Raw genomic sequence first — 57025 nt, forward strand, 5'->3', positions numbered from 1 at the left:
ACCCCTGGGGTGGTGCGTCGGCTGCAGGCCGTCGGTGGCTGATCGCGCAGTTCCCCGCGCCCCTGACGGGGCGCGAAGATCCGCCGGAGACGCCCTAGATCACGGCGCCGGAGGCCCCCGCACCGTCCACCACAGGGCGGCCCACCGCCGCCCACGCCTGCATGCCGCCGTCCACATTCACCGCGTCGAAGCCCTGCTGCACCAGATAGTTGGTGACCTGCGCGGACCGCCCGCCCGACCGGCAGATGACGTGGATCCTGCCGCCCTCGGGCGCCTTCTCCGTCAGCTCGCCGAACCGCGCCACGAACTCGCTCATCGGCAGGTGCAGCGCGCCCTCGGCATGCCCCGCCTCCCACTCGTCGGCCTCGCGGACATCGAGCAGGAAGTCACCGGCGGACAGGGCGTCGACACCGACCGTGGGCACAGCAGAACCAAAAACCATGTCTCCGACGCTACCCGACCAGCGACGCCAGCCGGGCCTCCCGCTCGGCGATCTGCGCCACCAGGCCGTCGGCGATCTCCGTGAGCAGCCCGTCGGGGTCGTCCGGCGCCATCTTGATCATGGCGCCGATCGCGGAGGCCTCCAGCTCGGCGGCCACCGACGAGAGCATGTCCTTTCGCTGGGCCAGCCACTCCAGCCGGGCGTACAGCTCCTCGCTGCGGCTCGCCCGCCGCTGCCCCGGCACCGGGCCCGCCGCCCACTCCGCGGCCAGCGCGCTCAGCGACGCCTCGTCGCCCTGCGCGTACGCGGCGTTGACGCGGACGAGGAACTCCTCGCGCCGCTGCCGGTCCGCCTCGTCGGCCGCCAGGTCCGGGTGCGCCTTGCGGACCAGCTCGCGGTAGGCCCGGCGCACCTCGTCGCTGGCCCGCACCCGCTTCGGCGGCTGCACGGACTGTCCGGTGAGCATGGCCGTGGCCTCGGGGAAGAGGCCCTCGGAGTCCATCCAGCCGCCGAGCAGCTCCTCCACCCCGGGCAGCGGCTGCGCCAGGGCCCGCGCCTCCCGGGCCCGCCGGGCGTCCTCGGCGCTGCCGCTGCGCGCGGCCACGGCCTCCGCGATCAGTGCCTCCAGCTCGTCGAGACGCGCATACATCGGGCCGAGCCGCTGGTGGTGCAGCCGGGAGAAGTTCTCGACCTCCACACGGAAGGTCTCCACCGCTATCTCGAACTCGATCAGCGCCTGCTCGGCGGCCCGCACGGCCTGGGCCAGCCGCTCCGCCGCGGGGTCCTCGGAAATGTCCGCCTCCGGATTCATCACGCGCCCAGGGTACGAGCACCCCGCCGGGAGCGGGGAACGGTTCCGGCAGCGTAAGGGGCGCCCCGCCCTAAACCCCCGTCTCCGCCGCCATCCGGCCGCCCCGCACCGCGGCGAGCAGCTCCGCGTGGTCCGCCTCCGTGCGGTCCGCGTACCGCACGGCGAAGTCGGCCAGCGCGTCGTCCAGTTGCTCCCCCTTGCCGCAGTAGGCGCCTATGACGAGCGGATCCGCCGTGTGCGCATGGGCCCGCGCCAGCAGGGCGCCGGTCATCCGCCCGTAGTCGTCGAGCTCGCCGGGGGCCAGCGCCGCCGGGTCCACACTCCCCTTGCGGTTGCGGAACCGGCGCACCTGGTACTGCCGGTCCCCGACGGTCGTCCAGCCCAGCAGCACATCGCTGACCACCTGCATCCGCTTCTGCCCGAGCACCACGCGCCGCCCCTCGTGCCCGGTCTCCTCCTGCGGCTGGGCGAAGCCCGCGGCGGCCGCGTACGGCAGGAGGGCCGACGGCCGCGCCTCCTTCACCTGCAGCACCAGGGCCTCGCCACGGTGGTCGAGCAGGAGCACCACGTACGAGCGCAGGCCCACGCTCCCCGTCCCCACCACCCGGAACGCCACGTCCTGCACCGCGTACCGGGCGGGCAGCGGCAGGAGTTCCTCCGGCAGCGTCCGCAGATAGGGACCCAGCGCGCGGGCCACCGCCGCGGCCTCGCCGTCGGGGATCCTGCGCAGCACGGGCGGGGCGTCCACGAAGCGCCGGCCGCCCCTGCCGTCCGGCTCCGTCGACCCGGCCGCGAAGCGGGCGCTCGTGTTGCGCCGGGCCTTGGCCGCGACCTTCTCCAGCGTGCCCAGCAGCTGGTGCGCCTCCGCGTGCGAGACGAGCTCCTCGTCGGTGACGGCGTTCCACGCGTCGGTCACCGGCATCCGCGCCAGCAGCCGCATCGTGCGCCGGTAGGCGCCCACCGCGTCCCGCGCGGCGGCGCGGCAGACGTCCCCGGCCGCGCCCGCCTCCCGGCCGGCCAGCACGAGCGAGGCGGCGAGCCGCTTCACGTCCCACTCCCACGGGCCGTACAGGGTTTCGTCGAAGTCGTCGATATCGATGACCAGTTCACCGCGGGCATCGCCGTAGAGGCCGAAGTTGGCGGCGTGCGCATCGCCGCACAGCTGCACGCCGGTCCCGGTGACGGGCGTGCCCGCCAGGTCGTGCCCCATGAGCCCGGCCGAACCGCGCAGGAACGCGAAGGGGGAGGCCGCCATGCGGCCGACCCTGATCGGCGTCAGCTCCGGCAGCCGCCCGGCATTCGACGCCTCGACCGCCTCCACGGCCCCGGGCCGCCCGGGCGCAGGTCTCCAGTGGGCATGCGCCGAGCGCGGCACGCGCTCCCGCAGTGCCCTTCCCTCGGCCTTGCCGCCCACACCTTCGGCAGGCCTGGCGAACCCCGGTACGTACGGCAGTCGTGACATCGCAGCACTCCCCCGGCCGGAAGACGTCAACTGCCCCCGACCGTACCGCCGTCCACCGACAACACCCCCTGACCGGCGCGGACGTCCTCAGTGAAACTCAGCGAAACTGCTCGGGGCAGCCGCCGCCGCCCTCGAGGTGCTGCTCGGCCCACCGGCCCAGCTCCTTGAGCGCGGGCTCCAGCGCCTTGCCCGCCTCGGTCAGCCGGTAGGCGACCCGCAGCGGGGGGCCGGCGTCCACCTCGCGCAGCAGCAGGCCCGCGGCGGCCAGCTCGGTGAGCCGGTCCGAGAGCATGCGCTCGCTGATGCCCGGAATGGCGCGCCGCAGGTCGGCGAAGTATGCGGGCCCCGCCAGCAGCGTGGCCACGACCAGACCCGTCCAGCGCTTGCCGAAGAGCCCGAAGACACGCGTCATGCCCTCGCCGACGCTCTTGCACGCCTGCTCACCGTGATCCGCCATGTTCCCAGGGTACCCCCCTGCCGTAGGTAGCTGCAGAAAAGTAAGCTCCTGTGCTATCAATAGTTCCGTACGGAACTTCACCTCATCATTCCGGAGCTTCCCATGGCCACCCTGCTGATCCTCGACTCCTCCGCCCTCCCCCAGGGCTCCGCCTCGCGCGATGTCACGGCCACCTTCCGCAAGGCCTGGGAGGAGCAGCACCCCGAGGGCACGGTCGTCCACCGCGACCTCGCCGCGAACCCGCTGCCGCACATCACCGCGGCCGGCATCACCGCCCAGTACACCGGCCCCGCCGAGCGCACCGAGGAGCAGCGGGCCGCCTTCGCCCTGCGCGAGGAGCTGGCCGCAGAGCTGGAGGCCGCGGACGCAGTGCTCATCGGCGCCCCGATGTACAACTTCACGATTCCCTCCAGCCTCAAGGCCTGGGTGGACCAGGTGCTCATCATGGGCCGCACGGCCGGCGAGAACTCCTCGGTCGCCGGCAAGCCGGCCATCGTCGTCGCCAGCCGCGGCGGCTCCTACGCGCCGGGCACCCCGCGCGACGGCTTCGATTTCGCGGCCACGTACATGGAGAAGGTGCTCAACGGCGCGTTCGGCCTGGAGGTCGACGTCATCACCCCCGAGCTCACCCTGGCCCGCTCCGTCCCCGCGATGGCCGACCTGGTCGGCAAGTCGGACGCCTCCCGCACCGAGGCCCACGAGCAGGCCGCCGCCAAGGCCAAGGCCCTGGCCGCCCGCCTCGCCGCCTGACCGGCACTCTCACCTGCGCCAGGGGGCGCCCGGGAATTCCGGGCGCCCCCTGCTGCTGCGCGGATACCCTCGTCGGCAATCCGTACAAAGCTCTCAGCCCACGCAGGAGTTCCCCATGCCCGAGGTCCAGCGCATGTCCCGAATGATGATCAAGACACTGCGCGACGACCCGGCGGACGCCGAGACGCTCAGCCACCGGCTGCTCGTCCGCGCCGGCTACGTCCGCCGCACCTCCGCGGGCGTCTGGTCCTGGCTGCCGCTCGGCAAGCGGGTGCTGGACAACGTCGCACGCGTGGTGCGCGAGGAGATGGACGCCATCGGCGCCCAGGAGGTCCTCCTCCCGGCCCTCCTGCCCAAGGAGCCCTACGAGATCACCGGGCGCTGGGAGGAGTACGGCGACGAGCTCTTCCGCCTCAAGGACCGCAAGGGCGCCGACCACCTCCTCGGCCCGACCCACGAGGAGATCTTCACCCTGCTGGTGAAGGACCAGTGCACGTCCTACAAGGACCTGCCGGTGATGCTCTACCAGATCCAGACCAAGTACCGGGACGAGGCGCGGCCCCGCGCCGGCGTGCTGCGCGGCCGCGAGTTCCAGATGAAGGACTCGTACTCCTTCGACATCTCGGACGAGGGCCTGGCGGAGTCCTACCGGCTGCACCGCGCGGCGTACCGGCGCATCTTCGAGCGCCTCGGCCTGGAGCACCGCATCGTCTCCGCCGTCTCCGGCGCCATGGGCGGCTCGGCCTCCGAGGAGTTCCTCGCCCCGGCCGCCGCCGGCGAGGACACCTTCGTCCACTGCCCGCAGTGCGACTACGCCGCCAACACCGAGGCCGTGACCCACCCCTTGCGGCCCGCCGACGGCAGCGGACACCCCGCGCCCGAGGAGCTGGACACCCCGGACACCCCCACCATCGAGACCCTGGCCGCCCACCTCGGCGTCCCGGCCTCCGCGACGCTGAAGAACCTCCTGGTGAAGGTGGACGGCGAGATCACGGCCGTCGGCGTCCCCGGCGACCGCGAGGTCGACCTGGGCAAGCTGGCCGACCACCTCGCCCCGGCCGCCGTCGAACTCGTCACCGCCGACGACTTCACCGGCCGCCCCGACCTCGTCCGCGGCTATGTGGGACCGCAGGGCCTGCAGGGCGTCCGCTACCTCGCCGACCCCCGTATCGCCCCCGGCACCTCCTGGATCACCGGTGCCAACAAGCCCGGCACACACGCCCGGAACGTCGTCTGCGGCCGGGACTTCGAGGTCGACGAGTACCTCGACGTGGTCGTCGTCGAGGCCGGCGACCCGTGCCCGTCCTGCGGCACGGGCCTGGAGCTCGGCCGGGCCATCGAGATCGGCCACATCTTCCAGCTCGGCCGCAAGTACGCCGACGCCTTCCAGCTCGACGTCCTGGGCCCGCAGGGCAAGCCGGTGCGGGTGACCATGGGCTCGTACGGCATCGGCGTCTCGCGCGCGGTGGCCGCCCTGGCCGAGCAGACCGCGGACGAACGGGGCCTGTGCTGGCCCGCCGAGGTCGCCCCGGCGGACGTGCACGTCGTCGCCGCGGGCAAGGCCCTGCAGACCGAACTGGCCCTGGAGGTCGCCGCCAAGCTGGCCGCCGTCGGCGTCCGCGTCATCGTCGACGACCGGGCCGGGGTCTCGCCGGGCGTGAAGTTCACCGACGCCGAACTCATCGGCGTCCCCCGGATCCTGGTCGCCGGCCGCCGCTCCGCCGAGGGCGTCCTCGAGTTGAAGGACCGCCGCACCGGCGACCGCGAGGAGCTCACCGCCGACGAGGCGATCGCCCGCCTCACGGCCTGACGGCAACGCACCGCAGCAGGACGGTTCCGCACCGTCCTGCTGCGGGGGACCCGCCCCTGAGACGCTCCTCACACCTGCGGCACGGGAGAAGGGCAGGAGAAGGGCATACGAAAACGGGCCGCATCTTGACGATGCGGCCCGTTCTCACTGTGCGCGAGGGGGGAGTTGAACCCCCACGCCCTTTCGGGCACTGGAACCTGAATCCAGCGCGTCTGCCTATTCCGCCACCCGCGCATGGGTGCGTCTTCCTGCTTCCCGCTCCGTTCCCGAACCTTTCGGCTCGTTTCCGTCGCGCTCGCCTTCCGACATCGAGAACATTAGCACGTCGTTCGGGGTCCCTTCACACGCCTGGCCTCCGCCCCCGGGCCCCGGGCCGGGGCCCGGGGGCGGAGCGGGGACCGCTCCGGTTGCGGGACACTGGCTCGTAGGCGCCTCTACGATCCGTGTGAGGACGAGCGGAAGGACGGAGCCGCCGCAGGAAGGCGACACTCGTCACTCCTGGCGCCGAAGGGGAACCGGCCGTTTCCCCGACGCGTGGATACGATCAGTAAGCAGTATCAGGAACGACACTGAGCCGACGACGGGCATCACAGACGTCACTGAGGGAAGGAGGTGCCCCGTGGGAGTACTGAAGCGCTTCGAGCAGCGACTCGAGGGTCTCGTGAACGGCACCTTCGCCAAGGTGTTCAAGTCCGAGGTCCAGCCGGTCGAGATCGCGGGCGCACTCCAGCGGGAGTGCGACAACAACGCCACCATCTGGAACCGCGACCGCACGGTCGTGCCCAACGACTTCATCGTCGAGCTGAGCGCCCCGGACTTCGAGCGCCTCAGCCCGTACTCCGGCCAGCTCGGCGACGAACTGGCAGGCATGGTCCGCGACTATGCCAAGCAGCAGCGGTACACCTTCATGGGGACCATCAAGGTCCACCTGGAGAAGGCCGACGACCTCGACACCGGTCTGTACCGGGTGCGCAGCCGCACGCTCGCGTCCAGCGAGTCCCAGGACCCGCACGGCGCACAGCAGCGCGCTGCCGCCCCGTACGCATCCGGTGGCGCGGTCACCCACGGCGGCGGCGGATACCCGGCGGCGCGTCCGCCGGCCGGTGCGCCGCCCATGCCCGCGTCCCCGCCCCCCGGCGGCCGGCCCCTGCCCCGCGCGGGCGCAGCGGTCCCCGGCCCGGCGCAGGGCACGCAGACGCGGCGCTGGATCGAGATCAACGGCACCCGCCACCAGATCTCGCGGTCCACCCTCGTGCTGGGCCGCAGTACCGAGGCGGACGTACGCATCGACGACCCCGGCGTCTCCCGCCGGCACTGCGAAATCCGGGTCGGCACCCCCGCCACCATCGAGGACCTGGGGTCGACCAACGGGATCGTGGTGGACGGGCAGCACACCACGCGCGCTACGCTCCGCGACGGCTCGCGCATCGTCGTGGGCAGCACCACCATCGTTTATCGGCAAGCCGAAGGGTGAAGCGGGGGCAATGTCAGAGCTGACCCTCACGGTCATGCGGTTGGGTTTCCTCGCCGTACTGTGGCTGTTCGTCATCGTGGCCGTACAGGTCATCCGCAGCGATCTCTTCGGCACCCGCGTGACCCAGCGCGGCTCGCGCCGCGGCGACACCGGCCGGCAGCAGCGCGCCGCGCAGCAGGCCGCGCCGCCGCAGCAGCCCCGGCAGCAGTCCGGCGGCCGGCGTGCCGAGCGCGGCCGCCGCGGTGCCCCCACCAAGCTGGTCGTCTCCGAGGGGTCGCTCACCGGCACCACGGTGGCCCTCCAGGGCCAGACGATCTCCCTCGGCCGCGCCCACGACTCCACGATCGTGCTGGACGACGACTACGCGTCCAGCCGGCATGCCAGGATCTACCCCGACCGCGACGGCCAGTGGATCGTCGAGGACCTGGGATCGACCAACGGCACCTATCTCGACCGGACCAGGCTGACCACCCCGACCCCGATCCCGCTCGGTGCGCCGATCCGTATCGGCAAGACCGTCATCGAGCTGCGGAAGTAGTTAGGACCATGACGACCGGAGGGTGGGCAGCGTGGCTGGAAAGGGGCTGTACCCGGAGCCGACGGGCGAGGTGCGCATGAGTCTGTCACTGCGTTTCGCCGCCGGATCGCACAAGGGCATGATCCGCGAGGGCAACGAGGACTCCGGTTACGCCGGCCCCCGGCTGCTCGCCATCGCCGACGGCATGGGCGGCCAGGCCGCCGGTGAGGTCGCCTCCTCCGAGGTGATCTCCACGCTCGTCACGCTCGACGACGACATCCCCGGCTCCGACATCCTCACCTCCCTGGGCAGCGCCGTGCAGCGCGCCAACGACCAGCTGCGCCTCATGGTCGAGGAGGACCCCCAGCTGGAGGGCATGGGCACCACGCTCACCGCCCTGCTGTGGACGGGCCAGCGCCTCGGCCTGGTGCACGTCGGCGACTCGCGCGCGTACCTGCTGCGCGACGGCGTGCTCACGCAGATCACCCAGGACCACACCTGGGTGCAGCGCCTGGTCGACGAGGGCCGGATCACCGAGGAGGAGGCCACCACGCACCCGCAGCGCTCGCTGCTGATGCGTGCGCTCGGCAGCGGCGAGCACGTGGAGCCCGACCTCTCGATCCGCGAGGTGCGCGCCGGCGACCGCTACCTGATCTGTTCCGACGGCCTCTCCGGGGTCGTCAGCCACCAGACGATGGAAGAGACCCTGGCCAGCTACCAGGGTCCGCACGAGACCGTCGAGGAGCTGATCCGCCTCGCCCTGCGCGGCGGCGGCCCGGACAACATCACCGTCATCATCGCCGACGTCCTCGACATGGACGGCGGGGACACCCTGGCGCAGCAGATCAGCGACACCCCGGTGATCGTCGGTGCGGTCGCCGAGAACCAGCTGCACTTCAACGACGCCGGTGCCATGCAGACCCCGGCCGGCCGCGCCTCCGAGCTCGGCCGCTCGGGCCGGCCCGTCCCCCCGCAGGAGGGCGGCTTCGGCCCGCCCGGCAGCGGCGACCCGGCTCTCGGGGCCGCTCCGGAAGGGGAGTTCGGCGCCTTCCTCGACGAGGACGAGGAGTACGTCAAGCCCGTCCGCCGCGGCAAGTGGCTCAAGCGGTCGCTGATCCTGACGGTCTGTCTCGGCGTCGTCGCCGGCGGCCTCTACGCCGGCTGGCAGTGGACGCAGTCGCAGTACTACGTGGGTGCCAAGGACAACGACCACGTCGCCGTCTACCAGGGCATCAACCAGGACCTGGCCTGGGTCAGCCTCAGCAAGCTGTACCAGGACCACCCGGAGATCGAACTCAAGTACCTCCCGGTCGACCAGCGCAGCCGCGTCGTGGACACCATCACGGTCGGCAGCCGCAGCCAGGCCGAGGCGAAGGCCAAGGAGCTCGGCACGCTCGCCGGCGCCTGCAAGAAGGAGGACGAGCGCCGCAAGGCGGAGGCCCAGCGCCGGGAGAACGAGAAGCAGAACCCGAACCAGGCCGACAAGCCCGGAGAGCCGAAGCCGAACGCCACGCCGTCCTCTCCGGCCGCCGACCCGGCCCCCACCCTCACCGAGGACGAGCAGAAGTTGGTCCCGCAGTGCAGCAACACCCAGTAGTGAAGCGGTAAGGGGCCAACCAGTCATGTCAGCCACGTCACCGCTGCCGAACGCCACGGTCACGACGACGATCAGCACCGTGGGGCTGCCCAGCAGGCGCAACACCGAACTCGCCCTGCTGGTCTTCGCCGTGCTCATCCCGTGCTTCGCCTACGCCAACGTGGGCCTGGCCATGGACGGCGAGATGCCCTCCGGGATGCTCGGCTACAGCCTCGGCCTCGGTCTGATGGCGGGCGTCGCGCACCTGGCGGTGCGCAAGTTCGCCCGCTACGCGGACCCGCTGCTGCTGCCGCTGGCCACGCTCCTCAACGGGCTGGGCCTGGTGCTGATCTGGCGGCTCGACCAGTCGCCGCGGCTCATCCAGCGCGCCAAGAGCGCCTTCGGCTCCTTCCAGCCGGACGCCCCGAAGCAGCTGCTGTACACCGCGCTGGGCATCGCGCTCTTCATCGGCGTCCTGATGCTGCTCAAGGACCACCGGATCCTGCAGCGCTACACCTACATCTCCATGGCGGTGGCGCTGTTCCTGCTGGTCCTCCCGATGTTCTTCCCGGCGGTGAACGGCGCCAAGATCTGGATCTCCATCCCGGGCCTGGGCACCATCCAGCCCGGCGAGTTCGCCAAGCTCGTCATCGCGGTGTTCTTCTCCGGCTTCCTGATGGTCAAGCGCGACGCCCTGGCCCTGGCCAGCCGCCGCTTCATGGGCATGTACCTGCCGCGCGGCCGTGACCTCGGCCCGATCCTCGCGGTCTGGGCGGTGTCCATCCTGATCCTGGTCTTCGAGACGGACCTGGGCACCTCGCTGCTGTTCTTCGGCCTGTTCGTCGTCATGCTCTACGTGGCGACCGAGCGCACCAGCTGGATCGTCTTCGGTCTGCTGATGTCCGCGGTCGGTGCGGTCGGCGTGGCCACCTTCGAGTCCCACGTCCAGAAGCGCGTCAACGCCTGGCTCGACCCGTTCGCCTGCTACAAGACGGACCCGAGCGGCGCCTGCCAGCAGATCGGCGACGCCGTCATGTCGTTCGGCTCCGGCGGCACCCTGGGCTCCGGCCTCGGGCAGGGCAACTCCGACCTCATCGGGTTCGCCGCCAACGCCGACTTCATCCTCTCCACCGTCGGCGAGGAGCTCGGCCTGGCCGGGATGATGGCCCTGCTGCTGCTCTACGGCCTGATCGTGGAGCGCGGCGTGCGCACCGCGCTCGCCGCCCGCGACCCCTTCGGCAAGCTCCTCGCGGTCGGCCTGTCCGGTGCCTTCGCACTGCAGGTGTTCGTCGTCGCCGGCGGTGTGATGGGCCTCATCCCGCTGACCGGCATGACCATGCCGTTCCTGGCGGCCGGCGGTTCGTCGATCATCGCCAACTGGGCCCTGATCGGCATCCTGATCCGGATCAGCGACACCGCGCGCCGCCCCGCCCCTTCCCCCGCCTCGTCCCCCGACGCCGAGATGACCCAGGTGGTCCGCCCGTGAACAAGCCCGTGCGCCGGATCGCAATCTTCTGCGGTCTCCTCGTCCTCGCACTGATGATCCGCGACAACTGGATCCAGTTCGTCCAGGCCGACGAGCTCAAGACCAACAAACACAACCACCGTGTCGACATCGCCCGTTACAGCCAGCCGCGCGGCAACATCATCGTCGACGGCGATGCCGTGACCGGCTCCACGGAGACCGGCGGCATCGACTACAAGTACAAGCGCACCTACAAGAACGGCGAGATGTGGGCCCCGGTCACGGGCTACTCCTCGCAGGTCTTCGACTCCAACCAGCTGGAGAAGCTCGAGGACAAGGTGCTCACCGGCGACGACGACCGGCTGTTCTTCAACCGCACGGTCGACATGATCACCGGCAAGGGCAAGAAGGGCGGCGACGTGATCACCACGCTCAACGCCCAGGCGCAGGAGGCCGCGTTCAAGGGCCTCGGCGACAAGAAGGGCGCCGTCGCCGCCCTCGACCCGCGCACCGGCAAGATCCTGGCGCTGGCCTCCACCCCGTCGTACGACCCCTCGACGATCGCCGGGGCCAACGACTCCAAGGCGTGGACGTCGCTGCAGAACGACAAGAACCAGCCCATGCTCAACCGGGCGCTCAAGCAGACCTACCCGCCGGGCTCCACGTTCAAGGTCGTCACCGCCGCCGCCGCGCTGCAGAACGGCCTCTACACCGACCCGGACGCCAAGACCGACTCGCCGCTGCCGTGGGTCCTGCCGGACACCGCGGGCGTCCAGCTGAGCAACGAGGGCAACATCCCCTGCCAGAACGCCTCGCTGCGGGACGCCCTCAAGTACTCCTGCAACACGGTCTTCGGCAAGATAAGCGCGGACCTGGGCAACCAGAAGATGATGGACGAGGCCCAGAAGTTCGGCTTCAACAACACCATCGACACGCCCGTGCGCGCCGTGAAGAGCGTCTACCCCAAGGACAACCGTCCGCAGAACGCCATGGCGGGCATCGGCCAGGCCTCCAACCGCGCCACCCCGCTGCAGATGGCCATGGTCGCCTCCGCGGTCGCCAACAACGGCAAGCTCATGGAGCCGTACATGGTCGACAAGCTGCGCGCGCCCAACCTCAACGTCATCGAGCAGCACAAGCCCAAGGAGATGAGCCAGCCGCTCTCCGCCGCCAACGCCCAGAAGCTGCAGAGCATGATGGAGACGGTGGTCCAGAACGGCACCGGAACCGCGGCCCAGATCGACGGCGTCAAGGTCGGTGGCAAGACCGGTACGGCTCAGCACGGCGTCGACAACAGCGGCAACCCCTACGCGTGGTTCATCTCCTACGCGAAGACCGACAACGGTTCGCCGGTCGCCGTCGCCGTGGTGATCGAGGGCTCGGACACCACGCGTGACGACATCGCCGGCGGCAAGCTCGCCGCACCCATCGCCAAGAGCGTCATGGAGGCGGTGCTCAAGACGGAGAAGTGAGCCCGCACGCCTGGACGGCGCCCGGGCCGCAGGTCGGTACCGGTCGTGTATCGGGTGACGGTGGCGGCCGGAAGGGGCTCGGTGCGCCGGGTACGGTATGCCCGGACAGCACACCGCCGGACCCACACCGGTGCGGTCAGGAAAACGGAAGGGCTGGAGCTATGGAAGAGCCGCGTCGCCTCGGCGGCCGGTACGAGCTGGGCTCGGTGCTCGGCCGTGGTGGCATGGCCGAGGTGTACCTCGCCCACGACACCCGGCTCGGCCGCACCGTCGCCGTGAAGACGCTGCGCGCCGACCTGGCCCGCGATCCGTCCTTCCAGGCCCGGTTCCGCCGTGAGGCGCAGTCGGCCGCCTCGCTCAACCACCCGTCGATCGTCGCCGTCTACGACACCGGCGAGGACTACGTGGACGGGGTCTCGATCCCGTACATCGTCATGGAGTACGTGGACGGGTCCACGCTCCGCGAGCTGCTGCACTCCGGGCGCAAACTGCTGCCCGAGCGCTCGATGGAGATGACCATCGGCGTGCTGCAGGCGCTGGAGTACTCGCACCGCGCCGGCATCGTCCACCGGGACATCAAGCCCGCCAACGTCATGCTGACCCGCAACGGCCAGGTCAAGGTCATGGACTTCGGCATCGCCCGCGCGATGGGCGACGCCGGCATGACCATGACGCAGACCGCGGCCGTCATCGGCACCGCCCAGTACCTCTCGCCCGAGCAGGCCAAGGGCGAGCAGGTCGACGCGCGGTCCGACCTCTACTCGACGGGCTGCCTGCTCTACGAACTGCTCACGGTCCGGCCGCCGTTCGTCGGCGACTCCCCCGTGGCCGTCGCCTACCAGCACGTGCGGGAGGAGCCGAACCCGCCGAGCACCTACGACCCCGAGATCGCACCCGAGGTCGACGCCATCGTCCTCAAGGCGCTGACCAAGGACCCGGACTACCGCTACCAGTCCGCCGACGAGATGCGGGCCGACATCGAGGCGTGCCTGGAGGGCCAGCCCGTGGCGGCCACCGCCTCCCTCGGCGCGCTGGGCGTCGGCGCGGGCGGCTACGGCGACGAGCAGCCGACCACCATGCTGCGCCCGCAGGACCACGGCGCCGGCCAGACGTCCATGCTGCCGCCCGTGAGCGACCACGGCGGGGGCTACGGCGGCTACGACGACGGCTCCGGCCGCGGCGGGCGCCGGGGCGGCGGCAAGAAGAGCAACCTGTCGACGATCCTGCTGGTCGCCGCGGGCATCCTGGTGCTCGTCGGCGCCATCTTCATCGGCAAGTCGCTCTTCAGCGGCAGCGCGAACAACGGCCAGGTCACGGTGCCCACCCTGGTCGGCCAGACGCTGGCGGACGCCCAGAAGATGGGCGACAACGGGGACTTCAAGGTCGTCCAGGGCGAGGCGAAGTTCTGCGACCAGCCCAAGGACAAGATCTGCGAGCAGAACCCGCAGGCCGGCGCCAAGGTGGACAAGGGCAGCGAGGTCAAGGTCGTGGTGTCCAAGGGCGCGGAGAAGATCTCCGTCCCGGACGTGCTGGGCGCGAGCTTCGACGAGGCCAAGTCCACGCTCGAGGACAAGGGCTTCACGGTCAAGCAGAAGCAGCAGGAGTCCGACCGGACGCCGAACACCGTCCTCGCCCAGGACCCGAAGGCCGGCACCAAGGCGGACAAGGGCGCGGAGATCACGCTGACGGTCGCCTCGCAGGCGACGTCCAAGACCGTGCCGTCCGTGGTGGGCTCGCAGTTCGACGCGGCCAAGAAGCAGCTCACCGACCTCGGTTTCACGGTGACCCGCGAGGACGAGGACTCGACCCAGCCCGCCGGCACGGTCGACCGCCAGAGCCCCGAGGGCAACACCTCGGCGAAGCCGGGCTCCACGGTGACGCTCTTCGTCTCGAAGGGTGCGGCGCAGAAGACCGCGGTGCCCAACGTCGTCGGCCAGAAGCTCAAGGACGCCAAGAAGCAGCTGACGGACGCGGGCCTCGCGGTCGGCAGCATCTCCGGCCCGCAGGACGACAACGCCATCGTCGTCCTCGCCCAGCCCGGCGTCGGCACCCAGGCCGACAAGAACACGCCCGTCAACCTGACCACGGCGGGCACCGGCCAGCCCGGCGGCGACAACTCCACGGGCCAGCCCGGGAACCAGAACGGCGGCCAGGACGGCGGCTTCTTCGGCGGCCTGATCGGCGGCCGGAAGCACTGACGCAACACCAGAGCCCCGGCGCCCTCTCCTGAAGGAGGGCACCGGGGCTCTGTGCTGCCCGCTGCGGCTAGCGCAGCTCCCCGGGCAGGGTGCGCTTGGCGTCGACCTTCTCCGTGCGCTCCAGCTGCGCCCAGACGACGTAGCGGTAGTCCGAGGTGTAGACGGGCGTGCAGGTCGTCAGCGTGATGTAGCGGCCCGGCTTCGTCCTCCCGGACTGCTTGGGGACGAAGTCCAGCACGCCGGTGTTGAACCGGGAGGTCTGCGTCAGCTCCGCGAAGACCTTGTAGACGTACCAGGTGTCGCGCGTCTCGAAGACGACTGCGTCACCATTCTTGATCTTGTCGATGTTGTGGAACTTCGCCCCGTGCCCGTCCCGGTGCGCGGCGAGGGCGAAGTTGCCCTCCTTGTCCCACGGCATCCCGGACTTCACCGGGTCCTCGTAGTAGCCGGCGACGCCCTCGTTGAGGACGTCGGTGCCGGTGCCCTGCTTGACCAGCACCTCGCCGTTGCGCATGGCCGGGACGTGCAGGAAGCCGATGCCGTCCTTGGTGTCGAGCGCACCCGGTCCGGCGGGCTGGCGGGCCCAGTGGTCGCGCACCTGGCTGCCCTGGCGCTTGGACTCGCGGTCGGCGAGCACGTTCGTCCACCAGAGGGAGTAGACGACGAAGAGCGCCATGATCACTCCCGCGGTGATCAGCAGCTCCCCCACGACGCTGACGGCGGCGGCGATGCGCCCTCGTATCCGGGTCCCTGCCACCGCGTTCGTACCCCGCTTCGCTGATCCTGCGTGTCTCACTCGACGAGCGCGTCCGGCTTGCCCTTGCTCCGGGGCCGCTCGTCGACCATCTTGCCCCACACGATCAGCCGGTACGTACTGGTGAACTCGGGGGTGCAGGTGGTCAGTGTGATGTAGCGGCCGGGCCGGGTGAAGCCGGATCCGGCCGGAACGGGGTCGATGACCCGCACGTTCGCCGGGGACGTCTGGTCCAGGCGGCTCGTCATCTCATACGTGTAGAACGTGCTCCGGGTCTCCACAACGATCTTGTCGCCGGGCTTCAGCCGGTTGACGTAACGGAACGGCTCGCCATGGGTGTTGCGGTGACCTGCCAGTGCGAAGTTGCCCTGCCGGTCCCACGGCATGGCGGTCTTCAGCGAGCCCTCGGCGTAGTGCCCGACCATGCCCTTGTCGAGGATCTTGTGCTTGTCGATGCCCTGGGCGATGGGGGCCTTCACATCCAGCGCGGGGATGTAGACGATCGCGAAGCCCTCGCCCGGGGAGAAGGCCCCGGCGTCCCGGTCCGCGCCGCCGCCCTTGTCCCAGGTGTGCTGGAGGGACTTGGCGGCCCCACCGGCCTGGTTGTGGGCGATGACGTTCGTCCACCACAGCTGGTAGGCGACGAACAGCAGCATCACCACGCCGAGGGTGATGAACACTTCGCCCAGCAGGCGGCTCAGGAACACGCCCGCGCTCTCCCGGCGCGCCCGCGCGGCACCGCGTTTCGCGGCCTTGCGCCGCTCCGCGCGCCCGCCGGCCGGCTGCGCCGGTTCGACCCGGCGCAGCTCCATGGTGGCGTTGTCCTCCGGCGGCAGCGGAGGGAAGGCGGCAGCGCGCGCCTCGGGGTCGTAGGAGCCGTAGTGCGTCGTGGTCGGATTCGTCGGCGCCGGCCAGGCGTCCCGCTCAGGCCGGAGCGTGGTCACGCCCCGGCCTTGCCCACCACCGGAGCGAGCCCGGCGGACCGCTCCACCGCTCCCGTGTCGCCGCACTCGGCAAGCCAGTTGGCGAGCATCCGGTGCCCCCACTCGGTGAGCACCGACTCGGGGTGGAACTGCACGCCCTCGACCGGCAGATCACGGTGGCGCAGGCCCATCACGATGCCCGTATCCGTCCAGGCGGTGATCTCCAGCTCGTCCGGCCAGCCGTCCCGCTCGACCGCGAGGGAGTGGTAGCGGGTGGCCGTGAACGGCGAGGGCAGGCCCTGGAAGACGCCGACGCCCTCGTGGGTCACCAGGGAGGTCTTGCCGTGCAGCAGCTCGGGGGCGCGGTCGACGACTCCGCCGTAGGCGGCGGCCATCGACTGCATGCCCAGGCACACGCCGAAGACCGGGACGTTCGTCGTGGCGCAGTGGCGGACCATGTCGATGCAGACACCGGCCTGTTCGGGCGCACCGGGCCCGGGCGAGAGCAGGACGCCGTCGAACCCGTCCTGTGCATGGGCCGGCTCGACCTCGTCGTTGCGCCGCACCTCGCACTCGGCACCGAGCTGGTAGAGGTACTGGACGAGGTTGAAGACGAAGCTGTCGTAGTTGTCCACGACGAGGATGCGCGCGCTCACAGTGCCACCGCCATTCCGCCGCCGGGCACTGTCGCACCGGCCGGCATACCGTTGTCGACCGTCACGTCGTTGAACGGCAGCAGCGGTTCCGCCCAGGGGAAGACGTACTGGAAGAGGGCGTAGACGATCGCCAGCACGAGCACGAGCGAGATCAGCGCCTTCACCCATGCGTTGCCCGGCAGGTGACGCCAGATGAACGCGTACATGCTGTCCCTACTTGCCGATGACGGAGATGACGGGGTCGTTCGACTGCCTTACTGCATTGCAGCACCAGCCTAAGGGGCGGCACCCCGGCCGCGGGGGTCAGCCGGGCAAAGCCTTCGGCTTGCCCTCCTCCACCGGCCGGGTCTCCTCCAAGTGCCCCCACACGATCAGCCGGTGGCTGTGCCCCCACTCCGGTTCGCAGGTCGTGAGCGTCAGATAGCGGCCGGGCCCGCGGTAGCCGGAGTGAGCGGGGACGGGGTCGACGACGCCGGTGTCGTCGGGGAGCGTCGTGTACGGCCGGGTGTCGAGGCGGTAGGTGTACCAGTCGGCCCCGTCGGTGAGCACCACCGCGTCGCCGGGCCGCAGCTCGGGGAAGTCCTTGAACGGGTCGCCGTACGTGCGGCGGTGCCCGGCGACCGCGAAGTTGCCGGTGGCGCCCGGCGCGGCGGTGCGGTCGTAATGGCCGAGGCCCTTCTTCAGCAGCTCGGTCCCGGTGCCCTCGAGGACGGGCTTGGCCCAGCCGGAACCGAAGCGGGGGATGTACATCACGGCGAAGGGGGCGCCGTCCCGTTGCGCCTGCGGCGCGGACTGCCGCTCCTGCGCCCCCGGTTGCCCCGCTGCACCCCGGCGCGGCTGGGCGGACGGCCCGTCGTCCTGCGGTGTCTCCGCCGTCCCTGCCGTACCCGCCGTCCCTGCCGGGGGCGAGGGGGCTGCGGGCCGGGCGGCGGACCCCGCGGACCACTGCTCCTGCAGCCGGCCGATCTCGCCGTTCATGGCGTGGTCCGCCCGGACACCGGTCCAGTACAGGACGTAGACGACGAAGAGGACGATCAACGTGCCGATGGTCAGGCACAGTTCGCTGAGCGTACGGACGACGAGTCGCAACCTCACCGGCCGGCCCCCTCCCGGGTCACCCCACGGGCTTGGCGTAGTGGAGATCCACTGTGCCCGAGTACCCCGGAAGAGTCACGGCATCGCGCTGCTCGACCTTCCAGCCGAGGCCGTAGGCGACGACGTACTGGAGGTAGTTCTGGATCGCAGGAGAGCCGTCCAGGGCCTTCTTGAGCGCTCCCCGGTCACCGACAGCGGTGATCTTGTACGGCGGGGAGTAGACGCGGCCCTGGAGGATGAGCGTGTTGCCGACGCAGCGGACGGCACTCGTGGAGATCAGCCGCTGGTCCATGACCTCGATGCCCTTGGCCCCGCCCTGCCACAGGGCGTTGACGACGGCCTGGAGGTCCTGCTGGTGGATGACGAGGTCGTTGGGCTGGGGCGCCGGGACGCCGGGGATCTTCGCGGTGGCGTTCGGCGGGGCGTCGGTGAGCGTGACGGTCAGGGCCTGGCCGGACAGCGGCCGGGTGCCCGCCGCCTGCTCCAGGGCGGTGAGCTTCTTGTCCTGCTCGGCGCTGTTGCCGTTGTCGCGCCGCGCGAGGGCGTCCACTTCGGCGCGGGCGGCGGCAGCGCTCTCCTCCAGCGCGCCGTTGTTCCGGCTGCGCTCCTGGATGAGGTCGGACAGCCGCAGCATCGAGGAATCGGTGCGCAGATTGGTGCCCTTGGCCGTGTTGAAACTCGTCCAGAAGATCAGTCCGGCGAGGGCGAAGACGGCGGCGGTCAGCAGGCGCACCGGGCGGAAACGGAACCGCCGGGCAGGCGCACCGGTGGAGTCGGCAGAATTGCTCAACGTACCCTTATCCTCTCCGACGCCGCGGAAGCACTACGCTAACGGACGCCCGGGGGCGGCAGTCGCTTCCCCGGCACGCCGTCCCGGACGGACCCAGCCCGAAGCCCCAGCGCGGTCACGCAGCGCATCGACAGGAGAGTTCCTCGTGCCGAAGTCACGGATCCGCAAGAAAGACGACTTCACGCCGCCGCCCGTGAAGCAGCAGGCCATCAAGCTGAACGCAGGGCGCCGCTGGGTGGCACCGCTGATGCTGGCGATGTTCCTCATCGGCCTGGCCTGGATCGTCGTCTTCTATGTGACGGGCGGCGACATGCCCGTGCAGGCGCTGCACAACTGGAACATCGTGGTCGGCTTCGGTTTCATCGCCGCGGGGTTCGTCGTCTCCACCCAGTGGAAGTAGCGCTCTCCGTCAAGCTTTCCCCCAAGCCTTCCCGTGAGTTATCCACACCCTCGTCCACAGTGGGGAAAACTCAGAAGATCTGTGGATAACTTCCCTGATGTTGACGCCGGTGTGACCGGGTACGAGCTCTGTGTATCCATGGGCACACCGGCGTCTTCCAGCGGAAACGCAGCTCAGAAGGGCCGGGAAGACGGGGAACGGATGTTCCCCACAGGGTGCGCAAGATCCGGCACCCGTTGTGGACAACCTGTGCAGCCACCGGTGTGGGTGACGGCCCCCCGACGGCCCCCGGCTAGGTCAGCTGGAGCGTCCGCACCGCCACCACCACGGCGATGGCCGCCAACGCCCCGGCGCAGGTGAGCTGCTGGACGAGCACCCGCTTCCCGCGGGGCGCGTGCACCATCCCGTACGCCACCGCCGTGCCCACCACGAGGCCGCCGACATGGGCCTGCCAGGCGATGTTGGCCCAGGTGAACGTGAAGATCAGGTTGAGCACGAGCAGCGCGATCACCGGGCGCATGTCGTACTTGAGCCGGCGCAGCAGCACCGCCGTGGCGCCCAGCAGGCCGAAGATGGCACCGGACGCGCCGAGCGACGGCTGGCGCGGGTCGGCGAGGAGATAGGTCAGCGCGCTGCCGCCGAGCCCGGACAGCAGGTAGAGCGCCGTGTAGCGCAGCCGGCCCAGCGCCGCCTCCAGCGGCGGGCCGAGCCACCAGAGCGAGAGCATGTTGAAGGCGATGTGCATCGGCGTCTGGTGCAGGAACATCGCCGTCAGCAGCCGGTACCACTCGCCCTCGGCGACGCCCTCCAGCGGGCCGTAGCCCGTGGTCGTCGCCCGGCCGAACAACTCCAGGGCGTCGACCAGCCGGTCGCCCGTGGCCATGACCGCGATCCACACGGCCACGTTGATCCCCAGCAGGACCTTGGTCACCAGGCGCGGGTCCGAGCCGTGCACGGTGGCCCCCGCTATGGTGCGCGCCGCGGACGCCCGCGGGGCGTGGCCCGTGCCGGACCCGCTGCTCACGCACTCCGGGCACTGGAAGCCGACCGAGGCACTGACCATGCACTCCGGGCAGATCGGCCGCTCGCACCGGGTGCAGCGGATGCCCGTCTCCCGGTCCGGGTGCCGGTAGCAGCAGACGGCCTGATCGTTCATGGTCTCCCCTTGGCGCCCCTTGGCGGACAACACGGCCCCGCCCGTCATACGGACGGGCGGGGCTCCGGGTTCCCGTGGGTCAGCGGGTCTCGATCACCACGGACTCGATGCGAACGTCGTTCACCGGGCGGTCGGTGCGCGGGTTCGTCTGGGTGGCCGCAATGGCGTCCACGACCTTCTGCGACGCCTCGTTGGAGACCTCGCCGAAGATGGTGTGCTTGCCGGTCAGCCACGTGGTCGGGGACACGGTGATGAAGAACTGCGAACCATTGGTACCCGGACCGGCGTTGGCCATGGCCAGCAGGTACGGCTTGGTGAAGGCGAGGTCCGGGTGGCACTCGTCGCCGAACTTGTAACCGGGACCGCCGGTGCCGTTGCCCAGCGGGTCGCCGCCCTGGATCATGAAGCCCTCGATGACACGGTGGAAGATCGTGCCGTCGTACAGCTTGTCCGTGGTCTTGGCGCCCGTCTCCGGGTTGACCCACTCGCGCTCGCCCTTCGCGAGCTCGACGAAGTTCTTGACCGTCTTCGGGGCGTGGTTCGAGAAAAGCTTGATCTCGATGTCGCCCTGGTTGGTCTTCAGGGTGGCGTAGAGCTGCTCAGCCACGATCTACCTTCCATAGTGTTCACTGACGGCTACCGATCCTCGCACGGACGGGTCCACGGCAGTAGCCACCAAAGCCCCGCGCGCGGCGGCAAACCATGGCATTGTCGATCGAAGCTCCCCCACTTGACCCGGATGCCCGCTCGCACATGCCGGACCGCCCGCAGCCAGGCATGATTTTCCACTGGGTGGAAAGGCGACAGACCAACGCCACCGAGGAGGAGGTACTCGTGACCCGCAAGGACAGCGTGCGCGCCGCGACCAGCACCGCCAAGGACAGCGTGCGCCACGCCGCGGAAGTGGTGGCGCCCTATGCAGGCACGGCGCGGGACGCGGCCGCGCACTACGCGCACGAGACCCGGACGCGGCTCGCGCCCAAGGTCACCGAGGCCGCGCACCAGGCACGTGCGCAGTACGACACGCACCTCCATCCCCGCATCGAGCACGCCCGCGGCGCCCTGCCCCCGAAGGTGGACGCCGCCGCCGTGCGCGCCGCGGAACAGACCCGGAAGGCCGCCCGGCAGGCCGCCGACTACGCGGGCCCCAAGGTCGCGCAGGCCCGCGCCGCCGCCGAGCCCGTCCGGGAGGAGGCGGTCTCCCGCAGCACCGCCGCCCTCGCCGCACTGCGCGGACAGGTGACGGCCGAGGAGATCGACAAGCTCGTGAAGCGGAAGAGCCGCCGCTGCCGCACCGGCCGGGCGGTCAAGCGCCTCGCCCTGCTGGGCCTGCTCGCGGGCGGCGCCGTCGCCGCCTGGAAGTGGTGGGACAAGCAGGCCAACCCGGACTGGCTCGTCGAGCCCCCGGAGCCCACCGAGGTCGCCGACCGCGCCCCGCTCTCCTCCGTCGACGGCAGCGGCCCGGACCGCTCCGCCCTCGACCCGGAGGTCCAGGCCAAGCAGGACCGCGCCGACACGGAGGCCTCGCCCGACGGCGACAACGACCGGCCCTGACGCCGGTCCTGAACCCAAGAAGAAACCCCTCCGACCGCATTCATGCTGGTCGGAGGGGTTTTCGATGTGGAGCCTAGGGGAGTCGAACCCCTGACATCTGCCATGCAAAGACAGCGCTCTACCAACTGAGCTAAGGCCCCGTCCGGGAACAGACTACCTGGTGCCCGGGGTGTTTCCCGACCGGGTATCGCCCGGACCCACCACTCTCCGTAGGATGCACCGCAAGATTCGCGGCAGCGAAGCGAAGGGGAGAGCGAGATGGACGCAGCACAGCAGGAAGCCACCGCCCGCGCACGAGAGCTGCAGCGGAGCTGGTACGGGGAGCCTCTGGGGGCACTGTTCCGCCGTCTCATCGACGACCTCGGCCTCAACCAGGCGCGTCTCGCCTCCGTCCTGGGCCTGTCGGCGCCCATGCTCTCGCAGTTGATGAGCGGTCAGCGAGCAAAGATCGGCAATCCCGCGGTGGTGCAGCGGGTGCAGGCGCTACAGGAGCTCTCCAGCCAGGTCGCCGACGGCAGCGTGAGCGCCGCCGAGGCCGCCGAGCGGATGGAGGAGGTCAAGCGGAGCTCGGGGGGGTCGGTGCTCAACTCCACGCAGACGACGGCCAGCAGCGGTGCGCCGACCGTGCGCCGCGTGGTCCGCGAGATCCAGTCGCTGCTGCGCTCGGTGGCGGGCGCGGGGGACATCATCGCCGCCGCCGACACCCTCGCCCCCGCCCACCCCGAACTGGCCGAATTCCTGCGGGTGTACGGCGCCGGGCGGACCGCCGAGGCGGTCGCCCACTACGAGGCGCACCAGAGCTGACCGCGCCGCGACCGATGGGTGAGGTCTTCGCCGGGCGCTACGAGCTGGTGGACCCGATCGGGCGCGGCGGGGCGGGGGAGGTCTGGCGCGCCTGGGACCGGCGCCGGCGGCGCTACGTGGCCGCCAAGGTGCTGCAGCAGAGCGACGCCCACACGCTGCTGAGGTTCGTCCGCGAGCAGGCGCTGCGCATCGACCACCCCCACGTCCTGGCCCCGATGAGCTGGGCCGCGGACGACGACAAGGTGCTGTTCACCATGGACGTGGTGGGCGGGGGCTCGCTGGCCCATCTCATCGGCGACTACGGCCCCTTGCCGCCGCGGTTCGTGTGCGTCCTGCTCGACCAGTTGCTGTCCGGGCTGGCCGCGGTGCACGCGGAGGACGTGGTGCACCGGGACATCAAGCCCGCCAATCTCCTCCTGGAGGCCACCGGAACGGGCCGACCGCATTTGCGGCTCTCCGATTTCGGCATCGCCATGCGCAAGGGCGAGCCGCGGCTGACGGACACCAACTTGGTGATGGGGACGCCCGGTTACTTCGCGCCCGAGCAAATGCTGGGCGAGGAACCGGACTTCCCCGCCGATCTCTTCGCCGTGGGACTGGTGGCGCTCTATCTGCTCACGGGCCGCAAACCCGACGCCGAGGCGCTCGTGGAGCGATTCGAGAAACACGGCGTGCCGAACGCACCGGAAGAGGTCCCCGCGCCGCTGTGGGACGTGGTGGCGCATCTGCTGCAGCCCGATCCTGCCATCCGCTTCCGTACGGCCATGGGGGCGCGCAAGGCCCTGGCAGCCGCCGTCGAGATGCTGGGGGAGCCGCCCGATGAACAGGACGCACAGGGCGCACACGGCGCGCAGGGCGCGCTGGGCGCCGGGGAGCGGATCGAGGTCTTCGACCAGCTCGGCCCGCTGCCGCCGGGATTCGGCCCGGAAGGTCCCGAGCCGCGGACGGAACCGGAGGCGGAAGCGGAACCTCCGGCGGAACCGGCCGACTTCGTCCTCGCACCGCCCCGGCCCGCCTACCCGCCCACCCGGCCCTACGAGGTGCCGGAAGCCCTTCCGGGGCGCCCGGGACCGCCTGCGAAGGTGGCCGTGCCGGTGCTGGTCGTGGCGCTGCTGTGCCTGGCCGTCGGCGTGTGGGCGCTCTGGGCGAGCTGACCGCCGGCCATCCGACCCCCCTTCACGATCGCAATCATTTTATTTGCGCAAGCAAAAAGCAGGGCCCCGGCCGATGAACGGCCGGGGCCCTGCTTCAGTACGTGTTGCGGCTCACACACCCGAACCTGCGGGCACGGAGTCGGTCGCCTCCGTCCACAGATCCTGCTCGGCGCGATCCGCCTGGATCTGCCGGTACACGAGGAGCCCGCCGATGGCGGCCAGTGCGACCAGGAGCAGCTTCTTCACCGCGCGACCTCGTCTTTCCTTGACGTGAAGGGGACCTCTGGTCGCCGATGATACACACCGGCCGATACCGATCGGTGACCTGATCCGGTCGTCCGTCACCTCGCCCCGGCGCCAACTCCCCAAAAGCGATCGGCCCGGACGGAGAATTCCGTCCGGGCCGATCGTGCCGGTGGGGCTAACAGGACTTGAACCTGTGGCCTCTTCCTTATCAGGGAAGCGCTCTAACCGTCTGAGCTATAGCCCCTCGCTGGCTGCACCGAAAGATTAGCGCACTTGGGGCCCGGTACCAAAATCGTGCCTGGCCGGGCCCCTGAAGCCGCTATTCGTCCTCTGCCAGGGTCAGCTCGACACCGCCCGTGAAACCGGCGGAGAGGTTGTAGACGAAGGCTCCCAGCGTCGCCAGGGCGGTCGCCAGCACCACGTCGATGACCGCGATGACGGACGTGAAGAGCAGCACGTGCGGCAGCGACAGGAACGACTCCAGGTCGAATCCGCCGCCCTCGCCCGACGTGGCATCGGTGATGGTCCCGCCGACCGCGGAGAACACCCCCATGGCGTCCAGGACCGTCCACAGCACGGCGGCGGCCACGATGGTGCAGACGCCCAGGGCGAGCGACAGCAGGAAGCTGACCTTCATCACCGACCACGGGTCGGCCTTGGCCACCCGCAGCCGCGCCTTGCGCGTACGCGGGGCCGTACGGGGCGCAGGAACCGCCGCGGTGGCCGGCTCCTGCCCGCTCTTCTTCGGGGCGGCCTGGGCCGCCTTGGCGGCCTTGGCCGTCTTCGGGGCCCGGTCGGCCCCCTTGCCGCCGCGGGCCCCCTTGTCCGCGGCAGCGGACTCCGGACCGGACTCCGATGCGGAATCCGGTCCGGAACGGTCCGCCGGAGGCTCGTACGCCTTCGGCGGGTGGTAGGGCTTGGGACCTCGGGTCTCCGTCACGGTTCTCCCCCTGCCTGCGGACCTGGTGCCGCTGCTCCCGTCCGGCCCGGAGCGCTCGCCGGGGATTACTGCCCCGGACTCGCCGTCGGAATCCGAGCCACGGGCGCCTGCGGTATCGGTGACGGTGCGGGTGGACCCGCTCCGTTCGGCGCCGGCACCGCCGGTCGCGGTGGTGCCCGTGGCTCGACTCACGGCTTACTCCTCGGTGTCCTCGGCCGGGGGCTCCACGCCCTCGGCAGCCGCAGCCGCGTCGCCCTCGTCCGTGCCGGTCAACTCCTCGACACCGTCCGCCTCGCGACCGGCCTCGGCGTTACGGGCGATGCCGACGACGGCATCGCGCTTGCCCAGGTTGATCAGTTGGACGCCCATGGTGTCACGGCCCGTCTCACGGACTTCGTCGACCCGGGTCCGGATCACGCCGCCCCCGAGGGTGATCGCCAGGATCTCGTCGCGCTCCTCGACCACCAGGGCGCCGACCAGCGATCCGCGGTCCTCCACGATCTTGGCGGCCTTGATGCCCAGGCCGCCGCGGCCCTGGACGCGGTACTCGTCGACGTTCGTCCGCTTCGCGTAACCGCCGTCGGTCGCCGTGAAGACGAAGGTGCCCGGACGCACGACGTTCATCGAGAGCAGCTCGTCACCCTCGCGGAAGCTCATGCCCTTGACACCCGAAGTGGCACGGCCCATCGGCCGGAGCGCTTCGTCCGTTGCGGTGAACCGGATGGACTGGGCCTTCTTGCTGATCAGCAGCAGGTCGTCCGTGGCCGACACCAGCTCGGCGCCGATGAGTTCGTCCTCGCCGCCGCTCTCCGTCTCACGGAGGTTGATGGCGATGACGCCGCCGGAGCGCGGCGAGTCGTAGTCCTTCAGCGCGGTCTTCTTCACCAGGCCGGACTTGGTGGCCAGCACCAGGTACGGCGCGGCCTCGTAGTCGCGGACGGCGAGGATCTGGGCGATCTTCTCGTCCGGCTGGAAGGCCAGCAGGTTGGCCACGTGCTGGCCGCGGGCGTCACGGCCGGCGTCCGGGAGCTCGTAGGCCTTGGCCCGGTAGACCCGGCCCTTGTTGGTGAAGAACAGCAGCCAGTGGTGCGTGGTGGAGACGAAGAAGTGGTCGACGATGTCGTCTTCCCGCAGCTTCGTGCCGCGCACGCCCTTGCCGCCGCGCTTCTGCGAGCGGTAGTCCTCGGTCTTGGTGCGCTTCACATAGCCGCCACGGGTGATCGTGACGACGATGTCCTCCTCGGCGATCAGGTCCTCGATGGACATGTCGCCCTCGAAGGGCACCAGCGCGGAACGCCGGTCCTCGCCGAACTTCTCGACGATCGCGGTGAGTTCCTCGCTGATGATCGTGCGCTGCCGCTCGGGCGAGGCGAGGATCGCGTTGTACTCGTTGATCTTCGCCTGGAGCTCGTCGTGCTCCGCGGTGATCTTCCGGTGCTCCAGGGCGGCCAGCCGGCGGAGCTGCATCTCCAGGATCGCGTTGGCCTGGATCTCGTCGATCTGCAGCAGGCCCATCAGGCCCTCGCGGGCGACGTCGACGGTGTCGCTGCGCCGGATGAGGGCGATGACCTCGTCGATCGCGTCGAGCGCCTTGAGTAGGCCGCGCAGGATGTGGGCGCGCTCCTCGGCCTTGCGCAGCCGGAAGCGGGTGCGCCGGACGATGACCTCGACCTGGTGCGTGACCCAGTTGCGGATGAAGGCGTCCAACGACAGGGTGCGCGGCACGCCGTCGACCAGCGCCAGCATGTTCGCGCCGAAGTTGGTCTGCAGATCGGTGTGCTTGTACAGGTTGTTGAGGACGACCTTGGCGACCGCGTCCCGCTTGAGGACGATCACCAGGCGCTGGCCGGTGCGCGAGGAGGTCTCGTCGCGGACGTCGGCGATGCCGCCGATCCGGCCGTCCTTCACCAGGTCGGCGATCTTCTGCGCGAGGTTGTCCGGGTTGACCTGGTAGGGGAGTTCGGTGACCACCAGGCACTGGCGGTTCTGGATCTCCTCGACCTGGACCACCGCACGCATGGTGATCGAGCCGCGGCCGGTGCGGTAGGCCTCCTCGATGCCCTTGCGGCCCACCACGAGGGCGCCGGTCGGGAAGTCGGGGCCCTTGATGCGCTCGACGAGCGCGTCGAGCAGCTCCTCGGGGGTGGCCTCCGGGTTGGCCAGGTACCACTGGGCGCCCTCGGCCACCTCGCGCAGGTTGTGCGGCGGGATGTTGGTGGCCATGCCGACGGCGATGCCGGCGGAACCGTTCACCAACAGGTTGGGGATGCGCGACGGCAGGACCGTCGGCTCCTGGTTGCGGCCGTCGTAGTTGTCCTGGAAGTCGACGGTCTCCTCGTCGATGTCCCGGACCATCTCCATCGACAGCGGCGCCATCTTGCACTCGGTGTACCGCATGGCGGCGGCCGGGTCGTTGCCCGGGGAACCGAAGTTGCCGTTGGAGTCGACCAGCGGCATCCGCATCGCCCAGGGCTGGGCCAGGCGGACGAGCGCGTCGTAGATGGAGGCGTCGCCGTGCGGGTGGTACGTACCCATGACGTCACCGACGACGCGGGCGCACTTGTAGAAGCCCTTCTCGGGCCGGTAACCGCCGTCGTACATCGCGTAGAGCACGCGGCGGTGCACCGGCTTGAGGCCGTCCCGCACGTCGGGGAGCGCACGCGAGACGATGACGCTCATCGCGTAGTCGAGGTACGAGCGCTGCATCTCGGTCTCGAGCCCGACGGGCTCGACGCGCATGCCCACGCTCTCGATGGTGGCGGGCTTGCCCTCGGGCGTGGTGCCGTCGGGCGTGAGAGGGGCCTCAGGGGTGGTCTCGTCGGCCATTGCTGTTCAAAGTCCTTTCGAGCGGCTGCTGTTGTCCGGCCGACTCAGATGTCGAGGAAGCGGACGTCCTTGGCGTTGCGCTGGATGAACGAGCGCCGTGCCTCGACGTCCTCGCCCATGAGCACCGAGAACAGGTCGTCCGCCTGGGCGGCGTCGTCCAGCGTGACCTGACCGAGGACGCGGTGGTCGACGTCCATGGTGGTGACGCGCAGCTCCTCGGCGTTCATCTCGCCGAGACCCTTGAAGCGCTGGACCGAGTCGTCCTTGATCCGCTTGCCGTTCTCCCGGCCGAGCTGGATCAGGGCGTCGCGCTCGCGGTCGGAGTAGGCGTACTCGAAGTCGTCCTTGCCCCACTTGATCTTGTAGAGCGGCGGACGGGAGAGGTAGACGTGACCGGCCTCGACCAGCGGCCGCATGAAGCGGAACAGGAAGGTCAGCAGCAGGGTGTTGATGTGCTGGCCGTCGACGTCGGCGTCCGCCATCAGAATGATCTTGTGATAGCGGAGCTTCGAGATGTCGAAGTCCTCGTGCACGCCGGTGCCGAACGCGGAGATCAGCGCCTGGATCTCGGTGTTCTGCAGGATCTTGTCGATCCGTGCCTTCTCGACGTTGAGGATCTTGCCCCGGATCGGGAGGATCGCCTGGTACTCGGGGTTGCGGCCGGACTTGGCCGAGCCGCCGGCGGAGTCACCCTCGACGATGAAGATCTCGCACTTGGTGGGGTCGTTCGACTGGCAGTCGGAGAGCTTGCCCGGCAGCGACGCCGTCTCCAGCAGGCCCTTGCGGCGGGTCAGGTCGCGCGCCTTGCGGGCCGCCACCCGGGCGGTGGCCGCCTGGATGGACTTGCGGATGATGTCCGCGGCCTCGTTGGGGTTGCGGTCCAGCCAGTCGGTGAGCTGCTCGTGGACGACCTTCTGCACGAAGGTCTTGGCCTCCGTGTTGCCCAGCTTGGTCTTGGTCTGGCCCTCGAACTGCGGCTCGCCGAGCTTGACGGAGATGATCGCCGTCAGACCCTCGCGGATGTCGTCGCCCGTGAGGTTGTCGTCCTTCTCGCGGAGCAGCTTCTTGTCCCGGGCGTAACGGTTGATCAGACCCGTCAGCGCCGCGCGGAAGCCCTCCTCGTGAGTGCCGCCCTCATGGGTGTGGATGGTGTTGGCGAAGCTGTAGACACCCTCGCTGTACTGGGTGTTCCACTGCATCGCGACCTCGAGGGAGAGCAACCGCTCCTTGTCCTCGGCCTCGAACGAGATCACCGTGGGGTGGACCAGCTCGCCCTTGCGGGAGTTGAGGTACGTGACGAAGTCGGAGATGCCGCCCTCGTAGTGGTACCGGACGGTGAGGGCCTTGCCCTCCTCGTCCACGTGGTCCGGACGCTCGTCCGTCAGCGAGATGGTCAGGCCCTTGTTGAGGAAGGCCATCTCCTGGAAGCGCCGCGAGAGCGTCTCGAAGGAGTACTCGGTGGTCTCGAAGATGTCGCCGTCGGCCCAGAAGGTGACCGAGGTGCCGGTCTCCTCCGTCGCCTCGTTCTTCTGGAGGGGGGCCGTGGGGACACCGAGCTTGTAGTCCTGGGTCCACCGGAAGCCGTCGGTCCTCACCTCGACCGCGACGCGCGTCGACAGTGCGTTGACGACCGAGACGCCGACGCCGTGCAGACCGCCGGAGACCGCGTAGCCGCCGCCGCCGAACTTGCCGCCCGCGTGCAGCACGGTCAGGACGACCTCGACGGCGGGCTTGCCCTCGGAGGGGACGATGCCCACCGGGATGCCACGGCCGTTGTCGACGACACGCACACCGCCGTCCGGCAGGATCGTCACATCGATGGTGTCCGCGTGCCCGGCCAGGGCCTCGTCGACGGAGTTGTCGACGACCTCGTACACGAGGTGATGCAGACCACGCTCACCGGTGGAGCCGATGTACATGCCGGGCCGCTTGCGGACCGCGTCCAGACCCTCCAGAACGGTGATCGCGCTGGCGTCGTACGACGACTCACCGCCGGGCGCGCCGGATGAGGCGGCCGCGGAAGAAGAGGGGGTGATGTTCTCGTTGGGGTTGCCGGAATCGGCCACGAAGCGCCCTTTCTGGCACAGCACAGGCCTTCCCCCGCCTGTGGTGGGGGGACCCCGCCCGGGGCAGGCAGGAGCGGCTGCGTCGTTCTGCGTTGGTCGACGAGTCCCGCAAGCCGGCGGGATTGCTACCAGTCTACCGGTAGCGCCGACATGAATGGGGGTTTGGCGGTGCCTGAGTCCTCATGTGCCGCCCTGAACCGGCATCAGCCGACTCCCTATACGGCGACCGGGGCTCCAAGACGCTCACAGCGGCACTCAGCGCTTCCGGATGTCAACCACCCGCTACGGTGCGCGCAGTCGTGTGCCGCACCATGCGCACCACGGGTCAACCCGCCGCGCCGGATCACCCGTAGGTGTCGCCGGGGCCGCGGCTGCCGGGGGCCCGCAGCGAGCCGTACCGGCGTGCGGGGCCGCCCGGGCCCAGCACCTTGATCATTTTCACGGTGCCCTGGCCGAGGTCCGCATTGAGCCGGGCCACCAGCTGCGGGGCCAGCAGCCGCAGCTGCGTCGCCCACGCCGTCGAGTCGCACTGCACCGTCAGCACGCGCTCGTCCTCGTCGTACTTCTGCGGCTCGCAGTGCAGGGCCACTTCCGGACCCACGATCTGCGGCCAGCGGCCCATCACCCCGCCCACCGCCGCGGGCGTCTCCCAGCCGCGCTCGGTGATCAGGCGGTTGATGGCGGCGCCCAGCGGCAGCGGGTCGCGGCCGTCGGCGCGTGCCCCGGAGCGCAGACCGCCGCGGCGCGCCTGCTTCTTCTGCTGCGCGGCGTTGCCGCGCGCCCGCGCCTGCTCCTTCGCGGCGCGCAGCGCGACCCGCGCCAGGTCCACACCGGACGGCTCCGGCGGCTTGGGGGCGGCAGGCCCGGGGAGGGGCTTCTCGCTCATACGCGCTCGACCACACCTTCCGCGACCGCGTACCGGGCACCCGCCAGCAGGTTCGGCACGTCGTCGTCCACAGCGGCCGTCACCAGCACCTGCTCGCCCGGTGCGACCAGTTCGGCCAGCCGCTCCCGCCGCCGGGCGTCCAGCTCCGCGAAGACGTCGTCCAGCACCAGCACCGGCTCGTTGCCCTCGGAGCGCAGCAGTTCGTACGAGGCCAGGCGCAGGGCCAGCGCGTACGACCAGGACTCGCCGTGGCTCGCATAGCCCTTGGCGGGCAGCCGGCCGAGCCTGAGCAGCAGTTCGTCGCGGTGCGGGCCGACCAGCGTCACGCCGCGCTCGATCTCCTGCTTGCGGGCCTCGGCGAGCGCGGCCAGCAGCGCCTCGTACAGCTCCTCGCGCGTCTGCGCGTCCTCGATGCCGGCCGGGCCGCGGTAGTCGAAGGCGACCGGGCCGCCGCCCGGGGCCAGCTGCTCGTACGCCTTGTCGGCCAGCGGACGCAGCGTGGTGATCAGGTCGAGCCGCTGCGCCAGCAGCTCGGCGCCCGCACGGGCCAGGTGCTGGTCCCAGATGTCGAGCGTGGAGAGGTCCATCTGTCTACCGCCGTGACGGCGGGCCATCGCGGCCGACTTCAGCAGGGTGTTGCGCTGCTTGAGCACGCGCTCGTAGTCGGAGCGCACGCCCGCCATGCGCGGGGCACGGGCCGTGATCAGCTCGTCGAGGAAGCGGCGGCGCTCGCCCGGGTCGCCCTTGACCAGCGCCAGGTCCTCGGGCGCGAACAGGACCGTCCGCACGATGCCGAGCACGTCGCGCGGCTTGACCTGGGAAGAGCGGTTGATGCGGGCCCGGTTGGCCCTGCCGGGGTTGAGCTCCAGCTCGATCAGCTGCTGCCGCTCGCCCTGGACGACCGAGGCGCGGACGACCGCGCGGTCCGCACCCATCCGCACCAGGGGCGCGTCGGAGGAGACCCGGTGGCTGCCGAGGGTCGCCAGGTAGCCGACGGCCTCGACGAGATTGGTCTTGCCCTGGCCGTTGGGGCCCACGAAGGCCGTGACGCCAGGGTCGAGCGGGACCTCCGCCCGGGCGTACGAGCGGAAGTCGGCCAGCGACAGATGCGAAACGTGCATGAGTGGCGAGCCGACCTCCCCCGGCTGTTGCTGCTTGCTTCTTGTTACTTCTTGGTCTCGACCGCGTGGCCGCCGAACTGGTTGCGCAGCGCGGCGATCATCTTCATCTGCGGCGAGTCCTCCTGGCGCGAGGCGAACCGCGCGAAGAGGGAGGCCGTGATCGCCGGAAGCGGCACGGCGTTGTCGATGGCGGCCTCGACCGTCCAGCGGCCCTCGCCGGAGTCGGCGGCGAAGCCGCGCAGGCCGTCCAGGTGCTCGTCCTCGTCGAGGGCGTTGACCGCCAGGTCGAGCAGCCAGGAGCGGATGACGGTGCCCTCCTGCCAGGAGCGGAAGACCTCGCGCACGTCGGTGACGGAGTCGACCTTCTCCAGCAGCTCCCAGCCCTCGGCGTAGGCCTGCATCATCGCGTACTCGATGCCGTTGTGGACCATCTTGGCGAAGTGGCCCGCGCCGACCTTGCCCGCGTGGACCGAGCCGAAGTCGCCCTCGGGCTTGAGCGCGTCGAAGACCGGCTGGACCTTCGCCACGTTGCCGGCGTCGCCGCCGTACATCAGGGCGTAACCGTTCTCCAGGCCCCAGACACCGCCCGAGACGCCGCAGTCGACGAAGCCGATGCCCTTGGCCGCGAGCTCCTCGGCGTGCTTCTCGTCGTCCGTCCAGCGGGAGTTCCCGCCGTCGACGACGACATCGCCGGGGGAGAGCAGCTCGGCGAGCTCGTCGATGGTGGACTGGGTGGCGGCGCCGGCCGGGACCATGACCCACACGACGCGCGGACCCTGCAGGGAATCCACAAGCTCCTTGAGGCTGTGGACGTCCGCCAGGTCCGGGTTGCGGTCGTATCCGATGACGGTGTGGCCTGCGCGGCGGATGCGCTCGCGCATGTTGCCGCCCATCTTGCCGAGACCGACGAGACCGAGCTCCATGGGTGATCCTCTTGCCTTGATTGCGATGCGTACCTGCTCTACGAGCCTACGCCCGGGGTCAGGTGCACACCTGTGGGGTGCGGGCGCTCAATGGTGAACGGCCCGCACCCCTCGGTCGTCGGCCTCAGCCGGACAGGCGAACCGGCATGATCAGGTACTTGTACGCCTCGTCCGCCTCCGCGTCGAGCGCCGGCTTGCCGCTGAGCAGCGCGGGCTTGGTGGAGGTCGTGAAGGACAGCTGGGCCACCGGGGAGTCGATGGCCGAGAGGCCCTCGAGCAGGAAGGCCGGGTTGAAGGCGATCGAGATGTCGTCGCCGTCGAGCTGGGCGTCGACCCTTTCCACAGCCTGTGCGTCGTCGCTGGAGCCGGCCTCCAGGATCAGCACGCCCTGCTCGAAGCTCAGGCGCACCGGGGTGTTCCGCTCGGCGACGAGCGCCACACGCTTGACGGCCTCGACGAACGGGGCGGTCTCGATCACGGCGACGGAGTTGAACTCGGTCGGGAACAGCGTGCGGTACTTCGGCAGGTCGCCCTCGAGCAGGCGCGTGGTCGTACGGCGCCCGGCGCCCTCGAAGCCGATGAGGCCCTCGCCCGCTCCGGAGCCGGACAGCGCCAGCGCCACCGTGTCGCCGCTGCTGAGGGACTTGGCGGTGTCCAGCAGGGTCTTGGCGGGCACCAGGGCGACCGCGGAGATGTCCGGGGTCTCGGGCTTCCACATGAACTCGCGGACCGCGAAGCGGTAGCGGTCGGTGGAGGCCAGGGTGACGGTGTCGCCCTCGATCTCGATCCGGACACCGGTGAGCACGGGGAGCGTGTCGTCACGGCCGGCGGCGATGGCGACCTGGGAGACGGCCGAGGCGAAGACCTCCGCCGGGACGGCGCCCGTGGCGGTCGGCATCTGCGGCAGCGCCGGGTATTCCTCCACAGGCAGGGTGTGGAGTGTGAATCGCGAGGAGCCGCAGACGACGGTGACGCGCACGCCGTCCGTGGAGATCTCCACAGGCCTGTTGGGAAGTGCCCGGCAGATGTCGGCGAGGAGCCGGCCGGAGACGAGGACGGTGCCGTCCTCCTCCACATCCGCCTCGACCGAGACGCGGGCCGAGACCTCGTAGTCGAAGCCGGAGAGGCTCAGGGAGCCCTCCTCCGCCTTCAGCAGCAGGCCCGCGAGGACCGGCACCGGCGGACGGGCCGGGAGGCTGCGGGCCGCCCAGGCCACTGCCTCCGCGAGTACATCGCGCTCCACCCGGATCTTCACCGGTACCGCCTCCTGCTGTTGCTGGCTCGCCCTGCTGGCTTCGTCGTCGGCTGAGTGCCGGGGACCAGTCTGACGCACGTTGCTGACAGTCGGTGCGGCTGGCGGTCAAGTCGAGGTCGGAGGCGTGGCGCGGCCCGAGGCGAAGTTGTGCACAGGACCCACTTCGAAGCGAGTTTCCCGGCTTACCTATGTGGTCGTAGTAGTAGGGCCTGTGGAAACCGTGGAAAACTTCCTTTGCCCAGGTCAGGGCCGATTTTTTGTCCACCGGGCCTGTGGGCGCAGGCAGTGGAAAAACCGGGTCCGCTGTGGACTGCGGAAAGTTCTGCACACCCGGTGCACAGGCGGGGGCCACTTCTCCCCAGCCGTGTCCCCAGGTTTACCCACGTTCCCCACAGCCCAACCGGGCAACTTGGTGTGACGCCTTTCACTCAGTGCGGTGAGCTTCGGCGTTTCGTTGCCGAACAGTGGACAGGAGTGTGGAAAGGCTGTGTATAAGACCGGTTCTCCTGTGGGTTGCCGGTGGACAACGCGGAGCGAGCCTGTGGGCAGTCTCGCTGTCCACAGGCTGTGGAACCTCGTCGGCCACAAATCCACACCCCCGTGACCTCGCCTGATGGCATATCAACAGCCCGGTCTGTGGACACGTTCGGGATAACTTCCGGGTCCCCAGGGTGTGGACGGCCGTTCGGGGCCCGATCTGTGGAGAACTGCTGGTCCAGGGCTTGTATTCGAACACCGCTGCCGGTCCGGGACCGCCGCTGGGGCGCCCCGGGACCCTCCGGAAACGGCGAAGGGCGCTCCGGGCTGTGCTTCCCGGGGGCAACCCCCGGACCCCCGGCCGGGCCCGGCCTCCTCGGCCCGGAACGGCAAAAGGGCGCTCCGGGAAGCTCCCGGAGCGCCCTTCCGCGCTCTCAGAACGGGTGTCAGCCGTTCTTGATGCGGTTCGTCAGCTCCGTCACCTGGTTGTAGATGGAGCGCCGTTCGGCCATCAGCGCACGGATCTTGCGGTCCGCGTGCATCACGGTCGTGTGGTCGCGGCCGCCGAACTGTGCACCGATCTTCGGCAGCGACAGGTCCGTGAGCTCACGGCACAGGTACATCGCGATCTGCCGGGCCGTCACCAGCACGCGGCTGCGCGAAGCCCCGCACAGGTCCTCCACGGTGTGCCCGAAGTAGTCGGCCGTCGCCGCCATGATGGCCGGCGCGGTGATCTCGGGCGAGGCGTCCTCGCCGCCGGGGATCAGGTCCTTGAGGACGATCTCGGTCAGCCCGAGGTCCACCGGCTGCCGGTTGAGACTGGCGAACGCGGTGACCCGGATCAGCGCGCCCTCCAGCTCGCGGATGTTGCGCGAGATACGGGAGGCGATGAACTCCAGGACCTCCGGCGGGGCGTTGAGCTGCTCCTGCACGGCCTTCTTCCGCAGGATCGCGATCCGCGTCTCCAGCTCGGGCGGCTGCACGTCCGTGATCAGGCCCCACTCGAAGCGGTTGCGCAGCCGGTCCTCCAGGGTCACCAGCTGCTTGGGCGGCCGGTCCGAGGACAGCACGATCTGCTTGTTCGCGTTGTGCAGGGTGTTGAAGGTGTGGAAGAACTCCTCCTGCGTCGACTCCTTGCTCGCCAGGAACTGGATGTCGTCGACCAGCAGGATGTCCATGTCGCGATAGCGCTTGCGGAACGCGTCCGCCTTGCCGTCGCGGATGGAGTTGATGAACTCGTTGGTGAACTCCTCGGAGCTCACGTAGCGCACCCGCGTGCCCGGGTAGAGGTTGCGCGCGTAGTGCCCGATGGCGTGCAGCAGATGGGTCTTGCCGAGGCCCGACTCCCCGTAGATGAACAGGGGGTTGTAGGCCTTGGCCGGCGCCTCGGCCACGGCCACCGCTGCCGCGTGGGCGAAGCGGTTGGACGCGCCGATGACGAAGGTGTCGAAGAGGTACTTGGGGTTCAGCCGGGCCGTCGGCTCACCGGATCCCGACGCGGGCGCGGGCTGCGTCCCGCCGGACGACGGCCGCTCGCCACGGTCCCCGCCGCCCGGTGCGGACCGGGGAATGTCGGGCAGCTCGCGGCGCTGCGACTCGTACGCCGGGCGCTCGGGCGCGGCGGAGCGGTAGTCCGGCTGCTGCTCGTACTGCTGCGGATACGGGGCGTCGCCGTGCTGCGAGGCGTACGGGTCGCGTTCGCTCTCGGCGAAGCCGCCCAGGCGCGGCTGCTGCCAGCCGTAGTCGCCGCCCCGATCGGGCACGGCCGGGCCGGAGGGGCCGCCGTGCCGCGGCCAGGCGCCCGGCTCGGGCCGGGGCTGCTGGTAGTCGGGGTAGGCGGGCCGGACGGCCGGCAGGTCGTCGGGCGGGGCCTGGCGGCTGCCGTAGCCGCCGCCCTGGCCCTCGTAGGGCTCGTACGCCTCGCGCCCGTCGTACGGCTGCCGGCTCTCCTGGGGGCGGTGCTCCTGCGGCCGGGGCTCCGGGAGCGCGCCCGCGGAGTCGTCCACGGTGATCGCGATCCGGATCGGGCGGCCGCACTCGCGGCTGAGGGTCTCGCCGACGATCGGGGCCAGCCGGCCCTCCAGGACGCCCTTGGCGAACTCGTTGGGCACGGCGAGCAGCGCGGTGTCGGCGACCAGCGCCAGGGGCTGGCAGCGCCGGATCCAGTGCTCGTCCTTGGTCTCCACGCCTTGGCCACGGCCCTCGCCCAGGAGCTGTTCGAGTACGCGCGGCCACACTGCGGCAAGATCGGCGGGCAGGTCAGCCACAGGGCACGCTCTCTCAGTCAGCGGGGGCGCCCTGGAGTCCCACGAATGTGTGGTTCTCGGGACGGGCGGGAAGGATTCGGAGTTCAGCCACGGTAGTCAGGCCACGGTGCACGGTTCAAGTCGTTGTCCACAGGGTGTGCACAAATGTGCCATGCCCCGTCCGGCACCGCTCCCTGCGAGCCCGGCACGGACCGGGCCTGCGGGAGGCTACGGTGTACCCCTGGTGCACTGCCGGTTTGACCGGATGGCGTAACCGCGCGTACCGTGACCAGGTCGAGTTGTCGATGGCTGCTGCCGCCTGCCTCCGATGGGCAACGACCACGCCCGAGGGTGCGGTCATGAAGCGGTGCACTCGGGCGTATTGCGAGTTCCTCGTGGGCGCACGGTGACAGCCAGGCGATGTCCCGCCATCACACATTTCTGGAGTCCCCGAGTGAGCAAGCGCACCTTCCAGCCGAACAACCGTCGTCGCGCGAAGACCCACGGCTTCCGCCTGCGCATGCGTACCCGTGCCGGCCGCGCGATCCTCGCGTCCCGCCGTGGCAAGGGTCGCGCCAGCCTGTCGGCCTGAGCAGCCTGACGCCAAGGTCCATGACGTGCTGCCTTCCGAGTCTCGGCTGAGGCGGCGCGAGGACTTCGCGACCGCGGTGCGCCGAGGACGCAGGGCCGGCCGCCCGCTCCTCGTCGTCCACCTTCGCAGCGGTACCACGGACCCGCACACACCTGGGAGCACAGCCTCCCCGGTGCGTGCGGGTTTCGTCGTGAGCAAGGCCGTGGGCGGAGCCGTCGTCCGCAACCTGGTCAAGCGCCGGCTGCGCCACCTCGTGCGCGACCGGCTGGATCAGCTGCCCGCCGGTAGCCTGGTGGTGGTGCGAGCCCTGCCCGGCGCGGGCGAGGCGGACCACGCCCAGCTGGCCCGCGATCTCGATACCGCGCTGCAGCGGCTGCTGGGAGGGGCGCCGCGAAGCAATCCCCCGGAGGGAGACCCCCGGAACCCCGGTATCGACCCGGGAGGGAGCGCACAGTGAAGTACCCGCTGCTGTGGTTGATCAAGATTTACCAGTGGACCATCAGCCCCCTGCTGGGGCCGGTCTGCAAGTACTACCCGTCGTGCTCGCACTACGGTTATACGGCCATTGACCGGCATGGTGCGGTCAAAGGCACGGTGCTGACGGCCTGGCGCATCCTGCGCTGCAACCCGTGGTCGCTCGGTGGCGTCGACCACGTCCCTCCCCGGAAGCGTCCGGTCTGGCACCAGCGGCTGAGGAGCCGACTGGGCGGGCACCCCACCACGGGGTCCGTCGCACAGCCCGAGACTCAGCCCAACGCCCAAGGAGCCTGATTCGTGGACACGATCCTCGGTCCCCTTTATTACGCTGTTTCCTGGATCATCGTCCAGTTCCACTCGTTCTACAGCCTCGTCTTCGACAAGAACAGTGGCGCGGCGTGGGGTCTGTCCATCGTCTCGCTGGTGGTGCTGATCCGCATCTGCCTGATCCCGCTCTTCGTGAAGCAGATCAAGGCCACGCGGAACATGCAGGCGCTCCAGCCGAAGATGAAGGCGATCCAGGAGCGTTACAAGAGCGACAAGCAGCGCCAGTCCGAAGAGATGATGAAGCTCTACAAGGAGACGGGCACCAACCCTCTCTCGAGCTGTCTCCCGATCCTGGCCCAGTCGCCCTTCTTCATCTCGCTGTACCAGGTCCTGAACCACATCGCCCAGGGCAAGACGGTCGGTGTCATCGACCAGTCGCTGCTGGACAGCGCGCGCAAGGCGCACATCTTCGGCGCCCCGCTGTCCGCGAAGTTCATGGACAGCGCGGGCAAGATCGAGAGTCTCGGCGCCACGCTGACGGACGTCCGTGTCGTCACGGTCATCATGATCGTGCTGATGTCGTTGTCGCAGTTCTACACGCAGCGCCAGCTGATGACGAAGAACGTCGACCTCACGGTGAAGACGCCGTTCATGCAGCAGCAGAAGATGCTGATGTACGTCTTCCCCCTCATGTTCGCCGTCTTCGGCATCAACTTCCCCGTCGGTGTCCTGGTCTACTGGCTCACCACCAACGTGTGGACGCTCGGCCAGCAGATGTTCGTCATCCGCCGCAACCCCACTCCGGGCAGCCTCGCCTTCGAGCAGCGTCAGGAGCGCCTGCGGGCCCAGGGCAAGCTCAAGGAGGACCCGGCCCAGGTCGAGGCCAAGAAGGTCGCCGAGGCCGCCCGTGCCGCCCGTCAGCAGCCGAAGCGGCAGACCAAGGCCCAGCGGCAGACCGGCCAGTCCTCCGCCGCGGAGCAGGACGTCGAGCAGCAGAAGCAGGACGAGGGCAGCAAGCCGAAGCCGGCGGGCGGCTCGTCGCGTAACGCCAAGTCCGGGCAGCGCAAGGGCGGCCCGCAGCGGCCCAAGCACCCGTCCAAGAAGTGAAGAAGGAGTCCACCGTGACGGACACCCAGCGTCAGACCAGTGCGGCCGCCGCTGAGGGCACCGACACCCTGTCCCGCCTGGAGCAGGAGGGCGAGATCGCGGCCGACTACCTCGAGGGGCTGCTGGACATCGCCGATCTCGACGGCGACATCGACATGGATGTCGAGGCCGACCGCGCCGCTGTGTCGATCATCAGCGACTCCACCAGCCGCGACCTGCAGAAGCTGGTGGGCCGGGACGGCGAGGTGCTGGAGGCGCTCCAGGAGCTGACCCGCCTCGCGGTGAACCGGGAGACCGGTGACCGCAGCCGTCTGATGCTCGACATCGCGGGCTTCCGGGCGCACAAGCGCCAGGAGCTGACCAAGATCGGTGCCCAGGCCGCGGACGAGGCCAGGAGCACCGGGCAGGCCGTCCGGCTCGACCCGATGACGCCGTTCGAGCGCAAGGTCGTCCACGACGCGGTGGCCGCCGCGGGCCTGCGCAGCGAGTCCGAGGGCGAGGAGCCCCAGCGCCGCGTGGTCGTTCTCCCGGCCTGACGTCACGTACCGCTTCCAGGTAGCCACGGCCCCGTCTGCTCGCAGGCGGGGCCGTGGTTTCCCCGATACTCAGAACTCCCCGGGTCTCTTGTCGCCCGGGTCCCAGAACAATGTTGTACGGAAGGACGGTTCTCGTGGAAGAGGCAGCGGAGCTCCCCCCGGCGCCCGCGGTGGCGCGGGCGGTATTCGGTGACCGCTTTCCGGAGGCCGTCCGCTATGCGGAGCTGCTCTCGGATGCGGGTGTGCAGCGCGGACTGATCGGCCCCCGTGAGGTTCCCCGGCTGTGGGAGCGGCACCTGTTGAACTGCGCGGTGCTCTCCGAGGCCGTGCCGGAAGGCGTCTCGGTGTGCGACGTGGGCTCGGGTGCCGGGCTCCCGGGCATCCCGCTGGCCCTGGTCCGTCCCGACCTGCAGATCACCCTGCTGGAGCCGCTGCTGCGGCGCACGACGTTCCTCCAGGAGGTCGTCGAGCTGCTGGGGCTGGACCACGTGACGGTGGTGCGCGGCCGGGCCGAGGAGATGCTGGGCAAGGTGCCGCCGGTGCACGTGGTGACGGCCCGCGCCGTGGCACCGCTGGACCGGCTGGCCGGCTGGGGCGTGCCGCTGCTGCGGCCGTACGGCGAGATGCTGGCCCTCAAGGGCGACACCGCTGAGGAGGAGCTCACGGCCGCGCGGGCGGCGCTGAGCAAGCTCGGTGTCGTGCGCACCTCGGTGTTCCAGGTCGGCGAGGGCGTCGTGGACCCGCTGTCCACCGTGGTGCGGGTGGAGTGCGGGGAGAGCCCCGGCGGTGTGCGCTTCGCGGCGAAGCGGGCCAAGGCGGCCCGGGCCGGCCGCGCCCGGCGGCGCCGCTGAGCCAGGGCGGCACTGGGCCGTTCTGCCGATGGAGCCGCCGGAGCTCCTGGAGCTATTGCTCCATACAAGCTGTCAAAACTACGCATTCCGGAGTGTCGCGGCAGGTCGGCGGCAGCGCCTCGGCATCGTGTTTCACGTGAAACATCGCTCCTTGCTGCACGGAATCATCAATCGTGGTCGCGCGGCTGCCATGCCGCGCGACCGTCGCCCGGCCGAGGGCGTGAGTTCATCCACAGGCCGGGTGGATTCATCCACAGGAGAACGGGCCTCGCTGGTTCACGACCCCGAAAGCATGGCAGGCTCTGTTCATCGCGAGCCTGATGTCGAGGAGAGTGAATCCTTGCGGTCCGACGCCAATATCGCGGGGCCGATGACCGATCCGGTCCCCGGTCCCCGTCCCGCCGACTCCGAGCCCCTGGCTCCCCCTGGTGCCCCGCCGTCCGATGAGGCCGTTTCACGTGAAACGCGGCCTCCGATGCCCCGGCCCGAGCAGACCCGGGTGATGGTGGTCGCCAACCAGAAGGGCGGGGTGGGCAAGACCACGACCACGGTGAACCTGGCGGCCTCGCTGGCGCTGCACGGCAACCGGGTCCTGGTCATCGACCTCGATCCGCAGGGCAACGCCTCCACCGCGCTGGGCATCGACCACCACGCCGAGGTGCCGTCGATCTACGACGTGCTGGTGGACAACAGGAAGCTCTCCGAGGTCGTCCAGCCCGTCGTGGACGTGGAGGGGCTGTTCTGCGCCCCTGCCACCATCGATCTGGCCGGCGCCGAGATCGAGCTGGTCTCGCTCGTCGCCCGGGAGAGCCGGCTGGACCGCGCCATCAAGGCGTATGAGCAGCCGCTGGACTACATCCTGATCGACTGCCCGCCCTCCCTGGGGCTGCTGACGGTCAATGCACTGGTCGCCGGCGCGGAGGTGCTGATCCCCATTCAGTGCGAGTACTACGCGCTGGAGGGCCTGGGCCAGCTGCTGCGCAACGTGGAGCTGGTACGGGGTCACCTCAACCCCAAGCTCCATGTGTCGACGATCCTGTTGACGATGTACGACGGGCGGACCCGGCTGGCCTCCCAGGTGGCCGAGGAGGTGCGCAGCCATTTCGGGCACGAGGTGCTGCGGACCAGCATCCCGCGCTCGGTCCGCATCTCGGAGGCGCCCAGCTACGGGCAGACGGTGCTGACGTACGACCCGGGCTCCAGCGGAGCGCTCTCCTACTTGGAGGCGGCCCGGGAGATGGCGCTCCGGGGGGTGGGCGTGCACTACGAGGGCGGCGGGGCTCATACCGTTGGGCATCAGGCTGTGGGCCAGTCCGCGGGGCAGTCCGTGGGCCACCAGCAGCAGCAAGAGCAGCACAGTATGTCGGAGGGGCTTCAGTGAGTGAGCGACGTAGAGGACTGGGCCGTGGGCTCGGTGCGCTGATCCCGGCAGCGCCGAAGGGATCGGAGAACAGTGCACCGGCCGTAGGCTCCGGTGCGACGTCTCCCACGGCGGTGCCGGTGCTGACGGCGGAGCGGGGGCCGGCTGCGGCCAAGGTGACCTCGTTCCCGGCCGACGAGGTGCCTGCTGTGCTCGATTCCGTTTCACGTGAAACAGGAGCCGAGCAGCCCGCGGAGGCCGCGGAGGCGGTTGCGGGCGCCCACTTCGCCGAGTTGCCCCTGGACTCCATCACCCCCAACCCGCGTCAGCCGCGGGAGGTGTTCGACGAGGACGCCCTCGCCGAACTCGTCGCCTCGATCCGTGAGGTCGGGCTTCTCCAGCCCGTCGTGGTCCGGCAGTTGGCTCCGGAGCGCTATGAGCTCATCATGGGCGAGCGCCGCTGGCGGGCCTGCCGTGAGGCCGGGCTGGAGAAGATTCCCGCCATCATCCGGGCCACGGACGACGAGAAGCTTCTGCTGGACGCCCTGCTGGAGAACCTCCACCGCGCCCAGCTGAACCCGCTGGAAGAGGCCGCCGCCTACGACCAGTTGCTCAAGGACTTCAAGTGCACGCATGACGAGCTGGCGGACCGCATCGGGCGTTCGCGTCCCCAGGTCTCCAACACGCTGCGGCTGTTGAAGCTCTCCCCCGCCGTGCAGCGTCGGGTCGCTGCCGGTGTGCTCTCCGCCGGGCATGCGCGGGCCCTGCTCTCGGTCGACGACTCGGAGGAGCAGGACCGGCTCGCCCATCGCATCGTGGCCGAGGGGCTCTCGGTGCGTGCCGTGGAGGAGATCGTGACGCTGATGGGGTCGCGTCCTGCCTCGGCCAAGCCCAAGGGTCCTCGGGCCGGTGCGCGGGTCTCCCCGGCACTGACCGACCTGGCCTCGCGGCTCTCGGACCGTTTCGAGACCCGGGTGAAGGTCGACCTCGGGCAGAAGAAGGGCAAGATCGTCGTCGAGTTCGCCTCGATGGACGACCTGGACCGGATCCTCAGCGCACTGGCTCCGGGTGAGGGCCGGGTGCTGGCGCAGAAGCTCGCGCACGACGACGATGAGGGCGCGGCGTAGTCCTGCTGCGACACCGCCGAGGGCGGGTTGTGTTTCACGTGGAACCTCCGTTGGAACCTCCGTGGGGAACACAACCCGCCCTTTGCCTTCTCCGGCTGTCGGGCCAATCGACGTGCGGATACGATGCGTTGGGGTATCGCACATCCACGTTGGACGCAGTTCACGGAGGGGCGAGGCCATGCGAACGGTGAGCCGGACCGGACTGGTGGCAACGGGCTTGGGCCTGGGAGCAGTCGGCGGATTCGTCGGCAGTCTCCTCAGAGAGCGCAGTGTGCTGAACGCCGCCCGCAGCACGGCACGCGACGGAAGTGAGGGACTGACTGCATGGGGCGTCGGCTCGTACCGCTCACGTTGGACAATCTCCCGGACCTCCCCAAGCGCTGCCGCTCCTGTGTCTTCTGGGAGCTGGACCCCGTCAGCGGTGAAGCCGCACTGAGGGCCGGGCGCCCGGAGCTGGAGAAAGAGGCCTGGCTGTCGGCCGTCCTGCTGGAGTGGGGCTCCTGCGGCCGGGTCGTGTACGTCGACGAGGCTCCGGTGGGGTTCGTGCTCTATGCACCCCCGGCCTATGTCCCCCGTTCGACGGCCTTTCCCACCAGTCCTGTTGCGGCGGATGCCGTGCAGTTGATGACCGCCTGGCTGACGCCCGGCTACCAGGGGCAGGGGCTGGGCCGGGTGATGGTGCAGACCGTGGCGAAGGACGTGCTGCGGAGGGGCTTCAAGGCGATCGAGGCCTTCGGCGACGCGCGGTGGAAGGAACCCGCCTGTGTCCTGCCGGCGGAGCACCTGCTGGCGGTGGGATTCAAGACCGTACGGCCCCACCCGCGGTATCCCCGGCTGCGGCTGGAACTCCGCACGGCGATGTCCTGGAAAGAGGACGTCGAGCTGGCGCTGGACCGGCTGCTGGGAGCCGTGCAGAAAGAGCCTGCACTCCGGCCGCTGTAGCGCCTCGGGATGAGAAAAGGGCCCGCCCCCTCGTCGGGGGCGGGCCCTGTTTCACGTGAAACAGTGAATGTCGCTCTGTCCTACATACCGAGGAAGTCGGCCAGGTCGCGCTCGATGGCGGCCTTCGGCTTGGCACCGACGATGGTCTTGGCGACCTCGCCACCCTGGTAGACGTTGAGGGTCGGGATCGACATCACGCCGTACTTGGCCGCGGTGGCGGGGTTCTCGTCGATGTTCAGCTTGACGATCTCGATCTTGTCGCCGTGCTCGGCCGCGATGGCCTCCAGAGAGGGAGCGATCTGGCGGCAGGGGCCGCACCAGGCCGCCCAGAAGTCCACCAGGACGGGCTTGTCGCTCTTGAGGACGTCCGCCTCGAAGGAGGCGTCGGTCACGTTCTTGAGAGTGCCGGCCACGGCTGTCTCCTTAAATCCTTGTGCGTGGGGTGGAGGTGTGGGGGTGGGTCAGGGGGTCTGCTCGGGCTCGCGGACACCCTCGCCGTCGGCGAGAGCAGCCAGGAAGCGCTCGGCGTCCAGGGCGGCGGAGCAGCCGGTGCCGGCGGCGGTGATCGCCTGGCGGTAGGTGTGGTCGACGACGTCACCCGCGGCGAAGACACCGGTCAGGTTGGTGCGGGTCGAGGGAGCGGCGACCTTGAGGTAGCCCTCGTCGTCCAGGTCCAGCTGGCCCTTGAACAGTTCGGTGCGCGGGTCGTGGCCGATGGCGATGAAGAGACCGGTCACCGGGAGCTCGGAGGTCTCACCGGTCTTGAGGTTGCGCAGGGTCAGCCCGGAGAGCTTGCTCTCGCCGTGGATCTCGGCGACCTCGCTGTCCCAGACGAAGGAGATCTTCGGGTCGGCGAAGGCGCGCTCCTGCATGGCCTTGCTGGCCCGCAGGGCGTCGCGGCGGTGGACCACGGTGACGGACTTGGCGAAGCGGGAGAGGAAGGTCGCCTCCTCCATGGCCGTGTCACCACCGCCGATGACGGCGATGTCCTGGTCCTTGAAGAAGAACCCGTCGCAGGTGGCGCACCAGGAGACGCCGCGGCCGGACAGCTCGTCCTCCCGGGGCAGGCCGAGCTTGCGGTGCTGGGAGCCGGTGGTCACGATGACGGCCTTGGCACGGTGGACGGTGCCCGCGGAGTCGGTGACCGTCTTGATCTCGTCGCTGAGGTCGACCGCGATGACGTCGTCCGGGATCAGCTCGGCGCCGAAGCGCTCGGCCTGGGCCCGCATGTTGTCCATCAGGTCGGGGCCCATGATGCCCTCACGGAAGCCGGGGAAGTTCTCCACGTCGGTGGTGTTCATCAGCGCACCACCCGCGGTGACGGCGCCCTCGAAGACCAACGGCTTCAGGGACGCCCGGGCGGTGTAGAGCGCGGCCGTATAGCCCGCCGGCCCGGAACCAATGATGATCACGTTGCGGACGTCGCTCACGGGTGTCTTCCTCGTCTCTGCCGACTGCGGTCTGGGATCCTTGCTGGGTCTCACCCCACCCAACGGATCCTACGGGGCCCGCATTCCCTCCGGAGACGACAGCCCGAGCGGTGGCGCGTCAGGGGCGCGGCACGGTCCGGTCGAGCAGCACCTGCCCGGGGGCCGGGGAGGCGGAGGACTCACAGGCGGCGGACACGACGTAGGCGTCAACGAGCGCGGCGTTGCCGGGATGCGGCAGGACGACGAGATAGGCGTCCTGTTCACGGTACTTCTCCGAGCGGGTGGCCAGAGCGGACTCGGGGCGGCCGATGCCTTCCCGTACGCAGGACGGGGCCGTGGTGCCGTTGTCGCGCAGCGTCTCGGGGGAGTTCTGGGCGCTCATGCCGCGGGGTTCCACGGAGGCCGAGGAGGAGCGCAGCAGGTCCTGTACGCGCACCGTGAGTTCCTGCTCGGAGAAGCCCGACGGGGGCCGGCTCCCGCCGGATGCGCCGGCGCTCGCCCGAGAGGTGCCGTCCGAACCGCCCTGGAGGAACAGGCTGCCGAGCCCGATGACGGCGGCGGCACATGCGGTGCCGAGCAGCACGGCGGGCCCGCGCCGGATCCTGCGGCGCCGGGGGGCGGGGGTCTGCCGGCCCGGGCCCGTTGCGGCGCGAGGGCGCCCTGCGGGACGGTCGCCGGTTTCACGTGAAACCGGCGACCCCGTTTCACGTGAAACGGGGGTGGTCTCCGGCCGGTGCTCGCTCGGTGCTGTTTCACGTGAAACGTCGTCGCCCGGCCTGGGGGCGGTGGCGTCGAGCAGTGCTTCGGCTGCCAGCGCGGCATCGATCCGGCCTGCGATGTCCGCGGGCATCCGGGGCGGGCCGGGCAGCGTCCCCAGCAGCTCCCGGATCTCGCTCAGGGAGCTCCGCACGTCCTTGCAGAGCTCACAGTCCGCCAGGTGCTCCCGGACATCCGCCGAACGCGAGGGGGAGAGGACTCCCTCGGCAAGTGCGGAGATCTCCGCGACCTCCGGGTGCCCGTCCGTGCCGGTCGTCGAGGTCACGCTCGCCCACCTCCGCCCTTCACTGGATCTGTGTCGCTCTGCTCTGCCGGTGGTGGGACGGACGTCCCCTGCGACCGGTTCCTTTCCCTGCCGACGTGCGGGCTACCCCTGCCATCCGGGCGCAGATGGGTGAGCAGTGGCAGCAGTCGTGCCCGGCCGCGGGCACATCTGCTCTTCACCGTGCCGGTGGGGACGTCCAGCACCCTGGCCGCTTCGGCGACGGGATAGCCCTGCATGTCCACCAGGACCAGGGCGGCCCGCTGGTCCGGGGGCAGCGTGGCCAGCGCCCGGATCAGCTCCCGGTGCAGGTCGCTGCGCTCGGCGGGGGCGGCGGCCGACTCGTGCGGCTCCAGCAGCTGCTCCAGTCGCTCGGTCTCGGCGAGCGGCGCGGTGCGCCGGGAGGCGCTCTTGCGGGCCCGGTCCAGGCAGGCGTTCACGGTGATCCGGTGCAGCCAGGTGGTGACGGCGGACTGTCCCCGGAAGGTGTGGGCGGCCCGGTAGGCGGAGACGAGGGCGTCCTGGACGGCGTCCGCGGCCTCTTCCCGGTCGCCGAGGGTCCGCAGGGCCACGGCCCAGAGCCGGTCGCGGTGCCGGCGGACTATCTCGCCGAAGGCGTCCCGATCGCCGTCGATGTGCCGGGAGAGCAGCTCGGCATCGCTCGCGCCGGCACGTGTGGCGTCGTCCAACGTCGAGCCCCCTCCCCCTGGCGGTCTGCCTCGTGGCTCAGCCGGTGAACTGCACGTCGCTGATGGCCTGTTTGAAGCCCGCTCCGCTGAACGTCTCGGGATCGGCGGCAGAATACGGCACGGCCGTGATCCATAGGAGGACGTACCGCGTCTCGGCCGGCTCCTTGAGCGAGATCTTCGCCGTGGTGCTGGTCGTCGTGTCTGTCGACAGCTTCTGCATCCCGCTCAGCGACGCAGGGGGTGACAGCGAGTCGGCGGCATAGAGCGACACTGTCGTGTGGTCCCCGCCGTAGCGCAGCTGCACCGTGGCGCCGCTGAGCTTCTGGTTCGACCCGAGGTCGTAGACGATCCCGACGCCCGTCTTGAACGGGCTGAGGGTCGGCCCGTCGTCGAAGGCCCTCGTTCGCCAAGAGGTCTTGGGGTCGCCGTCGTAGGTGAACTGGACCTGATCGCTGTGCTGCGGGCTGCCGTCCGGCGCGTATTCCCTGGCACCCGCGATGTGTATGGGCTGACCGGCATCGGGCTTCTTCGGCAGCCCGTCCCCCGAGGACTGCGAGCGCGACGGCTCGTCGTTGTCGCCGGGCTTCAGCAGCGTGTCCGCGAGCTGCCAGCTGCCCAGGCCCAGGGCGGCGATGAGCAGAGCCGAGACGCTCCACTTGATGGCCTTGCCGGTGCGGCTCTCCAGCGGGGGCGGCGGGGGCACGGGAACCGGCTGGGCGGCAGGGCCACCGGTGCGGTGCGGGGCCGGGCCGTATGAGGGGCGCTGGTAGGCGGCAGCAGGGAACGCGGACTCCGGCGGCCGGATACGCGGCATCGCCGTGACCGCCTTGGCCAGCTCCTCCGGGGTGGTGCAGGACTTCTCCTGGTCGTCCACGAGCGCGCGCATGGCCAGCTCGGAGAGGCCCCGGTGGACGCCGGCCCGGACCTGGTCGGGGGCGATCAGGCCCATGCCCTTGGGCAGGCCGGTCAGGCCGTGGGCGTTGTTCTCGTGCGGCCAGCGCTGGGTGAGCGCGGCATAGAGGAGCGCACCGATGGCCTCGGTGTCGGTCCGCTGGGGGTGCTCGGAGGTGATGCCCCGGAGCGCGGCCATGACGGCCAGGCCGCGGATGCGGTACTGGCCGGTCCCGGTGCGGAGGACGGAGCCGGGGGTGAGGCGCAGGTGCGCCAGGCCCTCACGGTGTGCGGCCGCCATGGCCTGGGACACCTGGCTCACGAGCTGGTAGGCATCGTGCGGTTCGAGCGGGCCGGCGGCCAGGAGGGGGGTGAGCTCGGTGGCGTCGGGCAGCCACTCGTGGACCACGTACACGAGCTCGTTCTCCTCGACCGCGTCCAGGACCTGGACGAAGCGGGGGTCGCCGAGGAGCGCGGCCGAACGGGCGGCGGCGAGCACCGGACGGGCGCGGGGGTGGTCGGCGGGAAGGATGTGGACGCCGACGGCACGGCGCAGTTTCTCGTCGACCGCACGCCAGCTGCTGAATCCCTCCAGACGGGTGACGCACTCCTCCAGCCGGTACCTTCTGGCGAGCTTGTGGCCGCTGTGCAGCTCGAGCGGCTGCGCATCACGCGCGGAGCTCTTGCTCTCCGCGCGCTCGCTGTCCTGGTGCGTACCGACCTTCTTGTCGGCCTTCGCCCCGTCGGTCGTGGCCTGGCCCGCCTCGGCGGTCAGCGGCTGCTCGCCGTTGTTGTCGGCCACGTCGACGGCAGCCGTGCTCCGTTCCGCCACCGTCGTCCCTGCCTCCCCATCCGTTGCACCCTGTCCACAGCCAAGACAATTGTGCCCACAGTCCGGCGCTATGCACGACACACGGCAGCGGGCGATGGTTGTGCTCCGGTCAGCGCCCCAGCCGTCCGCGGACCATACCGACCATGGCGTTCAGCTCGTCGATGCGCATCCGCTTGGCGGCAAGGTAGAACACGGCGACCAGGACCAGACCGCCGCCGATCAGAGCGGCGAGCGAACCTGCGAAGCCGTAGCCCAGAACCTGACCGATTCCGTACGAGACCGCACCGCCGAACAGAGCGGCGGGCAGGCAGGCACCGGCCAGCCTGGCGTAGGTCCGTACGACGCGGGCCCCGTCCAGGTCGCCGCCCAGCCGGTTGCGGAGACGGCGCCAGGCGACGCCCACGCCGATCGCGTAGCCCAGGCCGTAGGACGCGGCCATGCCGGCCACGGCCCAGCGTGCGGGCAGCACGAGGAAACTCAGCCCCGAGGCGGCGGCGTTGACGGCGGCCACGATGACCGTGTTGTAGAACGGCGTGCGCGTGTCCTCGTAGGCGTAGAAGCCACGGAGGATGACGTACTGCGCGGAGTACGGGATCAGGCCGAGGCCGAAGGCCATCAGGATGAAGCCGATGTTGGTGGCGCCGCCGACCCCGGAACCCGAGGCGAACATCAGGGTGGCCGTGGGGACGCCCAGCGCCAGGAAGGCGAAGGCGCAGGGCACGATGGCCACGGCCGAGGTGCGCAGGCCGTGGGAGAGGTCGTCCCGGACGGCCGAGGCGTCCCCGTCGTGGGCGGCGCGGGAGATCCGGGGCAGGACGGCGGTCATCACCGAGACCGTGATGATGGCCTGCGGCATCTGCCAGAGCTGGAGCGCGAAGTTGTAGGCCGTGATACCGGTGCCGGGGTGGCCGGCCTTCTCGGCCGTGGCACCGGCCGCCGTGGCCAGCTGGGTGACCACGACCAGTCCGAGCTGGTTGGCGAGGACGAAGAAGAACGTCCACTTCGCCAGACCGAGGGCCTTGCCCAGGCCCTGGCCGCGCCAGTCGAAGCGGGGACGGATCCGGAAGCCGGCGTCACGCAGGTAGGGGAGCATCGCCAGGGACTGGACGACCAGGCCCAGCAGGGTGCCGATGCCCAGCAGCCGGACGCCCTCGGGCGTGATGGTGGACGCGCTGACGCCGCTGTCGGAGAAGCTGCCGAAGGCCCAGATGAAGGAGCCGAAGGTGGCGATGATGATGATGTTGTTGAGGACCGGGGTCCACATCATCGCGCCGAACCGCTCGCGGGCGTTGAGGATCTGACCCAGGACGACGTGGACGCCCATGAAGAACATGGTCGGAAGGCAGTAGCGGGCGAAGGCCACGGCCACGCCCATCCGGGCCGGATCGTCCGCGATGGTCGGCGACATCATCCTGATGAAGAGCGGTGCACCGAGCACACACACGGTCGTGACGCCCGCCAGCATGACGACGACCAGGGTGAGCAGCCGGTTGGCGTAGGCCTCGCCGCCGTCCTCGTCGTTCTTCATGGCGCGCACCAGCTGCGGGATGAAGACCGCGTTGAGCGCGCCGCCGCCGACGAGGATGTAGATCATCGTCGGCAGGGTGTTGGCGACCTGGTAGTCGTCGTTCAGCGTGCCGACGCCGATCGCCGCCGCCATCACGAGGTTCCGGGCGAAGCCCAGGACGCGGGACACCATGGTGCCCGCGGCCATGACCGCGCTCGACTTCAGCAGGTTGGCCGCCTTGCCGCTCTTCGCCGGGGCCGCGGCCTCCGGCTCCGCTGCGGGCTCCGCGGCCGGCGGCTGCGGGGGCTGGGCGGGCTGGGGCACGAACTGCCCCGGCGCCGGGACCGGCGGCCGGTCCGACGGGCGCTGCGGCTCGTACGGCTGCTGCTGGTCGCGGTAGAGGTGCGCGAAGGCGTCCCGCTGCGGGGGCTCGCCCGGGGCCGCGAAGCCGCCGACGGCCGGGATCTGCGCCGTCGGCTCCTCGACGGGGGTCCGCTGGGGCATGCCGGTCTGCGGGGCCGGGGCCGGGGTCTGCGGCCACGGCCGGGCGCCGGAGGGGTGCTGGGGCACGGCCGGCATCGGGCGGGTGGCCTGGTCGTAGAGCGCGTCGGCCGTCGGGGCGGCCGGGTCCTGAGGTGCGTATGGGGCCTGCGGTGCGTACGGGTCGGCCGTGTACGCGTCCTGGAGGTAGGGGTCCTGGGGGTACGGGGTCCCCTGCTGCGCCTGGGGCTGGGCAGGCGGCACCGGCGGGTACTGGCCCCGCTGCTCACCGCCCGTCCCCGGACCGTGGTCACCGTCGTACGGCGCGTTCATCGCTACCCCACCTCATCGTCGGCGGCCGGCCGGCCCCACAACACGTCAATGTTCCACTTTCTCACCCGGGCCGGACGGGCCACCGCTTTGCGTTCCGGTGTCCACGGCCGGGTCACCCGGCTGCCCGGGCATGTCGTCACCGGGGCCGCCGCTGCCCTCCGGCCCGTCCCCGCCTGTGTTCTCGGGCCCGCCACCAGCGGCTTTGTGCGCTGCGGCGCGCTTGCGCTGGAGGTAGATGCGGAGCCCCGCGAGGACCAGGAGGAGCACGCCTCCGGCGATGACCAGCAGCACCATAGGCGTGATGGAGGTGACATGCACAGTGAAGGTCATCGAGTCGCCGTACTGCTGGCCGTCGCTCGTGAAGAGGCGGGCGGTCACCTGGACGGGTCCGTTGGCGTTGGCCCGCGTCTCGAACTTCACGGACTGGCTGTGCCCGCCCTCCACCTTGACCGGCTGGGCGTTGTCGATCTTGAGGCGGTTCGGCTGGCTGGACTCCAGGACGAGCTTCAGCCCGTGGATCTCCTGCAGCAGGCCGTTCTCGACGGTCACCGGGATCGTCGCGCTGCGGCCCGACAGGGTCGCGTCGGACTTCTTGATCAGCTGCACCTGGCGGGTGAGCTTGTAGAGGTACGCCTGGACGCCGTTGCGGAACTGTCCCGCGCCCTGCGGGTTGCCCCGCCACGACGTGGACATCTCCCGCATGATCGCGCTGCCGAAGGGGGTGACCACCCGGTCCTGGGCGCTGAGGATCACCTTGAAGCTGTCCAGGGTGCTCTGGGTCTTCTGGATCTCCTGGAACGCCCCGGTGGTCAGCTCCTGCGAACGCAGGGCGTCGGGGTACGAGCCGGGTCCGGGCACCTGCTGCGCGGCGTTGGGGTCGGGAGTGGCCCTGGCCGCGTCCCCCAGGTCGAGAGGCTGCGTCCAGCGGCCGTCCGACAGGCCCTTGACCGCCGCGGCCATCGCCTGGGCCTGGCTGGTCGTGGGCATGCGCTGCGGGGCGACGACGATGCTGCGCTCGTTCTCCGGCGCCTGCTTGTTCACCACGAGGCTCTGGGACAGGAACTGCTGCACGGCCAGGGAGGAGTCCCCGGCCCGGATCATCTCGCCCTGGAAGGCGGTGGAGAGCCGGGCGTCCGCGACGATCGCCGTGTTGCCGCCGCCGATCTGCCGGGCGGCGGTGGGGGCGTAGGTGTTGCCGGACTCGCGGAAGCTGTCGCTGCGCGCGATGACGTTGTGGGCGCCCGCCGAGGTGGCGACGTCGACGATGGACGTGTCGACCGCACCGTCCACGGGCCACGCGAAGTCCGTGCGCGGCTTGACGCCGAGGATGGTGTCCACGGTGGTCGAGGCGAGCTCGGTGGCGGACTGGAGGTGGCTGAGGGCGCCGGAGACGTCCTTCCCGCGGTGTGCGAGCGAGGCCAGGTCCGGGTCGGCGAACGGCAGGGCCACCACCTGGTGGTTGGCGACGGCGTCCTGGAGCTGGCCCAGCCACTGCTTGGCGACGGCCTGCCCCCGGCCGGGGGTGCTGCTCTTCCCGTCCGGGGTGCCCACCCGGTAGGGCTTGGTCATGGCCTCGACCGTGGCCAGCAGGTCGGGGTCGACCACCCAGGTGACCGGCAGGGTCTTGCCCAGGGACACGAGCTGCTGCAGCCGGCCGCCCGGCGCCAGGTCGCCCGCGAGGTCGTCGTTGATGAAGACCGGCGTCTGCTGCTGGTCGGACTCGGTGCGCGCGCTCAGGTGCGTGGTCGAGATCAGCGGCCACAGGACGGTGAGCTTGGTCTTCTTGCCCTCGACCGCCGACGGCTGCCAGGGGAGCAGGGTCCGCTGGATGCCCAGCACGCGCTCGTAGGGCTGGTCGGCGGACTGCCCGGAGAGGGTGGCGGCGAGCTGGTAGACGCCGTCCTTGCCGAGGTTCAGGTCTTTCACCGGCAGCGTCAGGCTGAAGTTCTGGCTGACGCCCGGAGCGAGCTTGTCGATCTTCTGCGTGTGGTTGCCGCCCACCTCGGCGCCGTCGGAGCTCGGCGAGAAACCGCCCTTGTCCCCTATGTCGTCGATGTCACTGCGGGTGCCGAGCTGCGATCCCACCCGCAGTCCCACATGGGCGCCGGTGATCGCCGACTTGCCGTTGTTGGTGATCGTGCCCGAGACGGTGAGCGTGTCGTTCTGCGTCGGGGCGACGGGAGTCAGCGCATCGATGGAGACACCGACCGAACGGGTGCCCCCGACGTCCGCGACGTCCGCACGGGCGGCGGGGGCCGTCGGCAGGTGCAGGAGGCCGACGAAGAGCAGGACCCCGAGCAGCACCGCGGTGCGCCGGGCCCACCGGCAGGCAGGAGCGGAAGTCGTCCCCTGGAACTCTGCCGCCTCGGCCACGCGTCGCCCGTCCCTCGTCGTTGTCAGTGGTCGTCGGATGGTGCGTCCCCGAATGGTAACGAGGCCCGCTGCGACGAAGTGCCGCGGACCGCCTTGCAAGATCGACATCCGGCCCCGGGGTCCGGACCGTGCCCGCTGTACGCATGCCGTCACGGAGCGTCCCGTAACGAGGAGGCTGCTCCGCGCGCGGCCACGTACCCTGTTCTGTTGTGCCGAACGCCAACAATGACAGCCACACCCTGCCGTCGACCAACGAGCTCAGCCAGGCGCAGCGCCGTGCCGTGAGCGAGCTCCTGCGGGTGTCCCCCGTAGCCGACGACCTCGCCCGCCGATTCCAGGAAGCCGGGTTCACGCTCGCCCTGGTCGGCGGATCGGTACGGGACGCGCTGCTGGGCCGGCTCGGCAACGACCTCGACTTCACGACGGACGCCCGTCCCGAGGACGTGCTGAAGATCGTGCGCCCGTGGGCCGACGCGGTCTGGGAGGTCGGGATCGCCTTCGGCACCGTGGGGTGCCGCAAAGCGGACTTCGACATCGAGGTCACGACATATCGATCGGAAGCCTACGACCGGACCTCGCGCAAGCCGGAGGTCTCGTACGGCGATTCCATCGAGGAGGACCTCGTCCGCCGTGACTTCACCGTCAACGCGATGGCCGTCGTGCTGCCGGAGAAGACGTTCGTCGACCCGCACAACGGCCTCGAGGATCTGGCCCGGCGGGTCCTGCGCACGCCCGGCACCCCGGAGGAGTCCTTCTCCGACGACCCGCTGCGCATGATGCGGGCGGCCCGCTTCGCCGCTCAGCTGGACTTCGAGGTCGCTCCCGAGGTCGTCACGGCGATGAACGAGATGGCCGACCGCCTGGAGATCGTCTCGGCCGAGCGGGTCCGTGACGAGCTGAACAAGCTGATCCTCTCCGACCACCCCCGCAAGGGACTCCGTCTCCTTGTCGACACGCGGCTCGCCCGCCACGTCCTGCCGGAGCTGCCCGCGCTGAGCCTGGAGCGGGACGAGCACCACCGGCACAAGGACGTCTACGAGCACACGCTGACCGTCCTGGACCAGGCGATCGACCTGGAGGAGAACGGTCCCGACCTGGTCCTGCGCCTGGCCGCGCTGCTGCACGACATCGGCAAGCCGAGGACGCGGCGCTTCGAGCTGGACGGCCGGGTCTCCTTCCACCACCACGAGGTGGTGGGTGCCAAGATGACCAAGACGCGGATGACCAAGCTCAAGTACTCCAACGAGCTGGTGAAGGACGTCTCCCGGCTCGTCGAGCTCCACCTGCGCTTCCACGGCTACGGCACCGGCGAGTGGACCGACTCGGCCGTCCGCCGCTACGTGCGCGACGCGGGGCCGCTGCTGGACCGGCTGCACAAGCTGACCCGCTCGGACTGCACCACACGCAACAAGCGCAAGGCACAGGCGCTGTCCCGCGCCTACGACGGGCTGGAGGAGCGCATCGCCGGCCTCCAGGAGCAGGAGGAGCTGGACGCGATCCGGCCCGACCTGGACGGCAACGAGATCATGCAGATCCTGGGCATCGGCCCGGGGCCGCAGGTCGGCAAGGCGTACAAGCACATGCTGGAGATGCGCCTGGAACACGGTCCGATGGAGCGGGAGGCCGCGATCGCCATGCTCAAGGACTGGTGGGCGGAGCAGAGCTGAGGCGGGATGTTCCGTGCTGATGTTTCACGTGAAACATCAGCACGGGGCAGCAGTGAGGGGCGGTGTTTCACGTGAAACACCGCCCCTCACTGTTACGCCTTGTTGTTGCTCAGACAGAGGGTGAAGCGGTTCGAGCGCTCCTTCCAGGTGAGCGCAGAGGTTGCCCCCTCGACATTGGAGCAGGCCAGCGAGGCCAGGGTGAAGCCGTCGATCTTCTTGAGCACCTTGTAGGCCGCCTTGCTGTCCGTGCAGGGGAGCTTCTTGATCGACGGACTGGAGGTCGAGCCGGTGTTCTGCAGGCAGTCGCCGACGGCCAGCTTGGTGGTGTCGTCGCTCTTGCCGAACAGCCAGCCGCCCACCACGACGACGAGGGCGATGATCGGCACCACGATGTTCCGGATGACTTTCTTCGGGGAACGGCTCGGCATCTGCGGCGGTATCGGTGCCTGCGGGAAGCCGCCGGGCTGACCGTAGGGACCGGGCGGCTGCTGGCCGTACGGGCCGGGAGGCTGTTGCCCGTACGGGCCCTGCGGAGGCTGCTGGGCGTACGGGCCCGGCGGGGGCGCGCCGTACGGTGCCTGCGGCGGCTGGGCGTAGGGATTGCCGCCGCCCTGCTGGGCGTACGGATTCTGATGGGGCGGCGGAGTGGCCACAGATGTCCCCCGAGCTGAAGTGAGCCATGTCGGCACGTGCAGCCCGTACGGTAACCGCCGCTTTTGGCATGTACGCAGCCCGCAACTGTCCTGTGGCCCTGATGTGACACTCAGCGGCGGCGAAATCCCGCCATAGTGGCAGCAATTGCTCCGTAGATGACCGCCACCGTGATGATCAGGGCGGGCGACCTGCCGTCGGGCGGCAGCATCAGGGAGGCGACCGCCGCCGCCCCCACGAAGGCGACGTTGAACAGGACGTCGTACAGCGAGAAGACCCGGCCGCGGAACGCGTCGTCGACGGAGGCCTGGACGATCGTGTCCGTGGTGATCTTGGCTCCCTGGGTGACGAGCCCCAGGACGAACGCGGCGACCAGCATGGGGGCGGGCTCGAAGGGGAGCCCCAGGGCGGGTTCCAGGACCGCGGCCGCCGTGGCGCAGGCCAGTATCCAGCCGAGCCTTCCCAGCCGGCCGACGGCCCACGGCGTGACCACGGCCGCGGCGAAGAAGCCCGCTCCCGAGGCGGCGACCGCATAGCCGAGCATCGCCAGCCCGTCGGACCCGGTGTCCGCCCAGGCGTACCGGCAGAGCATCAGCAGAGTCACCGTCAGGGCCCCGTAGCAGAAGCGCATCAGCGTCATGGCTGCCAGCGCACCGGCCGCGATGCGGCGCTGCGCGAGGTGCCGCACCCCGGCGGCCAGGCCGCGCGCGGTGACCGACAGCGCCGTACGCAGCCGGACGTGGGCAGCGGTGACGTCCGGGCCCAGCAGCCCGACGGGCATGAGCAGGGAGCAGAGGCCGGCACACAGGTACAGCAGCGCCCCGGCGAGCACGACGAGGGCGTCGGAGGCCGTTCCGTGCGGCGCGGCGAGCCGGACGGCGAAGGCGAGGCCGCCGCCTGCCGTGGCCGCCAGGGTGCCGGCCGTGGGGGACAGGGAGTTGGCCATGACCAGGCGTTCCTGGCTGTCGACCACGCGGGGCAGGGACGCCGAGAGCCCGGCGAGGACGAAGCGGTTGACCGCGGTGACCGACAGCGCGGAGACGTAGAACAGCCAGTCCGGCACGCGGGCCGCGATGAGCAGGGCGGTGCAGACGGCCAGGACCGAGCGCAGCAGATTGCCGTGCAGCAGCACCTGTCGGCGGCGCCAGCGGTCGAGCAGCACGCCGGC

51 protein-coding genes, 3 tRNA genes and 1 pseudogene (1 of these 55 cut by a window edge) are annotated in these 57025 nt (G+C 70.3%); 22 read left to right on the forward strand and 33 right to left on the reverse strand.

Features of this window, described 5'->3' with window-relative positions; translation table 11 throughout:
• Positions 1-94: 94 nt before the first annotated feature.
• From ACWD4B_RS13875 to ACWD4B_RS13890, 4 genes are all read right to left on the reverse strand, one after another.
• On the reverse strand, positions 95-442 hold the full coding sequence (locus ACWD4B_RS13875; RefSeq protein ID WP_451420943.1) for a rhodanese-like domain-containing protein: 348 nt from the start codon (positions 440-442) through the stop codon (positions 95-97).
• A 10-nt stretch (positions 443-452) separates the two neighbouring features.
• On the reverse strand, positions 453-1253 hold the full coding sequence (locus tag ACWD4B_RS13880; RefSeq protein ID WP_451420987.1) for a hypothetical protein: 801 nt from the start codon (positions 1251-1253) through the stop codon (positions 453-455).
• 70 nt (positions 1254-1323) lie between these two features.
• Entirely contained in the window at positions 1324-2715 is a 1392-nt protein-coding gene (locus ACWD4B_RS13885) for a DUF2252 domain-containing protein (protein WP_451420944.1), read from the reverse strand.
• Positions 2716-2812: 97 nt separating this feature from the next.
• Positions 2813-3172, reverse strand: coding sequence for a helix-turn-helix domain-containing protein (locus ACWD4B_RS13890; protein WP_336410265.1), 360 nt, complete (start codon positions 3170-3172; stop codon positions 2813-2815).
• A gap of 102 nt (positions 3173-3274) precedes the next feature.
• Between ACWD4B_RS13890 and ACWD4B_RS13895 the strand changes: the two genes are divergently transcribed.
• Both ACWD4B_RS13895 and ACWD4B_RS13900 read left to right on the forward strand, forming a co-directional pair.
• On the forward strand, positions 3275-3922 hold the full coding sequence (locus ACWD4B_RS13895; protein WP_451420945.1) for an FMN-dependent NADH-azoreductase: 648 nt from the start codon (positions 3275-3277) through the stop codon (positions 3920-3922).
• 115 nt (positions 3923-4037) lie between these two features.
• Complete coding sequence (locus tag ACWD4B_RS13900) at positions 4038-5732, forward strand: proline--tRNA ligase (protein WP_451420946.1); 1695 nt, start codon at positions 4038-4040, stop codon at positions 5730-5732.
• Positions 5733-5882: 150 nt separating this feature from the next.
• Here ACWD4B_RS13900 and ACWD4B_RS13905 read toward each other — a convergent pair.
• A tRNA-Leu gene (locus ACWD4B_RS13905) sits at positions 5883-5966 on the reverse strand.
• Between the two features lie 385 nt (positions 5967-6351).
• On the opposite strand from ACWD4B_RS13905, the gene ACWD4B_RS13910 reads away from it, so the two are divergent.
• From ACWD4B_RS13910 to pknB, 6 genes are all read left to right on the forward strand, one after another.
• Positions 6352-7206 carry an FhaA domain-containing protein gene (locus ACWD4B_RS13910; RefSeq protein ID WP_414168592.1) on the forward strand — a complete coding sequence of 285 codons (855 nt, stop codon included), beginning with the start codon at positions 6352-6354 and terminating at the stop codon, positions 7204-7206.
• Between the two features lie 10 nt (positions 7207-7216).
• A complete protein-coding gene (locus ACWD4B_RS13915; RefSeq protein WP_451420947.1) occupies positions 7217-7744 on the forward strand; it encodes an FHA domain-containing protein FhaB/FipA in 528 nt (175 codons plus the stop codon).
• 76 nt (positions 7745-7820) lie between these two features.
• A complete protein-coding gene (locus tag ACWD4B_RS13920) occupies positions 7821-9320 on the forward strand; it encodes a Stp1/IreP family PP2C-type Ser/Thr phosphatase (RefSeq protein WP_451420988.1) in 1500 nt (499 codons plus the stop codon).
• 25 nt (positions 9321-9345) lie between these two features.
• Positions 9346-10785, forward strand: coding sequence for an FtsW/RodA/SpoVE family cell cycle protein (locus ACWD4B_RS13925; protein ID WP_451420948.1), 1440 nt, complete (start codon positions 9346-9348; stop codon positions 10783-10785).
• Positions 10782-12236, forward strand: coding sequence for a penicillin-binding protein 2 (locus tag ACWD4B_RS13930; protein ID WP_336410271.1), 1455 nt, complete (start codon positions 10782-10784; stop codon positions 12234-12236). Before ACWD4B_RS13925 ends, ACWD4B_RS13930 begins: the two co-directional genes overlap by 4 nt.
• Before the next feature lie 161 nt (positions 12237-12397).
• Positions 12398-14434, forward strand: coding sequence for a Stk1 family PASTA domain-containing Ser/Thr kinase (pknB, locus tag ACWD4B_RS13935; protein WP_451420949.1), 2037 nt, complete (start codon positions 12398-12400; stop codon positions 14432-14434).
• 67 nt (positions 14435-14501) lie between these two features.
• Here pknB and ACWD4B_RS13940 read toward each other — a convergent pair whose 3' ends face one another.
• The 6 genes from ACWD4B_RS13940 to ACWD4B_RS13965 form a co-directional block, all read right to left on the reverse strand.
• Positions 14502-15191 carry a class E sortase gene (locus tag ACWD4B_RS13940; RefSeq protein WP_451420950.1) on the reverse strand — a complete coding sequence of 230 codons (690 nt, stop codon included), beginning with the start codon at positions 15189-15191 and terminating at the stop codon, positions 14502-14504.
• A 35-nt stretch (positions 15192-15226) separates the two neighbouring features.
• Complete coding sequence (locus ACWD4B_RS13945) at positions 15227-16132, reverse strand: class E sortase (RefSeq protein WP_451420951.1); 906 nt, start codon at positions 16130-16132, stop codon at positions 15227-15229.
• On the reverse strand, positions 16129-16767 hold the full coding sequence (locus ACWD4B_RS13950; RefSeq protein WP_451420952.1) for an aminodeoxychorismate/anthranilate synthase component II: 639 nt from the start codon (positions 16765-16767) through the stop codon (positions 16129-16131). The genes ACWD4B_RS13945 and ACWD4B_RS13950 overlap by 4 nt, the downstream gene beginning before the upstream one ends.
• Positions 16764-16973 (reverse strand): hypothetical protein, encoded by a 210-nt coding sequence (locus ACWD4B_RS13955; RefSeq protein WP_336410275.1) that lies wholly within the window; start codon positions 16971-16973, stop codon positions 16764-16766. Before ACWD4B_RS13955 ends, ACWD4B_RS13950 begins: the two co-directional genes overlap by 4 nt.
• Before the next feature lie 97 nt (positions 16974-17070).
• Entirely contained in the window at positions 17071-17862 is a 792-nt protein-coding gene (locus ACWD4B_RS13960; protein WP_451420953.1) for a class E sortase, read from the reverse strand.
• A 19-nt stretch (positions 17863-17881) separates the two neighbouring features.
• Positions 17882-18652, reverse strand: a complete 771-nt coding sequence (locus ACWD4B_RS13965; protein WP_451420954.1) for a DUF881 domain-containing protein — start codon at positions 18650-18652, stop codon at positions 17882-17884.
• 145 nt (positions 18653-18797) lie between these two features.
• Between ACWD4B_RS13965 and crgA the strand changes: the two genes are divergently transcribed.
• Entirely contained in the window at positions 18798-19052 is a 255-nt protein-coding gene (crgA, locus tag ACWD4B_RS13970) for a cell division protein CrgA (RefSeq protein ID WP_336410278.1), read from the forward strand.
• 292 nt (positions 19053-19344) lie between these two features.
• Here the strand turns inward: crgA and ACWD4B_RS13975 are convergent, their stop codons facing one another.
• The gene (locus ACWD4B_RS13975; RefSeq protein ID WP_451420955.1) at positions 19345-20208 is read right to left on the reverse strand and encodes a rhomboid family intramembrane serine protease; all 864 of its coding nucleotides are present in this window, start codon (positions 20206-20208) and stop codon (positions 19345-19347) included.
• A 79-nt stretch (positions 20209-20287) separates the two neighbouring features.
• Positions 20288-20815: a peptidylprolyl isomerase gene (locus ACWD4B_RS13980; RefSeq protein WP_451420956.1), complete on the reverse strand. Its 528-nt coding sequence runs from the start codon at positions 20813-20815 to the stop codon at positions 20288-20290.
• Between the two features lie 227 nt (positions 20816-21042).
• Here ACWD4B_RS13980 and ACWD4B_RS13985 point away from each other — a divergent pair, with 227 nt between their 5' ends.
• Complete coding sequence (locus tag ACWD4B_RS13985) at positions 21043-21762, forward strand: DUF5324 family protein (RefSeq protein ID WP_451420989.1); 720 nt, start codon at positions 21043-21045, stop codon at positions 21760-21762.
• Between the two features lie 67 nt (positions 21763-21829).
• Here ACWD4B_RS13985 and ACWD4B_RS13990 read toward each other — a convergent pair.
• Positions 21830-21902, reverse strand: a tRNA-Ala gene (locus ACWD4B_RS13990).
• Between the two features lie 118 nt (positions 21903-22020).
• On the opposite strand from ACWD4B_RS13990, the gene ACWD4B_RS13995 reads away from it, so the two are divergent.
• A complete protein-coding gene (locus ACWD4B_RS13995) occupies positions 22021-22566 on the forward strand; it encodes a helix-turn-helix domain-containing protein (RefSeq protein WP_171078587.1) in 546 nt (181 codons plus the stop codon).
• Between the two features lie 14 nt (positions 22567-22580).
• Complete coding sequence (locus tag ACWD4B_RS14000) at positions 22581-23720, forward strand: serine/threonine-protein kinase (RefSeq protein ID WP_451420957.1); 1140 nt, start codon at positions 22581-22583, stop codon at positions 23718-23720.
• 111 nt (positions 23721-23831) lie between these two features.
• On the opposite strand, the gene ACWD4B_RS14005 is transcribed toward ACWD4B_RS14000, so the two are convergent.
• The 10 genes from ACWD4B_RS14005 to dnaA all read right to left on the reverse strand — a co-directional run bounded on the left by ACWD4B_RS14005 (position 23832) and on the right by dnaA (position 36727).
• Positions 23832-23966, reverse strand: coding sequence for a DLW-39 family protein (locus ACWD4B_RS14005; RefSeq protein WP_003958712.1), 135 nt, complete (start codon positions 23964-23966; stop codon positions 23832-23834).
• A gap of 170 nt (positions 23967-24136) precedes the next feature.
• Positions 24137-24210 (reverse strand) — tRNA-Ile (locus ACWD4B_RS14010).
• A 75-nt stretch (positions 24211-24285) separates the two neighbouring features.
• Complete coding sequence (locus tag ACWD4B_RS14015) at positions 24286-25098, reverse strand: DUF3566 domain-containing protein (protein WP_451420958.1); 813 nt, start codon at positions 25096-25098, stop codon at positions 24286-24288.
• A gap of 3 nt (positions 25099-25101) precedes the next feature.
• On the reverse strand, positions 25102-27732 hold the full coding sequence (gene gyrA / locus ACWD4B_RS14020; RefSeq protein ID WP_451420959.1) for a DNA gyrase subunit A: 2631 nt from the start codon (positions 27730-27732) through the stop codon (positions 25102-25104).
• 44 nt (positions 27733-27776) lie between these two features.
• Positions 27777-29822 carry a DNA topoisomerase (ATP-hydrolyzing) subunit B gene (gyrB, locus tag ACWD4B_RS14025; protein ID WP_451420960.1) on the reverse strand — a complete coding sequence of 682 codons (2046 nt, stop codon included), beginning with the start codon at positions 29820-29822 and terminating at the stop codon, positions 27777-27779.
• 319 nt (positions 29823-30141) lie between these two features.
• Complete coding sequence (locus ACWD4B_RS14030) at positions 30142-30684, reverse strand: DciA family protein (RefSeq protein ID WP_336410294.1); 543 nt, start codon at positions 30682-30684, stop codon at positions 30142-30144.
• On the reverse strand, positions 30681-31805 hold the full coding sequence (gene recF, locus ACWD4B_RS14035) for a DNA replication/repair protein RecF (protein ID WP_451420961.1): 1125 nt from the start codon (positions 31803-31805) through the stop codon (positions 30681-30683). Before recF ends, ACWD4B_RS14030 begins: the two co-directional genes overlap by 4 nt.
• Positions 31806-31849: 44 nt before the next feature.
• Positions 31850-32728 (reverse strand): phosphogluconate dehydrogenase (NAD(+)-dependent, decarboxylating), encoded by an 879-nt coding sequence (gnd, locus tag ACWD4B_RS14040; protein WP_451420962.1) that lies wholly within the window; start codon positions 32726-32728, stop codon positions 31850-31852.
• A gap of 124 nt (positions 32729-32852) precedes the next feature.
• Positions 32853-33983, reverse strand: coding sequence for a DNA polymerase III subunit beta (gene dnaN / locus ACWD4B_RS14045; protein WP_451420990.1), 1131 nt, complete (start codon positions 33981-33983; stop codon positions 32853-32855).
• A 923-nt stretch (positions 33984-34906) separates the two neighbouring features.
• Positions 34907-36727, reverse strand: a complete 1821-nt coding sequence (gene dnaA / locus ACWD4B_RS14050; RefSeq protein ID WP_451420963.1) for a chromosomal replication initiator protein DnaA — start codon at positions 36725-36727, stop codon at positions 34907-34909.
• Between the two features lie 433 nt (positions 36728-37160).
• Here dnaA and rpmH point away from each other — a divergent pair, with 433 nt between their 5' ends.
• The 9 genes and pseudogenes from rpmH to ACWD4B_RS14095 all read left to right on the forward strand — a co-directional run bounded on the left by rpmH (position 37161) and on the right by ACWD4B_RS14095 (position 43965).
• Positions 37161-37298, forward strand: coding sequence for a 50S ribosomal protein L34 (gene rpmH, locus ACWD4B_RS14055; RefSeq protein ID WP_010985740.1), 138 nt, complete (start codon positions 37161-37163; stop codon positions 37296-37298).
• Positions 37299-37323: 25 nt separating this feature from the next.
• A pseudogene (gene rnpA, locus ACWD4B_RS14060) lies at positions 37324-37692 on the forward strand (ribonuclease P protein component); the annotation flags it as partial.
• Between the two features lie 59 nt (positions 37693-37751).
• Positions 37752-38069 (forward strand): membrane protein insertion efficiency factor YidD, encoded by a 318-nt coding sequence (gene yidD / locus ACWD4B_RS14065; protein ID WP_451420964.1) that lies wholly within the window; start codon positions 37752-37754, stop codon positions 38067-38069.
• A 3-nt stretch (positions 38070-38072) separates the two neighbouring features.
• Positions 38073-39149, forward strand: a complete 1077-nt coding sequence (gene yidC, locus ACWD4B_RS14070; protein ID WP_451420965.1) for a membrane protein insertase YidC — start codon at positions 38073-38075, stop codon at positions 39147-39149.
• Positions 39150-39163: 14 nt separating this feature from the next.
• On the forward strand, positions 39164-39685 hold the full coding sequence (locus ACWD4B_RS14075) for a Jag family protein (protein WP_451420966.1): 522 nt from the start codon (positions 39164-39166) through the stop codon (positions 39683-39685).
• A 110-nt stretch (positions 39686-39795) separates the two neighbouring features.
• Entirely contained in the window at positions 39796-40536 is a 741-nt protein-coding gene (rsmG, locus tag ACWD4B_RS14080) for a 16S rRNA (guanine(527)-N(7))-methyltransferase RsmG (protein WP_451420967.1), read from the forward strand.
• Between the two features lie 292 nt (positions 40537-40828).
• A complete protein-coding gene (locus tag ACWD4B_RS14085) occupies positions 40829-41917 on the forward strand; it encodes a ParA family protein (protein WP_451420968.1) in 1089 nt (362 codons plus the stop codon).
• Positions 41914-43023 carry a ParB/RepB/Spo0J family partition protein gene (locus tag ACWD4B_RS14090; RefSeq protein WP_451420969.1) on the forward strand — a complete coding sequence of 370 codons (1110 nt, stop codon included), beginning with the start codon at positions 41914-41916 and terminating at the stop codon, positions 43021-43023. The genes ACWD4B_RS14085 and ACWD4B_RS14090 overlap by 4 nt, the downstream gene beginning before the upstream one ends.
• A 324-nt stretch (positions 43024-43347) precedes the next feature.
• On the forward strand, positions 43348-43965 hold the full coding sequence (locus ACWD4B_RS14095) for a GNAT family N-acetyltransferase (protein WP_451420970.1): 618 nt from the start codon (positions 43348-43350) through the stop codon (positions 43963-43965).
• Between the two features lie 80 nt (positions 43966-44045).
• Here ACWD4B_RS14095 and trxA read toward each other — a convergent pair whose 3' ends face one another.
• The 7 genes from trxA to ACWD4B_RS14130 all read right to left on the reverse strand — a co-directional run bounded on the left by trxA (position 44046) and on the right by ACWD4B_RS14130 (position 53539).
• Complete coding sequence (trxA, locus tag ACWD4B_RS14100; protein ID WP_336410305.1) at positions 44046-44378, reverse strand: thioredoxin; 333 nt, start codon at positions 44376-44378, stop codon at positions 44046-44048.
• A 48-nt stretch (positions 44379-44426) separates the two neighbouring features.
• Positions 44427-45395, reverse strand: coding sequence for a thioredoxin-disulfide reductase (gene trxB / locus ACWD4B_RS14105; protein ID WP_451420971.1), 969 nt, complete (start codon positions 45393-45395; stop codon positions 44427-44429).
• A gap of 118 nt (positions 45396-45513) precedes the next feature.
• Positions 45514-46437 (reverse strand): anti-sigma factor family protein, encoded by a 924-nt coding sequence (locus ACWD4B_RS14110; RefSeq protein ID WP_451420972.1) that lies wholly within the window; start codon positions 46435-46437, stop codon positions 45514-45516.
• Entirely contained in the window at positions 46434-47123 is a 690-nt protein-coding gene (gene sigM, locus ACWD4B_RS14115) for an RNA polymerase sigma factor SigM (protein ID WP_451420973.1), read from the reverse strand. Before sigM ends, ACWD4B_RS14110 begins: the two co-directional genes overlap by 4 nt.
• A 37-nt stretch (positions 47124-47160) precedes the next feature.
• Complete coding sequence (locus ACWD4B_RS14120; RefSeq protein WP_451420974.1) at positions 47161-48846, reverse strand: protein kinase family protein; 1686 nt, start codon at positions 48844-48846, stop codon at positions 47161-47163.
• 109 nt (positions 48847-48955) lie between these two features.
• Positions 48956-51166: a murein biosynthesis integral membrane protein MurJ gene (gene murJ, locus ACWD4B_RS14125; RefSeq protein WP_451420975.1), complete on the reverse strand. Its 2211-nt coding sequence runs from the start codon at positions 51164-51166 to the stop codon at positions 48956-48958.
• A 45-nt stretch (positions 51167-51211) separates the two neighbouring features.
• A complete protein-coding gene (locus ACWD4B_RS14130) occupies positions 51212-53539 on the reverse strand; it encodes a DUF6049 family protein (protein ID WP_451420976.1) in 2328 nt (775 codons plus the stop codon).
• Between the two features lie 209 nt (positions 53540-53748).
• On the opposite strand from ACWD4B_RS14130, the gene ACWD4B_RS14135 reads away from it, so the two are divergent.
• Positions 53749-55206, forward strand: a complete 1458-nt coding sequence (locus ACWD4B_RS14135; protein WP_451420977.1) for a CCA tRNA nucleotidyltransferase — start codon at positions 53749-53751, stop codon at positions 55204-55206.
• 92 nt (positions 55207-55298) lie between these two features.
• Here ACWD4B_RS14135 and ACWD4B_RS14140 read toward each other — a convergent pair whose 3' ends face one another.
• On the reverse strand, positions 55299-55859 hold the full coding sequence (locus ACWD4B_RS14140; RefSeq protein WP_451420978.1) for an LppU/SCO3897 family protein: 561 nt from the start codon (positions 55857-55859) through the stop codon (positions 55299-55301).
• Positions 55860-55969: 110 nt separating this feature from the next.
• Positions 55970-57025, reverse strand: partial view of an MFS transporter gene (locus tag ACWD4B_RS14145; protein WP_451420979.1) — the 3' portion only. The gene runs 213 nt beyond the window's last position; only the last 1056 of its 1269 coding nucleotides appear in the window; the start codon falls outside the window, past its right edge; the stop codon is at positions 55970-55972.

Source organism: Streptomyces sp. NPDC002536, assembly GCF_053594995.1.

Excerpts from the sequence above, each read along its gene's own strand:
- gnd (WP_451420962.1), bottom strand. The coding sequence starts at position 32,728 with ATGGAGCTCGGTCTCGTCGGTCTCGGCAAGATGGGCGGCAACATGCGC.
- rsmG (WP_451420967.1), top strand. The coding sequence starts at position 39,796 with ATGTTGTACGGAAGGACGGTTCTCGTGGAAGAGGCAGCGGAGCTCCCC.
- ACWD4B_RS14030 (WP_336410294.1), bottom strand. The coding sequence starts at position 30,684 with ATGAGCGAGAAGCCCCTCCCCGGGCCTGCCGCCCCCAAGCCGCCGGAG.
- ACWD4B_RS14000 (WP_451420957.1), top strand. The coding sequence starts at position 22,581 with ATGGGTGAGGTCTTCGCCGGGCGCTACGAGCTGGTGGACCCGATCGGG.
- ACWD4B_RS13915 (WP_451420947.1), top strand. The coding sequence starts at position 7,217 with ATGTCAGAGCTGACCCTCACGGTCATGCGGTTGGGTTTCCTCGCCGTA.
- ACWD4B_RS13925 (WP_451420948.1), top strand. The coding sequence starts at position 9,346 with ATGTCAGCCACGTCACCGCTGCCGAACGCCACGGTCACGACGACGATC.
- ACWD4B_RS13880 (WP_451420987.1), bottom strand. The coding sequence starts at position 1,253 with ATGAATCCGGAGGCGGACATTTCCGAGGACCCCGCGGCGGAGCGGCTG.
- ACWD4B_RS13895 (WP_451420945.1), top strand. The coding sequence starts at position 3,275 with ATGGCCACCCTGCTGATCCTCGACTCCTCCGCCCTCCCCCAGGGCTCC.
- ACWD4B_RS13875 (WP_451420943.1), bottom strand. The coding sequence starts at position 442 with ATGGTTTTTGGTTCTGCTGTGCCCACGGTCGGTGTCGACGCCCTGTCC.
- ACWD4B_RS13885 (WP_451420944.1), bottom strand. The coding sequence starts at position 2,715 with ATGTCACGACTGCCGTACGTACCGGGGTTCGCCAGGCCTGCCGAAGGT.
- pknB (WP_451420949.1), top strand. The coding sequence starts at position 12,398 with ATGGAAGAGCCGCGTCGCCTCGGCGGCCGGTACGAGCTGGGCTCGGTG.
- ACWD4B_RS13900 (WP_451420946.1), top strand. The coding sequence starts at position 4,038 with ATGCCCGAGGTCCAGCGCATGTCCCGAATGATGATCAAGACACTGCGC.
- gyrA (WP_451420959.1), bottom strand. The coding sequence starts at position 27,732 with ATGGCCGACGAGACCACCCCTGAGGCCCCTCTCACGCCCGACGGCACC.
- ACWD4B_RS13995 (WP_171078587.1), top strand. The coding sequence starts at position 22,021 with ATGGACGCAGCACAGCAGGAAGCCACCGCCCGCGCACGAGAGCTGCAG.
- ACWD4B_RS13920 (WP_451420988.1), top strand. The coding sequence starts at position 7,821 with ATGAGTCTGTCACTGCGTTTCGCCGCCGGATCGCACAAGGGCATGATC.
- ACWD4B_RS13955 (WP_336410275.1), bottom strand. The coding sequence starts at position 16,973 with ATGTACGCGTTCATCTGGCGTCACCTGCCGGGCAACGCATGGGTGAAG.
- ACWD4B_RS13890 (WP_336410265.1), bottom strand. The coding sequence starts at position 3,172 with ATGGCGGATCACGGTGAGCAGGCGTGCAAGAGCGTCGGCGAGGGCATG.
- ACWD4B_RS14085 (WP_451420968.1), top strand. The coding sequence starts at position 40,829 with ATGGCAGGCTCTGTTCATCGCGAGCCTGATGTCGAGGAGAGTGAATCC.
- recF (WP_451420961.1), bottom strand. The coding sequence starts at position 31,805 with ATGCACGTTTCGCATCTGTCGCTGGCCGACTTCCGCTCGTACGCCCGG.
- ACWD4B_RS13975 (WP_451420955.1), bottom strand. The coding sequence starts at position 20,208 with ATGAACGATCAGGCCGTCTGCTGCTACCGGCACCCGGACCGGGAGACG.
- murJ (WP_451420975.1), bottom strand. The coding sequence starts at position 51,166 with ATGAACGCGCCGTACGACGGTGACCACGGTCCGGGGACGGGCGGTGAG.
- ACWD4B_RS14095 (WP_451420970.1), top strand. The coding sequence starts at position 43,348 with ATGGGGCGTCGGCTCGTACCGCTCACGTTGGACAATCTCCCGGACCTC.